This window comes from Corynebacterium sp. MSK195, assembly GCF_030228885.1.
Taxonomy (GTDB): Bacteria; Actinomycetota; Actinomycetes; order Mycobacteriales; family Mycobacteriaceae; genus Corynebacterium.
In genome coordinates, this window is sequence record NZ_JASPGT010000003.1 from 230,687 (window position 1) to 287,870 (window position 57,184).

Consider the following 57,184-nt stretch of genomic DNA (forward strand, 5'->3'; position numbering starts at 1 on the left):
CGGTGGCGTGCTGCTTGTGCCACTTGCGCAGAGACGCGTGGGTGAAGCGGATGAGCAGGCGGTTCGGGTCGAAGCCGCCCACCTTCGCGATGAGCTCGTCGAGGCCCTTGGTGGACATCGCCTTGTCGATGAGCGCGGGCAGAAACAGAATCTTGTGTGCGATATAGCCCAGCAGCGGCAGCCAGCCCATCACCTAGTGGGCGCCTGGGCACAGCTTGCTTTTGTAATTGTTGTGTAGGAACTCCGCCTTGTACGCCGCCATGTCTACGTTCACCGAGCATTCGGAAACGCACGTCTTGCGGGACAGGCACAGGTCGAGGGCTTCCTCAACCTCTTTGGACTCAAAGCCGCCCTGGATGGACTCGCCGCGGAACATCTCACTGAACATGCGCGCACGTCCACGTGTCGAGTGCATCTCATCGCCGGTCATCTGGAAGGACGGACACATCGAGCCCGTCTCACTGCGGCACGCGGATACACCTACGCACCTATTGATGGCGTTGACCAGCGAGCCCTTGTCCTTACCCAACTTGTACACCGGCGTGAGCCCAAAGCGCCGCTGCCCCGACGCCATGCGCAGCCCCTCAGTCACTGCCTCCGGCTTTACTAGAACGCCCGGGTTGAAGAAGATCTCCGGATCGAAAATCTCCTTGAACTCTTCGAATAGCTCTCGCATCTCCTGCGAGTACATGCGGTCCAGTAACGCCGAGCGTGAGCGGCCATCGCCGTGCTCGCCCAAGAGCGAACCACCATGGGCCGAGACCAACTCCGCTGCCTCATTCATGAAGGATTCGAACTACCCGATGCCCTCCTCCGTGCCGAAGTCGAAGGAGATGCGCACGTGCACGTAGCCCTCGCCGAAGTGACCAAATGGAATACCGCGCAGCTCATGTTTTGCCATCAATGCGTACAAATCCCGCAGGTAGTCCGCCAAGTTTTCCGGTGGAACTGCCGAATCCTCCCAGTTGGGCCAGGCCTCCCCGCCATCGGTCAGGCGCGTCACGATTCCCGCCGCGGCCTGACGGATGCGCCACGGCTCCCGCATTTCTTATTCCTTCGAGCTCGAGGACGGTCCCAAAGCTCGGATATTTCTCGCCTCAGAGAAGTCCACGGACGAGCGCGTAGGACATCTCAAGTTGAAGCGAGATCATGGGTGCTTGATACTGTGCCCGCAGCTTTGAGTTGGTCGTGAACTGCACGGAAGATGTGCACGAAGCTGAGGAATCGTCTGTCCACTGTAGGGAGGTCCCCGAACAAGTACCGGGGAAAATATTACCGCGCTTACCTCATCTGGCTAACCTTCCCACCAATGCTGCTTTTGCTCCTTGGAAAGCCAACCGGCCTTATCATCGCCTACGGAGTCCTGGGCGCTCTGTTTATGCCGTTCTTAGGCCTCACCCTCTTGGTCCTGCTGAATACCAAACACACCCCAAAGCAATGGAGAAACGGCTGGATCGTCAACACCTTGATGGCGGTAATCTCCGTTGCCTTCGTTTACCTTTGCGTTTCCCAATTGGGTGAAATTCTCTAGCCGAGAATTGGTACCTACTTCCCCTGCGGAACTCGCTTCGGCTTGTTCCCTGCCCTGGCGTGCGGGTCGCGGCCGAATGCCCAGGCAATGATGCCGATGAAGGCGATGGCACCGCAGACGGCGAAGGCGAGGGGGAAGCCGGAGGCGTCGGCAAGCAGGCCAATGAGCATGGGGCCCAAGATTTGGCCGAAGTCTCCTGCCATTTGGAAGGTAGATAGCACCTTGCCGCCAGAGCGGTCATTGCCCACAATGTCTCCCACCGCGGCCTGCTGGGAGGGGTTGATAAGCCCGGAAGAGGCGCCGGCGAAGGCGGAGACGAGCAGGAGGAACCACACGCTGGTAGCCATGCCCATGAGCACCATGAAGATGGCCGAACCAAAAAGGCCGATGAGAATAAGTGGCTTGCGGCCGTGGATATCGGACCATTTGCCAGAAAATTGCAAGACGATTGCGTTGCCGGCAGCAAAGACTGCGAGTGCCAGGCCGGAGGCGGCCGCGCCATTGTGGAAGATGGAGGCCGCAAAAAGCGGCAGGACGGATACGCGCACGCCCATGTTGATCCAGCTATGAGCAAAGTTAGAGGTCAGCACCGCGCGGTAGGCGGTATCGACCCAGGCCTCCTGCAGGCGCATGGGTGGCAGCTTATCCTTGCTGGCTTGTTTGTGGTTCACGCGGGGCATTTGCCACCAGACGACGAACGCGGCCAGCGCCACGCCCACGCCGTAGATGAAAAATGGCCAGCGGAACCCCAGGAAGGACAGGCTGGCACCAAGAACGGGGCCGGCGACGTTACCGAGCAGGAAGGCAGTGGCGTAGGTGGCAGAGCACTTGCCGCGAATCGTCGGTGGGGACATGCGCACGATAAGGCCCATAGCCGAGACGGTGAACATGGTCGAGCCAATGCCGGCCAGGGCGCGCAGGGCCACGATGTGCCAGTAGCTTTGCGCAATGGAGACTAGGCCCGTGGTCACCGCGACGGTCATGAGCCCGATGAGGTAGACGCGGCGCGAGCCGACGCGATCCACAAGCGATCCGGACATGGGCGCAAAGATGAGGCGCGAGGCGGCGAAGATGGAGACCACAAGGCCCGCGGCAGCCATGGAGACATCGAAACTCACCACGAACTGCGGAAGCAGCGGGGCGATGAGGCCGTAGCCCAAAGCGATAATAAATGCGGCCGTAACCATGACCCAGATTTCGCGCGGAATCTTGGGCGCTTCCCCGTGTTCTACTTCCCCACTGCGTGTATTCATCATATCGGCTGCAACTCTAATCCTTGGTGCCAGGGAAAGCCATTTGCGGTTTATGTTCGAACAGGCGTTCGCTTTTGCTGGGACTGTGTCCGCGCTGGGGTCTAGTGTGATGGCCATGCACAACGTACAAAAGAAGTCTCCCCAGCCCACCGCAATGAACCTGCCCCAGTCCGCTTCCGAGATTGCGGCAGACTTGCTCTACCACGAATTTGACACCATCAATTCCATCACCGCCATCATGCACCACCCACGCTCCCTGGCGCGCCCTACTCCCACCTGGCGCCCACCAATAAAGCAACTGCCGACGCCCGCCGGTGGACCGGGCGGAGAGTATTGCATGAGCATTACCCGCCACCGCGTGGGTGCGCGCGTGAAGGCCCGCGTGCGCGGCTTTGGGCAAGACCGCATTCCTGCCTATCTGATCACCATCCGCATTACCGAGAACTTTGGTCAGCCGGTAGATCCGGCCGTGGCCGAGGGCTGGGTGCGCACGCTCGTGCCGGCAGAGATGGTTGGTGCAGTCCACGAGGTCTCCCGCGGCCCGAATGCCACTTATGTGTGGCTCGTGGATAGCTCCTATCAGCCGGTCCACTCCCCCGAGTCACTCTTCGCCGGCTTCAGCCAAGCCGCCTAGACGGTCGCTCGCTGTTTTGTTGACTGCGCAGATGCGTCTGGCTCTGCATGCGGGTCAGGCGCGTGCAGCACCTTCCTCATCACCTCGTGGTTGAAGGTCACCGTGTAGTGCCGAGCGATTGCCTTTGGCATAAAGCGCAGGACCAAGCAGGCGATGAGGACGGTAAAAACCTTATCCAAAATGTCCGTGGTAAGTCCCTGCAAGATGATGGCCAGGCGCTCGTCTTGGAAGATCATCTCATAAAACTTAGTGAGGTTATGTGGCCCCTTGCGCGGTCGTCCACTGAAGGAAAAGATGAGCACGTACACGCTCATCACGCCGGAGCCTATGCCCATTCCGAAGCCGGAGAAAATAATCCACGACAGCTTGTTGAATACCCCGCGGCGAGCCAGCAGGCCTACTGCGGCACCGATAAAGATACCCACGGGCGCAAAGGCGAGATCATAGGAAAAGTACACTCCACCCAATACGGTGGTGGTAAGCCCCGTGGCCATGCCGAGCACGGGACCGGCGATGATGGCGACGATGGCGGTGCCGACGGTGTCAAAGAACATCGGCACCTGCGAGCGCACCGTCAACGAGCCCAACAGCAGGTTGATGGAGGCGCCGAAGATGGGATACAAGAGGATGCAGTTAGGCACCAACCCATGCTGTGAGGTATATAGCAGCACCGCAGCCACTAGGAGGAGGACCCAGACGCTGGCGGTCAGGTAGGACTCGAAAGTCACATTTACCGTGGCGTACACCCCAAGGACGGTACAAAACCACGCGGCGAGAGAGAGTGCCACGGCTACTACAACAAGGACGTAGCGCCACGTGGTATCGCGGGTCATTGCCATGGTCTTCTCCTCCTCACACGGCTTGGTTCAGGGCGGATTCCCAGCTGCACGCTAGGATTGCCCTAAAGCCTAATTGGCGGCGCGCGAAAGTAGCAACACAAAAGGGCCTCTAAAACGGAAAAGGCCCAGCCTGGCCGCGGGAGGCGGCGGGGCTGGACTTTCGGAAGGCCGGGATTACTTCTCGTCGGCTGCGGGGGCGGCGGATTCGTCGTCCAGGTCGGCATCGTCGCCGTCGAAATAGTCCTCGTCTTCGTCATCGTCGTCTTCGCCGAAGATATCGTAGACATCGGGCTCTTCGTAGTCTTCGTCATCGAAGGAAACGAGCTGTGCTTCCCAGTCCAGGGCCTGCTCGGAGACGAGGCCTAGGACATCAAAGAGACGATCGAAGTCGGTGTAGGTGCCAAGCTCGAGGGCCTCGGCGGGAACCTCCACGATGGGAACGTCATCAAACTCGGCGTTATCGAAGAGGGCGAGGCGGTCAGCCTCGTCCAGGTCCTCATCCTCTTCGTCCACTTCCCAGGCGAGGGCGACTGCCTCATCCTCCATGTCATCGAGATCGTCTTCGTCGAAGTCGAAGGCAAGGAAGCGCACGATGGCGGACGGAACGCCATCGATGGTTTCCACGAGCACGCGCAACTCCGAGTCATTGGCCACTTCAGCCACGACGAGGTGCGGGTTGAGCTCATCTTGGGCAAATTCTAGTTCCGCGATGCGCTCATCGGTGCCCTCCAGCAGGTCCCGCAGGACGGTGACCACCTGGTCGGTAGCGATGTGGCGGGACACCGCCTCCACGGCGTCATCTACAGAGAAGGCGACGGAGACGAGAACTGCCTCAAATTCCTCATCGTCTTCATCAACATCCGCCGCGGCAATGTAGACGTTCGCGGCGGGAAGAAGCGGATCGATTTCAATAAATTGGATTTCCAGATCAGAGGTGATTGGAACGAACATGACGTCATCGTTGACGCGGGACTCGATGCCCTCGGCATCCAATGCAGAAGCAATATCTTCGAAAAAGCTCATGGTGGTTTAAAATCCATCCTTCGGAAGCAGAGGTTCCCACGGTAGGCAAGCCGCCGCCCGCGGTCACTGTGGAGTCTACCGTTATTCCCACCCGGATGGTTGGAAGCCCAAAGATCTCACCAGCTCCGGGCGCCCACTTCCCCATTCCAACATGTGGTATCCCTCCCAGGCTTGCCGCTTGAGCTCGTGCGGCGCGTGCTCAATATAGGCCTCGGCATCGAAGATCATGGTGGCGCGATGAGTGGACCCGTAGCGTGGCCAGCTCATCTCCGGGCGGCCGCCATGGATGAAGGCAGACCAGTGTTGCTGCATGGTGGCGGTAAGTTCTTCCATCTCCGCACGCGAGCCCCAATTGGTAAGGAAGGACGCGCGCGAGGAGTAAGGGTCACCGAAGACATTGCCCAGCTCCATCGAATGCATGGCTCCTAGGCCCAGCCACTTGAGCACGGCAGAGGCGAAGTCGAAGCGATACATCCACGTGGGTGCCACCTGCGCATGGGCGGTGGCGATGCGGGTGGAGGGTGCCCAAAAGAGGGCGTCGGCAAGCAGGTGCGCAAAGTCCTCCCGGGCCACCGCCCCGTCATAGGCGGCGACGACCTCGGGGGCGTGCTGGGGATCGAAAGAAGCCAGAAGGCGCAAGGCAGCGCGCTCGCGGGAGCTTTGGCGCTGAAAGAGGAATTTGCCAAAACTAGCCTCGTCCGAGTTCGTGCCAATGAGCAGCGGAACCTGGTGCTGATGCCCATTTTCAAAGGCGGCGATGGGGTGTTCTGGAATGAGCTCATCATCCACCGTGGGCGCGTAGCAGGAATTGAGGTGAATGAGCTCGCCGGCCCGCCACATCATGGATTGGCCCGAGCGCACCAGATCGGCAAAGTTTTCCTGGCGCAGGTCCTCCACCGAGGTGCGCCGGGGCAAGGCCATGCGGTGGACCAGCTCGCGTGCCCACAAGGTGGACTGGGCGCGGGAATGGATCATGGCAATCGGCGGGGACTGGGCGATGGCGCGGTGGAAGAGGCCCTCCGCGGCCGGGCTCGTCATGAGGGTGAGAACCGCCGCGCCACCGGCCGACTCGCCCATGAGGGTGACAGAATCTGGGTCGCCGCCAAAGGCCGCAATATTGTCGCGCACCCACTGCAGCGCCAGGATCTGATCGGCCACCGCCGGGTTAGCACAGCAGTCCCCGCCCAGGCTGCGCAGATCCAAATAGCCCAGGGAGTTGAGGCGGAAGTTAATGGATACGTAGACCACGTCCATGCGGGTGGCCAGCTCAAAACCGCGGAGCATGAGCATGTGGGACGAGCCCATAATGAAGCTGCCTCCGTGCAGGTAGACCACCACGGGAAGCTTCTCTTCGGTGCGCGGGCGCACGATGTCGAGGTGCAGGCAGTTCTCGGAGCCGATAATACGGTCGGTCCAGGAATACGTGGGCTGCGGGGCCGGTGGGCCGAACTGGCTGCAATCACGCACGCCATCCCAAGCCGGCGCGGGCTGCGGGGCGCGGAAGCGGTTGTCCCCGGCGGTGGTATCGCCGAAGGGGATGCCGCGCCAAGTGAGCACCGGACCGGCGCTAATGGGGCGATCGGTGCGCAGGTCCTCCTCTATAACGCCGCGCACCCAACCGGAGGTAGTGCGGACGGTGAGCTCATCGGCCAGAGCGTTTTGGGCCTCTTCGTGCGCGCGGCGGGCGCGTTCGCGGGCCTGCTCCGCTTTCAGGCGCGCCGCCGCGGAAGACTCTTCCAGAGGGAAACCCCCGGAATCGCGGTTGTTCTCGTGCGGCGTAACCATACTCACTAGCTTAGGTTGCTTGCACGCCCTCGGCGATCTCAATGCGGCGCGGCGGCGCATAAATAGAGCCTTTACTATGCTGGGCGCAGATAATTTTTAGCAAAAGAGAAGGACACATGGGTTTCTTTACTAAAGACAAAAAGGACAACTCCGCCGAGGTCGACACCATCGATACCTATGACATCGATCCGGAAGATACCAACCGCTTTACCTCTGCCCTGCTCAATTCCCTGGACCGCGCAGTGGCCGTGCAGTCCGGCGTCATCATCAAGTACGTCGAGAACCTAAAGAAGCGCAATAAGGACGCGAGCCCGCAGCAGCTGCAGGAGCTCATTGACAAGCACTTCCTCAATATCACCTCCGGCACCGGTGCGGCCGCCGGTGCTTCCGCTGCCATCCCTGGTGTCGGTTTGGTAACCGGCACAGCTACCATCGCCGGCGAATCCGTGGTCTTCTTGGAGGCGGCCGCGTGGTACATCTTGGCTTCGGCCTACCTGCGTGGCGATGACATCAAGTCCCCCGAGCGCCGCCGCGCCCTTGTACTTTTGGTGCTGACCGGTTCGAAGGGCTCCGCTTTGGTGGATACCTTTGTGGGCGATCTCAATAGCGTGGCGGGCATGCGCTCGGCCGCTAGCCTCTCCCGCTTCTCCGGCCCGACGCTGTCTGGCATCAACGGCCGCCTGACCAAGCTTTTTACCAAGCAAATCACCAAGCGCCTGAAGTGGGCGTGGATCAGCAAGCTCATGCCCATGGGCATCGGCGCCGTGCTGGGCACCACCGCCAACCGCAAGTTGGCCAAGCAGGTCATCGAGCATGCCAGCGAGCAGCTTTCTCCCCTCACCCAAGCCTAGGGGTAGCCGGGAACCACTAAGTGGGGCTATTGATACCCCTAACATAGTGAGTTTAGGGGTATGACCCGTATCATGTAGGCAGACTCTTTGGCGAGCGGCCTATGCGCTTGTCCAAAGGCCGCACTAAAGTCGAATAAACGACCATTTTAAAGCAGAGAAATGAGGCGAATACCTGCCGTGAGCACATCGAATATCTTCGGCCCCAATGCGTGGCTGATAGACGAGCAGTTCCAGCAGTACTCCAAGGACCCTAGCTCCGTAGATAAGGAGTGGCGCGACTACTTCGAGGCAAACGGCGCGCCTAAGTCTAAGGCCCCAGCCAAGGAGGCCGCGAAGAAGCCGTCTAAGCCTGCCGCAAAGAAGACTGAGGGTACCACTACCGCCCGCAAGCAGGAGGCCCGCGAGACTAACGTAGAAAAGTCCGTGGCCAAGGCGCAGGAAAAGACCGCCAAGGCAAAGCAATCCGTAAAGAAGCCCGAGTCCCCGCTCGACCGCATTGCGGACTATAAGGGCGGCGAGGAGCGCCAGCTCAAGGGCATGTTCAAGGCCATTGCGAAGAACATGGAAGAATCCCTGGAGATTCCTACCGCTACCACCGTGCGCGATATGCCGGTCAAGCTCATGTGGGAAAACCGCTCCATGATCAATGACCACCTCAAGCGCACCCGCGGTGGCAAGATCTCCTTTACCCACATCATCGGCTACGCCATGGTTAAGGCCGTACAGCTGCACCCAGACATGAACGTGCGCTACGAGGAAAAGGATGGCAAGCCTTTTGTCATCCAGCCGGAGCACATTAACCTGGGCCTGGCAATTGACCTGCCGCAGAAGGATGGCTCCCGCGCGTTGGTCGTCGCCGCCATTAAGGAGTGCGAGACCAAGTCTTTCTCCGAGTTCGTTGAGGCCTACGAGGACATCGTTACCCGTTCTCGTAAGAACAAGCTCACCATGGATGACTTCTCTGGTGTGACCATTAATCTCACCAACCCAGGCGGCATCGGCACCCGCCACTCCATCGCCCGCCTGACTAAGGGCGCCGGCTCCATCATCGGCGTGGGCTCCATGGATTACCCGGCCGAGTTCGCCGGCGCTTCCGCGGACCGCTTGGCGGACCTGGGTGTCGGCCGCCTGGTTACCCTGACCTCCACCTATGACCACCGCGTCATCCAGGGTGCAGAGTCTGGCGAGTTCTTGCGCACCATTGGCCAGCTGCTTGTCGACGGCGCCTTTTGGGACGACCTCTTCTCCTCCATGGGCGTGCCTTATGAACCGTTCCGTTGGGCACAGGACGTGCCGAACTCCGGCGTGGACAAGAACACCCGCGTCATGCAGCTCATCGAGTCCTACCGCTCCCGCGGCCACCTGCTGGCCGATACCAACCCGCTGGGCTGGGTACAACCGGGCCTGCCTAACCCGGACCACCGCGACCTCGACATCGCGACCCACGGCCTGACCATCTGGGATCTGGACCGCACCTTCAACGTCGGTGGCTTTGGCGGCAAGGAGCAGATGACCCTGCGCGAAGTACTGTCTCGCCTGCGCGCCGCCTACACCCTGAAGGTCGGCTCCGAATACACCCACATCCTGGACCGCGATGAGCGCGGCTGGCTGCAGGATCGCCTAGAGGCGGGCATGCCGAAGCCGACCAACGCGGAACAGAAGTACATCCTGCAGAAGGTCAATGCCGCAGAAGCATTCGAGAACTTCCTGCAGACTAAGTACGTGGGCCAGAAGCGCTTCTCCCTCGAGGGCGCCGAGACCCTCATTCCGCTGCTAGATTCCATCATCGATACCGCCGCCGGCCAGGATCTGGACGAGGTCGTCATCGGCATGCCGCACCGCGGTCGCCTGAACGTCCTGTTCAATATCGTGGGCAAGCCACTGGCCGATATCTTCGGCGAGTTCGACGGCAACTACAAGGGTGGCCAGCTCGGCGGCTCCGGTGACGTGAAGTACCACCTGGGCTCCGAGGGCCACCACCTGCAGATGTTTGGCGATGGCGAAATCAAGGTCACCCTTGCCGCCAACCCATCCCACCTCGAGGCCGTCGATCCGGTCATGGAGGGCATCGCCCGCGCTAAGCAGGACATCTTGGACAAGGGCCCAGAGGGCCACACCGTTGTTCCGGTCATGCTGCATGGCGACGCTTCCTTCACCGGCCTGGGCATTGTTCAGGAGACCATCAACCTGTCCCAGCTGCGCGGCTACACCAACGGCGGCACCGTCCACATCGTGGTCAACAACCAGGTGGGCTTCACCACCACCCCGGACTCCGGCCGCTCTACCCACTACGCCACCGACCTGGCCAAGGGCTTCGACTGCCCGGTCTTCCACGTCAACGGCGATGACCCAGAGGCAGTTGTCTGGGTTGGTCAGATGGCAGCCGAGTACCGCCGCCAGTTTGGCAAGGACGTCTTCATTGACCTCATGGTCTACCGCCTGCGCGGTCACAACGAGGCCGATGACCCGTCCATGACTCAGCCGGAGCTCTACTCCGTCATCGACGAGCACAAGGCAGTGCGCGAGCACTACACCAACGACCTCATCGGCCGTGGTGACCTTTCCGCTGAGGACGCCGAGGCAGCCGCACGCGACTTCCACGACCAGATGGAATCCGTCTTTACCGAGCACAAGGAAGCCGGCAAGGCTCGCCCGAAGGAGCAGACCGGCATCACCTCCTCCCAGGAGCTCACCCGCGGCCTGGATACCTCCATCACCGCCGAGGAACTCGCCGAGCTGGGTGCCGCTTATGGCAACCCACCAGAGGACTTCGAGTACCACAAGCGCGTGGGCAAGGTAGCCAAGGAGCGCGAGAAGTCCTCCCGTGAGGGCGGCATCGACTGGGGCTGGGGCGAGCTCATCGCCTTCGGTTCCCTGGCCGGTGAGGGCAAGGTTGTCCGCCTGGCTGGTGAGGATTCCCGTCGCGGTACCTTCACCCAGCGCCACGCCGTCACCTTCGACCCGCGCAACGGCAACGAGTACAACCCGATGCACGCCATCGCCACCTCCAAGGGCAACGGTGGCAAGTTCATGGTTTATAACTCCGCTCTGACCGAGTTCGCCGGCATGGGCTTCGAGTACGGCTACACAGTAGGCAACCCAGACGCCCTTGTGGCCTGGGAAGCACAGTTCGGTGACTTCGCGAACGGCGCCCAGACCATTATCGACGAGTACATCTCCTCCGGTGAGGCCAAGTGGGGCCAGCTGTCCAGCCTGGTACTCCTCCTGCCACACGGCTACGAGGGCCAGGGCCCGGACCACTCATCCGCCCGCATCGAGCGCTACCTGCAACTGTGCGCTGAGGGTTCCATGACCGTGGCTCAGCCTTCCACCCCGGCTAACCACTTCCACCTGCTGCGCCGTCAGGCCCTCGGTGAGATGAAGCGCCCGCTGGTCGTCTTCACCCCGAAGTCCATGCTGCGCAACAAGGCGGCCACCTCTGCTGTGGAAGACTTCACCGAGGTCAAGCGCTTCCAGTCCGTTATCAATGACCCGAACTTCGTTGATATCAACGGCAAGAAGGTCGGCGATACCGACAAGGTCAAGACCATCATGCTGGTCTCCGGCAAGCTGTACTGGGATCTGGAGAAGAAGCGCGAGGCCGACGGCCGCGATGACATCGCCATCGTCCGCGTGGAGATGCTCCACCCGATTCCGTTCAACCGCCTGCGCGAGGCATTCGAGGCTTACCCGAATGCCACCCAGGTCCGCTTCGTTCAGGACGAGCCGGCCAACCAGGGCCCATGGCCGTTCTACAACGAGCACCTGCGCACCCTGATTCCGGATATGCCGGAGCTGGTTCGCGTTTCCCGCCGCGCACAGTCCTCGACTGCCACCGGTAACGCCAAGGTGCACCAGATTGAGCAGAAGAACCTGCTGGAAGAGGCCTTCGACATCTAGTCGCCTCTGCCCCGTTTAAACCCCAGTGAGGACCTCCTCACTGGGGTTTATTCACGGCGGCGCCAGCACTTATAGTGCTTCTGCGCTGGTTTCTGCGAGAGCACTCCCTCGGCGTTCTTGCTCTCTCATGTCCGTTCTCATCTCCCATTCCTTCGCGCTCACCAGCGGAACCCTATTGACTTGACGGTCGCTTTCCCATGAGCGCAAAGGGAGCGGGTTAAGAATTAGCGCGCTTACTCGATATGTCCAATCGTGTCGCGAATGCTTTTCGCTCAAACCCGGGAAAGGTCGGTATTCACAAACCCATAATGGTTCCATATCGAGTCACACGTGTCCTTGAGGGTCAACTCCTGTGGAGGTGTTGGTCTGCCGGTTGCTAACCATCAGGAGCTCCAAGTTGCCAACAAGCCCGGGAAACTCACACAAACCTGCCAACAGTCAAATATTAAGAACCAGTGAGATTCGACCCGCCGGAAGAATCGGAGTCGCCCTCTTCATGGGCGATGTCGACGCCGGAGGAATTCATCCAGGAGCGCACGACCTTCTCCGCGCTGGTGTCGTCGGCTTCTACCTCTTCGGCCATGTCAGAGAGATCTTTTTGGGTAATGAACTTAGTCAGCGAGGCCACAGCCTGGCGCTCTTCACGGTCGAAAAGATCGTCTTGAAAGAGCACCACAAAATTCTCTGGCAATTCGGGCTCGGCGTCCTCGCAGCCGCTGGCACCGGAAGGCTCGACCGTGGAGGTATCCGTGGGCAAGCTCGACATGAGCGCAATGTGGGTGCGGGCCAGGTAGTCCTCGCCGCCGGGCTCGGAGGCTTTCTGTGCCTTTTTGTAATCCTTAGAAATCGCCCGCGCCTCACCGGGATTGAGGATATTAAGGAACGCGCCGGTGCAGCCCACATAGAAATTGCCGCCCGGGTTCATGGAACGCCCACCCTTGGTCTCTTGGAAGATGTCTTCCTTCACAATGGACGCCTCGCGGCCCTGCCCCATCAGCTCCTGGCGGAAGATTTCCGCAAGGACAAGCTGGTCGGTCTCATTGGTATCCACCAAAATGCCAATGGGCTCGCTCTGGGGACTCTCGGCAAAGGGGTTGGTATCGAACTGGGAAGAGCAGCCGGAAAGCAGCGTTGCTGTCAACACCACACCGGCAACGGCGCGGGCGGGGCGGGTAAAGCTGCGCATAGCGATACTCTTCTCCTTATAGTTAGCGGCGCGTGAGCGTCTAGCTGATTCTACACCGAGGGTGTGTTTACCTCCTGTTGCGGCGTGACTAAGATGGCAAGGGTTATGTCTAGCGTTATTACTGAATCCGCCGTACGCGAGGCACTCTCTCGCGTCGAAGACCCCGAAATCGGCCGCCCCATCACCGAACTCAACATGGTGAAGTCCGTTACCGTCACCGGTAATGACGTGGCCGTGGAAATTTACCTCACCATCGCTGGCTGCCCCATGAAGTCCACCATCGAGTCCAACACCCGCGCTGCGGTAGAGGATATCGAGGGCGTTGGAAACGTCACGGTGACGATGGAAGCCATGAGCGATGAGCAGCGTCGCGAGCTCAAGAAGAAGCTCCGCGGCGGCCAAGCCGAGCCGGAAATCCCGTTTGCAAAGCCTAATTCCACCACTCGCGTTTTCGCGGTGGCCTCCGGTAAGGGCGGCGTGGGCAAGTCCTCCATGACCGTAAACCTTGCCGCAGCGCTGGTCCAGAAGGGTCTCAAAGTTGGCATTGTGGACGCCGATATTTACGGCCACTCCGTGCCTAACCTCTTGGGATGCACCGACGGGCCAACGGTGCTCGATGATGAGATGCTGCTGCCGCCGATTTCCCACGGCATCAAGCACATTTCCATCGGACAGTTTGTGGAGGGCAATGCCCCGGTGGTCTGGCGCGGGCCTATGCTCCACCGCGCGCTACAGCAGTTCCTGGCTGACGTTTTCTGGGGCGACCTCGACGTACTGCTCTTGGATCTGCCACCGGGCACTGGCGACGTCGCCCTCTCCGTAGCCCAGCTCATTCCCAATGCAGAACTACTCATTGTCACCACCCCGCAGGCCGCTGCGGCAGAGGTGGCAGAGCGCGCCGGATCCATTTCCCAGCAGACCCGCCAGCGCGTAGCCGGCGTAATTGAAAACATGGGAGCCATGGTGATGCCGGATGGCTCCACCATGGATGTCTTTGGCACCGGCGGCGGACAGATTGTGGCCGATCGCCTAGGCGTCATCTTGGGCCATGAGGTGCCGCTGCTGGCCTCCGTGCCGCTGGATCCCACTTTGCGCAGCGGTGGCGATGCCGGCACGCCGATTGTTCTCGATTCCCCCGAGTCCCCCGCCGCCCAACAGATTCAGGCGGTGGCCGATAAGCTGGCCATCCGCTCCGATTCCTTGGTGGGCAAAAACCTCAACTTGGGCGTGAACTAGCGCCCTAGGTTACATCGCCCCACAAGCCGTCGCCGGTGGATTCTTCCCCACTACGTGGCGGCTTTTTCTCGGGCGCGGGCTGCTCCGTCGACTGGGAATCTTGAGGGCGTTGCTGGGGCTCTGGCTGCGGCTGCTCGGCATAGATCTGGGAGTAGTCGAAGCTCGGGCGCTGCTGCGGTTGGGATTGCGGCCGTTCCTCCGGCTCCTGTGGCGCGGTAGCGGTCTTGACGTTTTCTGCCATCTTCTTGGGGTTAAAATCGTCCCAGGCGGAATCGTCGCCGTCAAAAAGCGCCTTGGTAATTGCGCCCTTCGGGCCAAGGCGCGTCCACTGGACGGCTTGGGTGAGCGGGCCGCGGATATCATCGAATTCCGAGGTAATCGAGCCCATCTCGCCGTTGAGCTCCGCCTTGGCGTTATTGATGGCCTTGCGCGCCGCGTAGATGGCCGCGCGCACATCCTTAATCACCTCGGGCATGCGCTCCGGGCCAATGACGATGATGCCCAAAACCACGATGACGAAAATCTCGGGCCAACCAATGGAAGAAAACACGGTTAAATACTAGTCCCTCACTCTTAGCCGCGCTGATTGTGCTTGATTGCGCGAACCACCATCTCCACCTTGTCCAAGAAATCCTGCTGCGGCCGGTACACAGGCGTTGCAGCATCCGGCCCGGGCGCAACCTCTTCGGCGGCAATGCCCGCGAGTTTTGCCAGCAGGGATTGCGGCGCCTTGACCTTAGCGGAATCCGCGCAGTGGCGAACCCACTCTGAGGCATGGCGCTGCTGGTGCACATCCGCGCGACACTCGGCGCAGTGCACCAGGTGGATGCGCACGCGGTGCATGAATTTCGGTTCCATCTCCCCGTCTACGAAGGCAACGACAGCCTCAGGGCCAAGGTGCCCGATGGTATCGCTGCGCCGCGCCTTGGCTTTCGCTTTATCGCGGGCCTTGACCTGGGCGGCATCGAATCCGCCGCGCACGCTCAGCGTGGACACGGTCCAGCGTCCTCGCAGCGAGTCCATCGACACCCTCCTCCACTAGTTGCTTGGCCTTCAGTGACACGGAAAGTCCCCGCCAGCAGCGGGGACTATGCAGTTTCTTTAAAGTCTAGCGCGCGATGGTTTAACGCGTGCGCAGTAGCATGCGGGTTTCCGCATTGGTTTGCGCTTCTTTTTCGAGCGCCGCACGCAGCTGCGAACGGCCGCGGTGGATGCGGGAGCGCACCGTACCCATCTTGACGCCGAGAGTCTCTGCAATCTCGTCATAGCTCATGCCAACCACATCACACAGCACCACGGCCACGCGGAAATCGGGAGCCAGGCCATCGAGCGCGGACTGCAGCGCTGGGTCCAAGTTGGCCACAGTATAGGCCTGCTCCGGGGTCATATCCGTGCCGGGCACGCGCTCATAATCCTCCGGCAGGGCCTCCATGCGGATCTTGGAGCGATGGCGAACCATGTCCAAGAAGAGGTTGGTGGTAATACGGTGCAACCAGCCTTCAAACGTACCGGCCTGATACTTATCCAGGGAGCGGAAGACGCGCATAAAGGTTTCCTGGGTGAGATCTTCTGCATCGTGCTGGTTGCCGGAGAGGCGATACGCCAAGCGGTAGACGCCATCGGCATGCTCGGCCACCAGTTCCCCCCAGGCGGGCATGTCGGCTTCGCCGGCATCGAACGCCGCGGTACCGGTCAACTCCGCCTCAGGGGTGGCGGGCTGAAGGGATTCGGCATCGCGCTTCGTTGTTGTCATGCATGTCATCTTTCTATACTTCAAAGTGAAATTCCAGCCACAGTGCTGATAATTTCCTGTGAGTCCGTCACATTATCCCCACCTACCACAACCTCGCTGGCTAGGCGCGTTTTTGCCACATCGACGGACACTTTTCCCTAAGGTTTATTACGTGACTACTACCGCATATGAAGCACTGCGTTCTTATATCGAGACCACCAGCGAGCCCTCCGCAGCCCTGCGTGGCGCGCGCGACCACGCCGATGAGTACGGTCTGCCCGTTCCAGATGAATCAACGGGCCAGCTACTCACCACGCTGACGGCCGCCTCGTCCGGCTCTACCGAACGCCCCCAGTCCGTGGCGATCACCCCAGCCGCTAATGTAGTAGGCCTCTACCTGCTTGCCGGCATGCCCAATAATGGCATCTTGACCTGCATCGACCCCGAGGCTGAGCACCAGCGCAGCGCCAAGACCGCCTTCCGCGAGGCGGGCTATCCACCTTCACGCGGCCGCTTCCTGCCGTCTCGCCCACTCGAGGTCATGGGCCGCTTGGCTAATGATGCCTACCAGGTCATCTACGCCGACGTCGCCGCGCTCGAGCTCCCCGCCATCATCAAGGCAGCGTGGCCACTGCTGCACCAAGGCGGCACCCTGGTCTTGGCTAATTCTTTGCTCGATGGCACGCTTGCCGACGTCTCCCGGACCGACCGCGACACCGCCGCCGCCCGCGAAGCAGACGAGTACCTGCGCGAGCTCGAGGGAGCGAACGTCACCCGCTTGCCGCTGGGGTCCGGGCTCACCCTCGTAACGAAGCTCTAGACCTTCTGGTTTTTGCCGACGACAACCACGCCGCCGTCAGAAACCTTGAAGCGCTCCTCATCGCGCTCGCGGTCCACGCCGATAATTGCGCCATCGCTGACGACGACATTCTTATCGAGGATCGCGCGGCGCACCACCGCACCACGGCCGATGCGCACGCCCGGCAAGATGACCGATCCTTCGACCGTGGCGCCATCGGCCACGTGGACATCAGACGCCAGCACGGAATTGCGCACAGTGCCGCCAGAGACGATGCAGCCCGGCGCCACCATCGAAGACTGCGCGATGCCATTTTGCACGAACTTCGCCGGAGGAAAATTGGAGTCATCCGTGGAGTGAATCGGCCAATTCCGGTTATAGAGGTTAAAGATCGGATGCACCGAAATCATGTCCATGTGGGCTTCATAGAAGGAATCGATGGTTCCCACGTCGCGCCAGTAGCCGTGATCGCGCTCGGTAGACCCCGGCACCTCATTGGCCATGAAGTCATAAACATGCGCCTGCCCACGCTCCACAAAGTACGGGATAATATCGCCGCCCATATCGTGGGCCGAGTCCTCGTTCTTTTCGTCCTCCAAGAGGGCGTCAATAAGCGCCTGCGCCGTAAAGACATAGTTGCCCATCGAGGCATAGCTCATATTCGGATCATCCGGCGTAGCCGGTGGGTCCGCAGGCTTTTCCACGAACTCCGTGATGGTTCCCATGCCATCGGCCTGGATGCATCCGAACGCCGTTGCCTCCGAGCGCGGCACGCGAATGCCGGCCACCGAACAATCCAGCCCCGTGGCAATGTGCTCTTCTACCATCTGCGCCGGATCCATGCGGTAGACGTGGTCTGCGCCAAATACGATGACGTAGTCCGGATTCTCGTCATAGATGAGGTTAAGTGACTGCACAATGGCATCCGCAGAGCCGTTGTACCACCGCTTGCCGCGGCGCTGCTGGGCAGGCACCGAGGCAATGTACTGCGGCGTCGGCCCTGCTAAGTTCCACGCCTGGGAAATGTGGCGGTCCAGGGAGTGGGATTTGTACTGGGTCAGCACCGCAATCTTGAGGAAACCGGCGTTGACCAGATTGGACAGGACAAAGTCAATGAGGCGGTAGGATCCGCCAAAAGGCACGGCGGGTTTAGCGCGGTCTTCGGTCAGGGGAAAAAGACGCTTTCCCTCGCCGCCGGCGAGGACGATGGCTAGGACATTTGGCAGGCTTCTCACGTTTCCAAACCTAACCGCAAATCCCACATTTCGCAGCAGATATATGCACATTTCTACCCCCATCCCGTATTTCTGCACGCGGCACCAGAGATACGTATTCTGGGTGGGCATGAGAGCCGGAATCTTTTCCAAAGAATACCCGCCGGACATCTACGGCGGGGCCGGAGTTCACGTAGCTGAACTCACCCGTTTTATGCACGATATCATCGATGTCTCCGTGCACTGCATGGGCTCCCCGCGCGAAGAAGAAGACGTATTTGTCCACGGCGTGGACCCCGCACTTGAGGGTGCTAATGGCGCGCTTAAGACCTTGTCCACTGGGCTTCGCATGGCCGATGCCGCCTCCGATATCGACATCGCCCATTCCCACACGTGGTACACGGGTCTTGCCGGCCACCTCTCCGCCCAGCTCTACGATATTCCGCATGTGGTCACCGCCCACTCGCTGGAGCCGCACCGCCCGTGGAAGCGCGAGCAGCTCGGCGGCGGCTATGACGTTTCCTCGTGGTCCGAGAAGAACGCCATGGAATATGCCGACGCCGTCATCGCCGTCTCCGCCGGTATGAAGGACTCCATCCTAGATGCTTACCCACGGATCGACGCCTCCAAGGTCCACGTTGTCCTCAACGGCATCGACACCGAGCTGTGGCAGCCGCGTGAGGGGGATGTGTTGGACAAGCTGGGCGTCGATAAGCAACGCCCCATCGTTGCCTTCGTTGGCCGCATTACCCGGCAAAAAGGCGTGAAGCACCTGTTGCAGGCGGCGCAGAAATTCGACCCGGATATCCAGCTGGTGCTGTGTGCCGGCGCGCCCGATACGCCCGAAATCGCGGCGGAGACCGAGGCGCTGGTGGATGAGCTGCGCGCCCAGCGCGATGGCATTTTCTGGGTCAAGGACATGCTCCCGCGCAACGAGGTCCAACAGATTTACTCCGGCGCGGATGTGTTTGTCTGCCCGTCCATCTACGAGCCGCTCGGAATCGTCAACCTGGAGGCCATGGCCTGCGGCACGGCCGTTGTCGCCTCCAACGTAGGCGGCATTCCGGAGGTTGTAGTCGATGGCGAGACCGGTGTGCTGGTGCCTTACGACGCCGCCGCTACCGCCGCCTTCGAAGCCGACCTCGCCGCCGCCGTCAATGACGTCGCCGCCGATAAAGAGCGCGCCGCCGATTTCGGCCGCGCCGGCCGCGAGCGCGCCATTCGCGATTTCTCTTGGGCTACCATTGCCGCCCAGACCGTCGATATCTACCGCAGCCTGATTTAAGGAAGGATAGCCGTGACAACTCACCGCCCCGAACTGCATTTTGTCCCCGAAGACGGCGTCCTCGACGCCCCCGCTGGTATCCTGCGCGACGGCGATACCTGGCACCTGTTCTACCAGTACCGCCCCACCGCAGACTCCCCTGCCCGCTGGGGACACACCTACTCCGAAGAGTCTCCCTTTGATTGGTTGGACTGCGACGATGCCCTCGCCCCCGTCGGCGGCGAGCTCTCCCTGCGCGCAGGTTCCGTAGCCCAAGGCCCGGACGATATCCATCTCTACTTCACCTCCGTGACCGCCGCCGGAATCGCCGTTCACCTCGCCCGCTACGCTGACGTGGACGAGATCTGCGAGGTCTCCGACGACCCGCAAGCGCTCGACCCCAATGTCGTTCGTTTTGGCGAGGTCGTAGGCAATACCCGCAACTTTGATCACTTCCGCTCGCCCTGCGTGGTGCCTGATTGGGCCTCCGAGGACCGCGATGACGGCCACGACGGCTGGCTCATGCTAGCGCTCACCGGCCACTCCGACGCCCCGGTTCCCGTCATCCTCGAGTCCGCCGATGGCGTGTCTTGGCACCTGCGCGGCGGCCTCAAGTTCGACGGCGACCCTGGCTTCCTCGAGGGCGAAGTCCCCGCCACCTCGCCCATCCCGCCGGTCGTCTCCCCGCGCTTGGTCCGCCTGCGCGATGAGGTAGACGGCAATATCTACGACGTCCTCTTCGTCACCCTAGAGCGCGGCGGCCGCGACGTCTCCGGCTACCTCGTCGGCCGGCTGGAGGGCACCACTTTTACCGTGGTCTCCGGCTTCCGCCGGGTGGACTTCGGCCATGATTTCTCCCGTCCGCGCAGTACCAACACCACCACCGGCACTCTCACCCCAGAGCAGCGCTACGAGCGCGCCGTCATCGTCGGCCTCCTCAACGGCAACGGCCGCGGCGACGACGCCACCGCGCACGCCTCCCGGGAGGCCGAAGGCTGGGCCAATGCCCTGTCCCTGCCTCGCCGGGTCACCCTCGAGGGCGGCGTCCTCTACCAAGCACCCGCCCGCGGCCTGCCCGATGCCGTCAAGCTGTCCGATTACGCCCGTTCCTGGACCGGCGTCATGGAGGTCCCTTCCGGTTCCTGCGTAACGGTCACGCTTCTCGACGGCGCCGGTGACCCCGCCGCCACCATCTGCCACTCCGGCGATGACATCAGCCTCGATCGCTCCATGAACAAGGCCTTCGACCACTGTTTCGCTGATTCCGAACCCGCCACCGCCACGCTTGCCGAAGGCGACTCCGATACCCTCACCATCATCCAAGACGGCTCCACCGTTGAGGTATTCGTCGACGGTGGCCTCATCGCGATGGCCTCCCGCGTCTACTTCGAAGGCGGCTGCTCCGGCCTGCGGGTCGAGACCTCCGGCGAGGCCGTCATCGAGCAGGACTGGCAGCGCTCCGGTTCCAAGCTCTAACCCCCAGCTCTCAGCGCCGCCTCACCCGGCCCGTCCCTCCCCGTCCTTCGCGCTCACCAGCGCAGCCGCCCACCGCAGTTCCGCTTCCCTCGGTGAGCGGCAAGGGCGGGGTTGCGCGTTTTCGGCCTCACTCCGCTGGGCCGCGTCTCCCCTCGCGCCCACTGGGGAGACGAAAGAACCACCCCACGCGCTGCCGGTGAGCGCGAAGGGCGGTGGAGGTGGCTGTCGCAGGCCGGGGCCTTAGACGGCGCGGAGGCGATCCAAGCGGGCGCGGGCGGTGACCGTGAGCGTCGGGGGCAGTGCGGCCATGCGCTCGGCGAGTTCGCCGGCGCTGATGTGGCGCGCGGACGGGCTCATGCCCACCTGAGCGGCGACGGAGGCCTTATCAAGCTCGATGGGGAACGAGATATCCACCGGGTCGGCCGCCTGCTCGAGGAAGCCCTCGGCCTGCTCATACATGCGCTCCACCTTGCCTTCTTCCACGCCAAGGATGCCGAGCGGCTCGCGCAGCTCATCCAGGTGTCCGGCGCCCGGGGTCAAGACGATGACCTGGCCACCCGGGGCGAGCACGCGTTGGAACTCGGCTGGATTGCGCGGGGCAAAGACGACGGAGATTGCGTTGACGGACTCATCCCGGATGGGCAGGCGCTCCCACACATCGGCCACGACGGCGCCGACGCGCGAGTGGCACTTAGCCAAGTGCTTCGCGGCGTGCGGGGAAATGTCGAGGCCGACGCCGCGGGCCTCCGCGATGGAGTCCAGAGTATGCGCCAGGTAGTAGCCGGTGCCGGCGCCCACCTCGAGGAGGGAGGCGGGAGTGGACTCGGCCAGGGAGGCGGAATCCAGTGCGTCCTGGACGGCCCCGGTTACCGCCTCGACGAAGGGCGCGAAGTGGCCCATGGCCAAATAGGTCTCGCGGGCGTTGACCATATCCATGTCATCGCCCTTGTGCTTGAGTCCGGCGCCGGCTGCCAGGGTGACGTAGCCCTGCTTGGCCACATCAAAAGAGTGGCCGGATTCCGAAACGAGGCGAGAGAAATCATCGGCACCAGAAAGCGCGGTGCCATCGTTGGGATCGGCCAGAATGTCGACGATATGAGAAAGCATGTACCTAGACTAGCTAGAAACCTCGGTCAACAGGGAACCGAGCTCGGCGGCCTCGTCCTTGCTCAGCTCGATGACGATGCGACCGCCGCCATCCGAGGGGATGCGCATGACAATTTTGCGGGACTCCTCTACTGCTTCCATTTCTCCGCCCGTGGTGCGCGGCTTCATTGCTGCCATAGTGAGTCTCCTTTTAGTTAACTTCTTTTCCTTCCAGCTTAGACCTTTTCTGCGCGGAAGATAGTTGTTCCTCCAATTGCGCGAGGAGATCGTCTACCTGGTCCTGGCGGTATCCACGGGGAACTACCTCGAATTTCACCTGGTCAAGGCGGCCTTCACGGAGGGCGGCGCGGTTATTTTCGCGCACCTTCTGCGGCTCGTCGAGCGGGTGCATGACCTCGCCGCGGCCAAAAATGGAGCCCCATACCCAGGTGCCGATGACGGTCAGGGCGATAAGGACTAGGAGGAGCATAATCCAAGACAGCATGGCTTAAACCTTACCTTTTAGCGGCGGGCGTTGAGCAACGGGCGCGATGACTCCGGCGCGGGCGAGCAGCGTGCGGGTGACTACCTCGGCCATCGGCGCCAGCTCGTGCAGCGGCCGGTTGCGGTGTACCCGCGTGCCCAGGTCTACCTGTGCGATTGTGCCCCGCTTGCCGACGTCCACCATTAGCCCCGCTTCCACCCCATAGCCCTCCACGAAGGGCAGTTCTAGGGCGGTGGCGCGGCGCAGGGCGTATTCGCCTCCGAGGGGTTGATCGATGTGGGCGAGCTCGGGAAAGAACTGCTTGATGAGAGGCTTGGCGGTCAGTTCGGTCACGCGGCCACCGCCGGTGGGCTGGCCGTTGAGGCTGCGCCGGTGGCGGGCTTTGACCATCTCCACCGCTGGGTCGGCGAAGGGCGCGGCCAAGGCCGAGACCATGCCGGGTGCGGCGGATTCAAGGTCGGCGTCGACAAAGACGACGATGTCTCCCTTCGCTGCGGCAACCCCGCGCCAAAGGGATTCACCCTTACCGGGGCGCGGTTCCTCTGGAAGAACATCGCGCCAATTGTGCACGTCCGCTCCGGCGGCGGCAGCGCGGGAGGCGGTGGCGTCGGTCGAGTCGGCGTCGATGACGAGTACCTCGAGCGGTTCATCGGCAAGGCAGGCGCGCACGACGTCCGCGACGGTGCCCTCCTCGTTGAGCGCTGGAATGATTACGGAGACGCTCATGCAAGGCCTCGCGTGGTTGCTAGCGGGGCGACCTCGCCTTGGATGGCGGCGGTCATGCGGATGACATCGGCGGTCTCGGCCACCTCGTGGACGCGGAAGGCAGCCACTCCGCGGGCGGCGGACCACGCGGTGGCGGCCAGGGTGCCGGCCACGCGCTCGCCTACCCCGCGGTCAAGGGTCTCGCCCACGAAGTCCTTATTAGATAGCGCCATGAGCACCGGCCACCCGGTAGCGACTACCTCGTCGATGCGCCGCAGGAGCTCGAGCCCGTGGAAGGTATTCTTGCCAAAGTCATGCGTCGGGTCGATGAAGGTCAGTTCCTCCGGGCAGCCGAGGGAGGCGGCGCGCTCGGCCAGTTGGGTGGTTTCCGCGATGACATCGGCCACCACGTCGTCGAAGTGGACGCGATGCGGCCGGGTGCGCGGGGTGATGCCGCCGGTGTGCGAACACACGTATCCCACGCGGTGGTGGCCGGCGACCTCGATGAGCTCGGGGTCCCAACCGGCCCAGGTGTCATTGACCAGGCCGGCGCCGGCTGCGATGGCGGCCTCAGCCACCTCGCTGCGCCAGGTATCGACGGAGATGAGCACATCCGGGTGGCGCTCATGCACCTTCTCGATGGTCGGCACCACGCGGTCGATTTCCTCCGCCGCGTCCACGGCCTTGCCGGGGCCAGCTTTGACGCCGCCGATATCGACGATCGACGCACCGGCAGCGATCACCTCATCACAACGGCGCAGCGCCGGGTCAAGGTCAAAGGTAGCGCCCTTGTCATAGAAGGAATCCGGGGTGCGATTGACAATCGCCATCACACGCGCGAGGCTCAACGCGGCTCCCTGATGCGCTTATCGCTCATGACTTGGTGGCGCTGGATAATGTGGGAGAGGGCCTCATCGGGGTCGTCGGTAAGCAGGAAAAGCTCCCGGTCGCCCTCGTTGATATAGCCGCTGGCTGCCAGGGTCTTGTCCATCCATTCCAGCAGGCCGGACCAATACTCGGTGCCCATGAGCACGATGGGGTAATTGGTTACCTTTCCGGTCTGCACCATGCACATGACCTCGAAGAACTCATCCATCGTGCCCATGCCACCAGGCAGGCACATGAAGGCCTGCGAGTACTTCAAGAACATGGTCTTGCGGGCAAAGAAGTAGCGGAAATTCAGGCCCAGATCCACATACTCGTTAAGCCCCTGTTCGTGGGGAAGCTCGATGCCCAAGCCCACGGAGAGCCCGCCGGCCTCATGGGCGCCGCGGTTGGCTGCCTCCATGATGCCGGGGCCGCCGCCAGTGATGACGGCATAGTTGTGCTCGGCCAGCTTGCGGCCGACCTCGACGCCCAACTGGTAGCTCGCATCTTCCGGCGTGGTGCGGGCGGAGCCGAAGACGGTAACGGCCTTCGGCAGCTTGGAAAGCGCATCGAAACCAGCGACGAACTCGCCTTGGATGCGCAAGACGCGCCATGGATCGGCGTGCTGCCACTCATGGTCCGCGCCGGACTCCAAGAGCCGTTGGTCAAAGGTGGAGGCCTGCTCGCCTTCGGTGCGCAGCAGCATCGGGCCGCGCAGGGTGCGCATCTGCTCAGGGGTCATGGTCTATCCCTTCAGGTAGTTCAAGAGGGCGGTGGATACTTCGGTGATCTGCGCGGTGGGGACCTGCTCGTCCTTCTTGTGCGCGAACCCGGGGTCGCCGGCACCAAAGTTTACGGCCGGGGTGCCCATTTCGGAGAAGCGGGCGACGTCGGTCCAGCCGTACTTGGCGCGGACGTTGCCCCCAACGGCGTCGATAAGCGCCTTGGCCGCTGGCTGGCCCAAACCGGGCTGGGCGGCCGGTGCGATGTCATCGATCTCGATGGTGACGTCTTCTTCCTCGCCGATAATGGACTTCATGTAGTCCAGCGCCTCGTCGCTCGTGCGGTCCGGCGCGAAGCGGAAGTTTACAAACATCCATGCCTCATCCGGCAGCGTATTGGTGGCCACGCCGGACTCGAGGTGGACGATGTTGAGGCCCTCGCGGTAGGTGCAGCCATCGATGGTGACATCGCGGGACTCATAGGTAGCGATGCGGCTCATAATGGGCGCAAGCTTGTGCGCTGCGTTGGAGCCGAGCCAGGCGCGGGCCGAGTGCGCGCGGGTGCCATGGGCGGTAACGCGCAGGCGGATGGAGCCCTGGCAACCGGCCTCCACCATGGCACCGGAGGGCTCGCCCAGCAGCGCGAAGTCGCCCTCGAGCCACTCCGGGTGGTCTTTTTGCAGGTGGCCCAAACCATTAAATTCAGTGGCTACTTCTTCGCCCTCGTAGGCGATGACGGTGAGGTCATGCTTGAGCTCGTCCGCTTCGTGCAGCTGGGCAAAAGCATTGAGGTAGACGGCCATGCCGGACTTCATGTCCACAGTGCCACAGCCCCACATAATCTCCACCCCGTCTTCAGAGGTTTCCATGTGATGCGGTACATTTTCTGCCAACGGAACGGTATCGATGTGGCCGGCGAGCACCACGCGGGAATCTAGTCCGCGGTTCGTGCGGGCGCACACGGTATTTCCGTAGCGGGCAACCTCGACGTCCAATCCGCGCAGCGCTTCTTCGATGGCGTCTGCGATGGCCTCCTCATGGTGGGAGGGGCTCGGAATATCCACGAGCGCCTTGGTTAGTTCGATGGGGTCTGCATATAGATCTAAAGTCACAAAGCGCCATGCTAGCGCTCCGCGCAGCTCACCGCATTGTGTAAAGTTCACTTCACTGCAAATAATTCGTCCTCCCTAAGGTGATAACAATGGCCGAAGCCACTCAATTGAAATCCCGTCATCTCACGATGATGGGCCTTGGCTCTGCCGTAGGCGCCGGTCTTTTCCTCGGCGTCGGCCTCGGCATCCAGATTTCCGGCACCTCCGTGCTCATCTCCTATGCCGTGGCCGGCGCGCTCATCGCACTGGTGATGTGGATGCTTGGTGAGATGGCCGCCGCCCGCCCCTCTTTGGGGTCATTTTCTACCTACGCCGGCCAGGCCTTCGGTCACTGGGCGCGCTTTACCATGGGGTGGATTTACTGGTTCATGCTGATCATGGTCATGGGTGCCGAAATCACCGGCGCGGCCGCCATCATTTCCAACTGGTTCGATATTGCCCCGTGGATTCCAGCGTTTATTGCTGTGGCCTTCTTCGCGGTGGTCAACTTCGCGGCCGTGGGCGGTTTTGGTGAGTTCGAGTTCTGGTTTGCCATCATCAAGGTCGGAGTCATCGTCGCCTTCCTCGTCATCGGCGCACTTATGGCGCTGGGCATCCTGCCGGGCATGGATGTCTCCTTGGCCGGTAGCAGCTTCACCGATAATTTCCTGCCCAATGGCATGCCTGGATTCGCCGCCGGATTGCTGGCCGTCGCCTTTGCCTTTGGCGGCATCGAGCTGGTGACCATCGCGGCGGCCGAGTCCGAGGACCCGGCGCACAACGTCGCCACCGCGGTGCGCGCCATCATCGTGCGCATCATGATTTTTTACATCGGCTCCATCGTGGTGATCACCATGGCGCTGCCGTTTAGCTCCATCCAGGACGCCGATGTCGCGGCCGATTCCCCCTTCACCCTGGTGCTAGCGGCCGCCAAGATTCCCTTCGCGGCCGGCTTCATGGAAGCGATTATCGCCCTAGCACTGCTGTCTGCCTTCAACGCGCAGATTTACGCCACCTCTCGCTTGGTCTTTGATATGGCCAAGGACCACTGCGCCCCGGGATTCTTCCTCAAGCAAAACCGCGCCGGATCCCCCATCAACGCAGTCATCTTGTCCATGGTCTTCGCCTTCGCTTCGGTGGGCCTGCAGTTCTGGAACCCGCCGGGGCTTCTGGCATTCCTCTTCAACGCGGTCGGAGGGTGCCTGCTAGTCATCTGGGCCTTCATCGTCGCGTCCTTTATCAAGTTGCACCCCGTGCTGCGCAAGAACGGCGAGCTGACAGAAATCCATGTGCCTGGCTTCCCCTGGCTGCCCTGGATCACGGCCGCCGCCCTGGCCGGGCTGACCCTGCTGATGCTCTTTGATCCGGCCGCGCGCAACCAGGTCATCTCGGTGCTCATCCTCGCCGCGGTGCTCGTCATCTTGTCCTTCGTGCTTCCCACCGGCCAGCGCGCGGGGGCGCGGAAGTAGTTGCTAAGCTAGCGGGCATGACTTCTGCATCCGCACGCGGCCTAGCAACCATTACCCATGACGGCACCGTCTTGGACGTATGGTTTCCGGCCGTACACACCGATAAGAACGTAGAGACCACCGAAACCAAGCGCTTGGAGGAGGTACCCCAGCAGTTCTCCGCGCTGGCAGGCCCAGACGAGGAGCGTGGCGTGGCCCGCGTTGCCGTCGAGACCTCCATCAAGGATCTGGATGACGCCCCCGTCGATACCTACGATGCTTACCTGCGCCTGCACCTCCTCTCCCACCGCGCGGTCAAGCCGCACGGCCTGAATATGGATGGCATCTTCGGCCACCTCAATAATGTGGTCTGGACCAACTACGGTCCGTGCGCTGTGTCCGATTTCCAGATGGTGCGCGGCCGCTTGGCCTCCCGCGGCCCGGTCGTTGTCTACTCCGTGGACAAGTTCCCCCGCATGGTGGACTACGTTGTGCCGTCCGGCGTCCGCATTGGTGACGCAGACCGCGTGCGCCTGGGCGCCCACTTGGCTGAGGGCACCACCGTCATGCACGAGGGCTTCGTCAACTTCAACGCCGGCACCCTGGGCGCCTCCATGGTGGAGGGCCGCATCTCCGCGGGCGTTGTCGTGGGCGATGGCTCCGATATCGGCGGCGGCGCGTCCATCATGGGCACCCTATCCGGCGGCGGCAAGGAGGTCATCTCCATCGGCGAGCGCTGCCTCCTCGGCGCCAACTCCGGCATTGGCATTTCGCTTGGCGACGACGCCGTGGTCGAAGCCGGCCTCTACGTCACCGCCGGCACCAAGGTAGCCGTCTTTGGCAAGGTCGCGGAAGCACTGGGCGTCGACAATGGCGAGAACGTCAAGGGTTCTCAGCTCTCCGGTGCCTCCGGCATGCTGCTGCGCCGCAACTCCGTCTCCGGTGCGGTTGAGGCCGTGGAGTGGAAGGCCGAGGCCGTCGCGCTCAACGACGAGCTGCACAAGAATTAACACCCCCGATTCCTATCGCCCAATCGGGCAAAATAAGATGGAGGGGTGACTGATAACTCCTCCACCCTCGGTTCTGGCCTGAAGGTCCGCCACCTGACCATGATGGGGCTAGGCTCCACCATCGGTGCCGGGCTTTTCTTGGGCACCGGCGTCGGCATTTCCGCCGCCGGTCCCGCCGTGCTCCTTGCCTACGTCATCGCTGGCTTTCTGGCCATTTTGGTGATGCAGATGCTGGGCGAGATGGGCACCGTTATCCCCGCCTCCGGCTCCTTTTCCGAATACGCCGAACACGGCATCGGCCGCTGGGCGGGCTTTACCCAGGGCTGGATCTATTGGCTAGCCACCGTCGCCGTGCTCGGCGCCGAAATCACCGGCGCGGCCGGCTTCATTGGCTCTTGGTTCAACGTCTCGCCGTGGATCCCCGCCGCCATGTGCGTGGTCCTCTTCGGCATCGTCAACCTGCTGCGCGTGCGCAGCTTCGGCGAATTTGAGTACTGGTTCGCGCTCATCAAGGTCGTTGTCATCGTGGCCTTCCTCATCATCGGCGCGCTGCTCATCATGGGCCTCCTGCCCGGCCATTCCTTCATCGGCACCTCCGTCTTCCTAGAGGACGGCTTTATGCCCAACGGTCTCGGCGGCGTCGCGGCCGGCCTGCTCGCAGTAGCCTTCGCCTTCGGCGGCATCGAGGTGGTTGCCATCGCCTCTGCCGAATCCGAGGACCCAGAGAAGTCCCTGGTAAACGCCGTACGCTCTACCATCTTGCGCATCTCCGTGTTCTACCTGGGCTCCGTCCTCGTCATCACGTTCCTCCTGCCCTATTCCATCCTGGGCGGTGCCTCCACGGCCGCGGAATCCCCCTTCACCATGGTCCTCGAACGCGCCGGCATCCCGGGCGCGGCCGGCATCATGGAAGTCGTCATCGTCCTCGCGCTACTCTCCGCCTTCAACTCTCAGATCTACGCCTCCTCCCGCATGATGCACTCCCTAGCCTCCCGCGGCGAGGCCCCGCGCATCTTCACCACCACCAATAAGGACGGCGTTCCTACCACCGCCATCGGCCTATCCGTCCTCCTCTCGGCCGTCATGGTCGTGCTCAACTACGCCGATACCGGCTGGCTCCTTACTTTCATGCTCAACGCCGCCGGCGCCTCCCTGCTCATCGTCTGGGTTTTCATCGCCGTCAGCCAGCTGCGCCTGCGCCGCCAACTCGAGGCCCTCCATCCCCTCCCCATCCGCATGTGGGCCTTCCCCTACCTCACCTGGTTCGCCCTCGCCCTCTTTGCAGCTATCGCGGTGCTCATGCTTACCGACGCCACCGCCCGCACCCAACTCCTCTCCGCCGCCGCCATGTTCGCGGTGCTCGCCATCGCCGGCGTCATCAATTCCAAAGTTCGCGGCATCAACCCGACCTCGACGCTGCCCCTCACCTAGCCCCTTATCCCAGAGGACTCGCCTCGGCCACTCCCCGCCCCCTTCGCCACTCTCCGCCCTTCGCGCTCACCGGCACGAGGCGGGGTCTCTCTTTTTCGTCACCTGGTGAGCGCCTACGGCGAGCTCTGCCCACGCCCCTCCCGTCGCGCTCACGGGGAGCACAAATCAGGGCAACCCGGGGCCGCCGGTGAGCGCGAAGGGAAGTTATCCACAGCTATCCAGACCACGCAGCGGAAAATCGCCCCCAACCCCAGGGTTATCCACAGGATGCCGCGACGCGCATAGCTACAGCTCAACACGACCGCTTAGGTTAAGCCCCATGGGGGAATGGACTACCGCGGAACTGCGCGGCCAAGGTTTGAGCAAGGATGCGATTCGTCGCAAGGTTCGCGAGGGGAAGCTCTTTCGCGTGCACAGGGGGATTTATACCGATGAATGGACGCCCTGGGCGGTGGCGCGGGCGCTGGCGCATGGGCTCAGCCGCATCCATTTCACGGGTAAGACGGCGCAGGAGATTTACCTCGGCCGGCAGCTGACGTTTCCTCTGGAAGCGGAGGGACCGCGAACTCTGAAGGGTAAGAACTTTCGCGTTTCGCACTCGCGACTTCAAGCCACGCACAATGTCAACGGCCTTCCGGTGGTGCAACCGTTGTGGGCCGCGCGAAGGATTTCGCGAGCCTGCAGGCCTCTTTTGGAAGAACACTACCGAGGGAAACACGGCCCCGGCCGTCTAAAAACGGACCGTCGGCGAATGCGGCGCGTCCCGAGGTCCCTAAAGGAGACGATTCGGCACGCTGCGATTGGAGCGGATAGCCCACCGGAGCGCACTTTAAGCAGAAAGCTGCGCACTGAAGGCATTCTCCCAGAACACAATGCTCTCATTGCGGGGTACCGCTTTGATCTCAGGATTGGAAGGCTCCTTGTAGAAGTCGATGGCTGGGAATACCACAAACACAGCGTGACCTTTCAAGCTGACCGGTCCAAACAAAACGCGGCCGTCGCCCACGGATATACGGTTTTGCGCTTTACTGCCGACGACATCAACTACCACCTCAGCGAAGCCATCCTACTTATCAAAGCCACTCTTGACGTGCTAAAAGGCCGCAACCCTGAGCTTCCGACCTCAGCAGCTCAGCCTTATTGGAAGTGGCATCTGTGTGTAAGTCATTTGCCCCAATGACAACTATCCTTTACAGTAGGACATGTAAGCAAGACACACAGTAAAGGAGTCCAGATGGCCGACCACCCCAACATGGTCCGCAAATGGCGCCGCTGGCTCGAATTATCCCAAGCCGAACTCGCCGAAAAAGCCGGCGTCTCCCGCCAGACCATCGCCAATATCGAACGGGGCAATTACTCCCCTTCCGTGCACCTCGCACTGGACATTTGCCACGAACTAGGTAAATCCGTCGAAGAAATCTTTGGAGCCGAACAACATGATTAACGCCATCGCCAACTACACCCTCAATGAAATTGAGCGCGCCACTCGCGATGAATTCGAACGCGACACGCTCTATAAAGCCTGCGCAATCGGCATGACCCCGATCCCATTCCTCGAGCTCATCGTCGCCGCGATCCTCGCCTGGGTACTCCCTGGCCAAATGAGTATGCTGTGCTTCCTCGCGCTCGTACCATCCATCCTCGGCAATTCCATCGGCACAGCTTGGATGCGCAAGCGCGTCGCCACCCCGCTAGTGAGCCGCAACTGGACGGCAATGGCCGTCTACTTCATCCCGCTCATTGCCATGTTCACCGGCATTGCCTATAACGCCTACGCGCCTGCCGACGGCCACAGCCCCGCCTCTTACCTCCTCGGCGCCGCCGTCGGTGTCATCGCCGTACTCATCCTCACCCCCTTCATTCGTCGCCGCCAGCACCGCCGCGACCAGGCTCGCCTCGATGCCGAGCTCGAAGACTAATCCCCCTCCCGCCCCTTCCCTCCACCCGCCCTTCGCGCTCACCGCGGACGGCGGGTTCTCGCGTTTTTCTGCCCCAGTGAGCGCGTGGGGAGGTACCGCCCCCTCGCGCTCACCGAGAGGCCCACTCACCGTCGTCGAAGACATACCGGTGACTGCGACGGGCGCTTTGCTTGCCGACGCCCCCTTCCCGCTCACCGGCAGCAAGAAAAAGCCCCATCGCCGTGCGCTGGTGAGCGCGGAGGGCGATGGGGTCGAGGGCCAAGGAGCGATGGGGCGGGTCGGAGCGAGGCGAGTGAGGCCGGCCCGGGCCCTAGCTAGGCAGGCTCAGTTTCGTGGACGACCTGAGGCGTCTTCGGCTTGGAGCGGAAGGTCCACAGCTTGTTAATAACGAAGTTAATGGGCATCGCGACGATGATGGAGATCGCATTTGCCCAGTAATACATAGTGCGCAGGCCGGTGGAATCATCCAATATATCGGCCGGCAGATGCAGCGAAGAGGTGGGATTCATCAGCAGGTGCTGAATCGCAATTGATACCAAGAAGGCACCAATACCGGCAAGCAAGAAGGGGAAGAATCCGCGAATCCAGGACACTTTAGACACTGATTTGAAGGTCCACATGCGGTTCAGTTGGTAGTTCCACGTATTCGCGACCAAGAAAGCGATGGTGGAATACAGCATGAACCAGCGCAGGTGAAATTGGGTTCCGAAGAGGTTGACCAGCGGGTCATTGGGCATCGCTTCGAAGCATGCCCAGCCCCACTTCTTCGCTAGGACCGAGGTAATGAGGTTAACCGCGGTACCGGAACCGCCGACGATGCCGAATTTGAGAAACTGCCCAAAATTGGACACAAAGCGCGCGACGCTGAGGTCTGCCATGGGCCGCCTTTCTAGCCAGTGATTTAATAACTACTCGATTGTAGTTCTTAAGGCCTGGGAACTGAAAAATTGACGCTCGGAATGTGATAGAGGATCTATAAAAGTTATAGCCTCGTGGAGCAGGGCGAGCGGGGTTCGGAAGTCATAGAGGTCGAGAGCGCGCGGGGTGGGATAGGTATCATCGCCGAGCAGCGGGTGGCCGCGGTAATTGAGCAGCACTCGCAGTTGGTGGGTATGGCCGGTACGCGGCCACATGGTCACCTCCCGGCCGGCGGCGCGCACATACGTAGAGGTGGGCGTGCCGTCAGGGGCGACGAGCACCTGGCGCGACCCGCGGGGTTTGTGCATGCGCAGGGTGATTTCCCGGTCTACGAAAAGCGGCTGCTTGACGACGCCCCGATACCTCTTCACCGCACTCCCCTCCAGGAAGATGCGCTGGTAGGCGGCGCGGGTTTCGGGATTGCGGGAGCAGATGACGAGGCCAGCGGTCAGGCGATCTAGGCGGTGCAGGGGTACGATGTCGTCTTCGCCAAAATCCACGCGCAGGCGGGTCTGCAGCGTTTCGCGCTGGAGTCGGCCGTTGGTGGTCGTGGGGAGGAAGTGCGGCTTATCGGCCACGATGAGGTCGCGGTCGACGTGGACCACGGAGTAGTCGAAAGGAATCGGGCGCTCCGGAGGAACGGAGGGGTGGTACCACGCCGGCACGGGGTGCGGGAGCACGGCGCCGGGCGGCAGCGCGGTGCCGGGTGGAAACGGGGAATCGCCGGCACGGGCGGCGAAGTACTCCCCTTCCTCGGGCACGCGGCCGCGCAGGACCGTTTTGCGCGGCGAAATGCCCGCGCGGCTGGGAGGCCTGCCGGAATTAGGCACCGGCGAGGCGGTCGACGGCGGCATCGATGCGCTCATCGGTGCCATTGAGGCCGATGCGCACGTGCTTCTCGCCGGCTGGGCCGTAAAAGTCACCCGGAGCCGCGAGGATGCCCCGCTCAGCAAGCCAGTCGATGGTATCGCGGCAATTCTCGCCGCGGGTGGCCCACAAATACATGCCGGCATCGGAGTGATCGATGGTAAAGCCGGCGTCGACAAGCGCGTGCATGAGCACCGCACGGCGGGAGGCGTAGCGGTTGCGCTGGAGGGCCTCGGTGTCGTCATCGTTTAGCGCGGCGACCATGGCGGCCTGGATGGGACCTGGAACGATGAGGCCGGCGTGCTTGCGCAGCTGGAGCAGCTCGGCGATGAGCTCGTTATCGCCCGCGAAGAAGCCGGCGCGGTAGGAGGCCATATTCGCGGTCTTAGACAACGAATGCATGGCGATGAGCCCTGTGTTATCTCCATCGGTCACGCGCGGATCAAGGATGGACACCGGCGGATTATGGTCGTTCCAGCCCAGGCTCATATAGCACTCATCGGAGGCGATGATGGCGCCGGTCTCCCGCGCCCACACCACGATGCGGCGCAGTTCCTCCACGCCGAGGACGCGGCCGGTGGGATTGGACGGCGAGTTCAAAAAGACCAGGGAGGCATCCTGGAAATCGGAATCCGCGCGCAACGGCTTAGCACCGGCGAGCAGGGCGCCCACCTCGTAGGTGGGATAGGCCACCGACGGGAAGGCCACGGTCTCGCCGCGCATGCCCAGAAGCGTGGGCAGCCAAGCGATGGCCTCTTTGGTGCCGACCACCGGTAGGACGCGGTCTACCTGCATGTTATAGCGGCGGGTGAGCGCGGCGGCGATGGCCTCGCGCAGCTCCGGGGTGCCGGCGGTCTGCGGGTAACCAGAGTTCTGCGCGGCTGCGGTCAACGCAAGCTGCACGCCTGGGGATACAGGGTCAACGGGGTTGCCCACCGAGAGGTCAACGATTCCACCCGGGTGGGCCTGGGCTTTCTTCTTGGCGCCAGCCAGCGAATCCCAGGGGAAGTCTGGAAGCGTCTTTCCTAGCGGTGTGCGTGCCATGTCTTACTCCTGATTCTGTGGCGGAAGCGCGGCAATCATCGGGACGTCAAAGTCCTGTGGGCCGAGGGCCGCCGCGCCGCCTGGGGAGCCCAGGTCATCGAAGAAGGCTGCGTTGGCGTCGTTGTAGTCCAGCCACTCATCGGGAACGTCGTCCTCGTAGAAGATGGCCTCCACCGGGCAAGCCGGCTCGCAGGCGCCGCAGTCCACGCACTCATCTGGGTGGATGTAGAGCATGCGCTTGCCCTCGTAGATGCAGTCAACAGGGCATTCCTCAACGCAGCCGCGGTCCATTACGTCAACGCAAGGCTGTGCGATCGTATAAGTCATGGAGATTCCTTGAAGCTTCCTGATTTCTCGGATTTGGGATGTTTAACAGTATGTCACTTCTGCTTGAAAAATGGCCAAACGCCCCCGCCTATCCCGGCCAAAAGCAGGAGCAGGCTGAGAATATTATTGGCCAAGAGCATGTCACCTGTCATCGGTACGAGGAGCATGAAGGCGAAAAAGCCCAGGCTCCAGACGATGAGCGGGATGGCGCCGACCATCGGCGCGGGGCTCCATAGCCGGGCGGTGCGGGTGAGCACGGAGTTGAACCACCACGCAAGCAGGATGGTGATGGGAAAGGCCACGCTCGCGCCGTTGGATAGCGGGATGCGCGCGGTGAGGTAGATGACCTCGAGGAAGACCGATAGCAACGCGCCGATGGCCAGCCACACTAGGCCGGTGACTTGCTCGCCGCGGCTAAAATCCGTGCGCATTACAGGCCGCCCAGCAGGTCATCGGCCGGCTCGCCCTGTCCCAGCTGGAAGTACTCGGCGCGCAGCAGGGGCATGACCAGCAGATTGGATAGTCCATAGGCCCCGGGCACCTGCTCGGGTTCGTGCAGCGCGGCCACTGCGGCCTCGGGGTTGGTGCGGGTGGTGGAGCCATCGGCCACCCAGATTTGGGAGGCGTGGGCGCGCATGGCGCAGCGCTTGGCGTCAAGGGCGGCGTCGGAAAGAGCGACGGTGACATCGGCGCCCTCGTTGGTGAAATTGTCTAGGTACTCCTGGCTGGGCTTGGTCCACCCAGCCGGCGCATCCAGGGTGTCCAGGCCGGCATAGTTGGCGGCGCGTTCAAAAATGCCGTACCAAATGCGCGTGCTTGGCGACGCCGCCTTCATCACCGCCTTATGCACCGCAATGTGGTCGGGGTGCCCGTATCCGCCATCGGGCCCGTAGGTGAGGATGGCGTGGGGGTGGATGGCTTCGAGCTCGTCGCTGAGAAACTCGGCGGCCTCCTCGATGCGATTGACCAACGCACGGGGGTTTTCGTGCGAGGGAGAACCCACCATGCCGGAATCGCGGAAATGCCCGAATCCGCCCAATTGAACTCCCTTGACGCCCAGCGCATCGAGGGCATTGGCCAATTCGCGGGCGCGGAACCCGCCGAGCTGATCATGATCGGCCAGGCCTTGGTAAGGCTCGCCGATGACCTCGCCGTCCTCGCCCAAGGTAAGCGTAATGACGGAAACTTCGGCGCCGCGTGCGGCTAGAGTGGCCAGGGTGCCACCCATAAAGAGGGTTTCATCATCCGGGTGGGCGTGCACTGCCACCACGCGGTAGCCGGTTAAGTCCTTAGTCTTCATCTATCCTCCAGCGGGGCGCGGTGATAAGACCTTCGTCCCAATCATCAATGCTTTGGCCGGGGCCTACAATACCCTCCCCGAGCGCGTGGATACGCGTCTCATCCACCAAAGGCACGTAGAGGGCCTCCTTAGAGTTCACATCGCGAATGCGGGCGAGCGCTTCCTTCGGGCTCATGGCGCCGGACAAAATCTCCTCGCGAATCTCATCCGCGTTCTCCGGACAGATTCCGGACAGGTCGCCGGCGAGCGGCTGTTTGTCATCGCAGCTGAAGATATTCGCCGCGGACACCGAGTTCAGTGAGATATCCTCCCAGGTCACTACCGCATCCACCTCGCCTTCGGGCAGGAGCTTGGAGGTGATCGTGGTCAGGCGCTCGGACACCACCTCGGCAGCGATCCCGTGGGCTTCGAGGACGTCATAAAGCGTATTGGCCGCGGCCAAGGCGGTCGGGCTGGTGGGGTCTACCGCAAAGCGAATCGGCTTCTTACTAGCGCGGGTGCGCAGCGCAGTGAGATCCGTGTCCTTACTAATAGGGTTATTCCCCGGTTCAAGGTTGGAAGCGCGGCCGGTGGCCAAGCGCGCGACCTGGTCCGTATCAATCAGCGAGGCCAATCCGCGGCGCGCTGCCCTTTCTTCCAGCGCTCCATCCGCGGTGGACATGTGCAGGCGCAGTTGGCGCGGGCGGGTCAGTGTCTTATCGGAAACATGCCCTAAAAGACCCAGTGCCTCCTGTGAGGTTTGATCCGGGGTAAAGTCCGCGAAACCAATCTGCCCGGAGCGCAGCATATTGAGCGCCTGGGTGCTATCGCGTACCTCGCGCAGCTGAATGACGTCCACCTGGGCCGGATTAGCACCCCAGAAGCGGTCGTTCCGGTTCAAGGTAATGACTCCGCGGCCGCGGTCCACGCTGTCGACGAGGAAGCGCCCGGCCGATGCCGGAATCTTATCGGCTAAGGCAGAGCCAAAGTTATCGTCCTGCAGCAGGTGGGAAGGCAGCAAATTATGGAAAAGCAGGTGCCAATCTTTCACCTTCTGGGAAAAGTCCACGGTGACTACGCGGCCACCATCGGAGGTATTGACGGCCGATATGGCGTGGTAGCCGGCGGGATCGCGCACACCAGCGGTGGTGGTCATCTGCTTCCACAGGTAGCTAAAGTCCGCGCCGGAAATGGGGGTGCCATCGGACCATTGTGCGGGCGAGGCAATGACGTAGCGCACCCGCTGCGCCACGCCCTTAGGCGCGGTGACCTCAGAGGCGGATTCGAGGATATCGGCGTCCCTTTGCCCGTTGTGAAACGCTGAGGGCAAAACCAGCTCGGCAATTTGATCCACCAGCTCGGAGTTATTGGCCACCAAGTGCGGGTTCAATCCCGCGCGCAGAGGGTCCACACCCACTGAGATGGTGGGGCGCTTGGCGGAGTCGGCATCCTGTGGCTGCTCTTCTTCCGGGGTAGCCGTGGTCGTGGTCTGATCTTCTTGCAGCGCGGAGGCATTGTCCTCCACCACCGGTGGTGGGCCGGGGTTAGCTGCGCAGGCGCTAAGTATTGCAAGGCTGGCGGTGCTGAGTACCGCTGCAATTGCCGACGCCGCGCGCCTTGGTGAAGCCGGATTCTTTTTCATCGCGGACTACTTTAGTCCCTCTACCCCGCCGAAACGAAGATTTTTGGCGCTAGACTTGGCCACAGACCGCAACTATTAAGGAGACCCCAATGCTCATCTGCCAAGAAATGTTCCTTCTACTAACCAAGGACAACGGCAAGAAGGAAGACTGGGTATCCAATAATGAGGCCGCCCTGCGCGCCACCGTACTCGCGGACCTGCTGCTGGGCGGGCACGTAGAGCTCGGTGAGAAAAAGAAGGTAGAGACCACTCCACAGCGCCCAGAGCACCCCGTGTTGGCTTGGGCCTGGGAGGAGCTGCAGCAACACAAGGCCACCCGCATGCAGAGTCTTTTGGAAGCCTCGTGGTTTACCCCGCGGGAAATCATCGCCTTGGATTTCCACGCGAATGGACAGCTCGATGTGGAAAAGGCCAAGTGGTGGCAGATAAGCGGCGACCGCTACATCATGACGGACCTAGAGCTGGAAAAGGAACTGCGCGAACGGTTGGTTGCAGTCCTGGAGGCGCAGCGCCCAGCCGCGGTCAATGACGTCATCATCCTAGATATCCTCCGCGAGGTCAGCGGCGCCTATACCCTGCTGAAAAACGATGCGGAGGGAATGAAGCGCCGCGAGATGCGGGCACGCATTCAGGAGATCAAAGAAGAGGTCGAGTACGACAAAACCGCCTCCTCTGCGGTCAAGGCCGTAGTTGAGGAGGCGGCAGCGGTTGCGGCGATGGTGGCCACGTCAGCGGCAATCACCACCACCTAGGGTGCGGCTTACTACTTATTCATCTGCTTCGCGCGGGCGGCGGCACGCTTGCGGTCGGTAGCGGAAAGCTCAACCTTGCGCACGCGCAGGACGTCCGGGGCGACCTCGACGCACTCGTCGTTGCCACAGAACTCCAGCGCCTCTTCCAGGGAAAGGGTGTGTGCCTTAGCAAGGGTGACCGTGGCATCCGCGGTGGCGGAGCGCATATTGGTCAGCTTCTTTTCCTTGGTGATGTTGATGTCAATATCCTCATCGCGGTTATTGGCACCAACGACCATGCCCTCATAAGCCTCGGCACCCGGCTCGACGAAGAAGTTGCCGCGGTCAGCCAGCTGCATCAGCGCGTACTGGGTGATCTGGCCGGTGCGGTCAGCCACCAGGGAACCGGTTGGGCGGGACTTGATCTCGCCGGCCCAGACATCCAGGCCGTCAGAAATGGAGTTTGCGATGCCGGCACCGCGGGTCTCCGTCATGAACTGGGTGCGGAAGCCGATGAGGCCGCGGGCAGGAACACGGAAGATCATGCGTACCCAGTCGCCCTCGCGCACGTCCATGGCCTGCATCTGGCCCTTGCGGGAGGCCAGCAGCTGGGTGATAGCACCCTGGTGCTCGGACGGGGCGTCAATGGTGAGGATCTCGTATGGCTCGTAGGTCTTGCCGTCGATCTCCTTGGTCACAACCTGCGGCTTGCCGATGGTCAGCTCAAAGCCCTCGCGACGCATGGACTCGATGAGCACGGACAGCGCCATCTCGCCACGGCCCTGGACCTCCCAAGCATCGGGACGCTCGGTAGGCAGCACGCGCAGGGACACGTTACCGATAAGTTCCTGCTCCAGACGGGCCTTGACCATACGTGCGGTGAGCTTATCGCCGCCGCCCTGGCCTGCCATCGGGGAGGTATTAACGCCGATGGTCATGGAGATGGCCGGCTCGTCCACGGTGATGCGCGGCAGGGCCTCAGGGTGCTCCGGATCGGCGATGGTGTCACCAATCATGACGTCAGAAATGCCGGAAATCGCCACGATGTCACCGGCGATGGCTTCCTCAGCCGGCTGACGCTCGAAGCCGACGGTGCGCAGCAGCTCAGCGACCTTCACGGTCTTGGTGTGCTGGTTGCCATCCTCATCGTAATGGATCCAGGCCACCTGCTGGCCCTTCTTGATGCGGCCGGCGTAGATGCGCAGCAGCGCGATTCGGCCCAGGAAGTCGGAGGCGTCCAGGTTGGTCACGTGCGCCTGCAGCGGGGCGTCGACGGTAGCGGAAGGCTCTGGGAGGACGTTATAGATGACGTCGAAAAGCGGCTGCAGATCCTCGCCCTCAGGGACGTTGCCATCGCCTGGGTTCTCGGTGGAGGCAACGCCGGCGCGGCCCGAAGCGTAGAGAACCGGCAGGTCCAGCAGCTCCTCGGCGGCGGCCGCAGCTTCCTCGTCCTCCAGGCCGGCGGCGATTTCCAGCAGCAGGTCCTGGGACTCGGAGACAACCTCGTCGATGCGGGCATCCGGACGGTCAGTCTTGTTCACGCAGATGATAACCGGCAGCTTGGCTTCCAGTGCCTTGGTGAGCACGAAGCGGGTCTGCGGCAGCGGGCCCTCGGAGGCATCAACGAGCAAGACAACGCCATCCACCATGGAAATACCGCGCTCAACCTCGCCACCGAAGTCGGCGTGGCCCGGGGTGTCGATGACGTTAATGATCAGGTCCTGGCCGTCCTTGCCCAGGCCCTTACGGTGAATAGCCGTGTTCTTGGCCAGAATGGTAATGCCGCGCTCGCGCTCCTGATCATTGGAGTCCATGACGCGGTCCGTGTGTTCACCATGGTCACCAAAGGCGCCGGACTGCTCCAGCATGCCGTTGACCAGGGTGGTCTTGCCATGGTCAACGTGCGCGACGATGGCAACATTACGGAACTCGGTATTACTCACTAGTGGGGTTCTCCTTCGGAGGATCTACAGCGCTTGCGCGCGCGAAATTGATCTTGAACGAGCTCCCACGATACCCCCTTAAAGGGCCAAGTGCAGCATTGGGGATGGCTTTACCCCGTAACGCACCGTATGGGACGGGCGAAAAATCTTATAGGTTGCCAGTGCACTTGACACTCCCCCAGCCATCACTATCGTTACTGTAGGTAATATTGTTACAAATGTGACAACTGGGGTTTAACCCCTTCCCGAGACCGCACCCAAGGAATTGATAACGTGAGCCACGCCCGCACCACTTGGCGCCTGTCCGGCCGTACCGGTTATATCGCCGCTGCCACGGCCGCGCTCATTGGCCTCACCTCCCCCCTCGTCGCCCCAGCGCAGGCTTCCGCACCGGATCTTTCTTCCTTGGTGCAGCAGGCATCCTCGCATAGCCCGCTGGACGAGCTCGGCCGCCCCAACCAGGAAACCCAAGACCGCATCCGCGCTTTTGCGGCACAACCGTGGATTCCCGAGGATGTTCGCAACGCCATCTTGTCGGGCCTCGCGTTCTTCGCCGGCGGCGGCAATGGCAAGGGCGGCGTAGCCATGCCAGAGGGCAATAACCCGAACTTCCGCCAGTTCTACTGGCCCACGGTCTCCGCACACTGCATCGGCGGCACCAGCGATGCCATGGGCTCGGCAATCGCCGTTCCTGGCCCCACCGAAATGCCAGCACCGGGAGCAAAGCCTGGCGAAACCGTCTTCCTCTTCACCGCCCTCGGCACCCCACCGGCCGCGCGCGAACAAGGCGGGATGAACGTGCAGTGGTTCAACCTTGACACTCTGCGCAGCGGCGTCACCCCACTGAATAACAACGGCATCAATCAAGACGGCCCTACCACCTTGTCCGGCACCGCCCAGACTGGCAAGGGCACCGTCATCGCACTGCTTTCTGGCGGCGTGAACACCCAGGAATCCCGCTGCAATTTTGCCCCCACCGCCGCCTTCCTTGAGGTGAAATAGATGCCGGCGGATCTCCATCCGGTCAAGCGCGAGACCTTTAATACCGCCGAGTACACCAATACCGACCCCAAGGGTTTCCTGCGCGAGGTCGACACGTACACCGAGACGGATTTCGGCCTCTACATGGCTCGCGGCGCCGATCACCCGCGCTTTGGCTACCTGGAATCGTGGCTGCTGCCCGATCTCAACCTGCGCGCCAATATCTTCCATTTCCGCCCTGGTGTAGACGTCCACCAGGACTTTTATATTGATGTGGCCGAAATCCAGCGCGATGGCGCGGTGTGGACCACCCGCGACCTTTATGTGGATCTGGTTGCCACGCGCGGCGAGCCCATCTCCGTGCTCGATATTGATGAACTCTCTGCCGCTACCTCCGCCGGTTTGATTTCCGCCGAGGACGCCGAGAAGGCGATCGACACCACACTTGCCGCGGTCGAGGGCATTACTCGCAGCGGTGATGATGCGATGGCTTGGCTGGCGCATCAGGGGATACACTTAACGTGGTCCGATAACATCACCTTAACCCCAGAAGGATAATTTATGGCCGGTGGCCTTTTTGCCCTGCTTGACGACGTCGCCCTGATCGCCCGCTCCGCTGCCTCTAGCGTTGACGATGTGGCCGCCCTTGCGGGTAAGACCTCCGTGAAGGCCGCAGGTGTGGTAGTCGACGATGCTGCCGTAACCCCACAATACGTGGAGGGAATTAAGCCGCAGCGCGAGCTGCCGATGATCTGGCGCATTACCAAGGGCTCGCTCATCAATAAGCTCGTTATCATCTTGCCCATCGCCATGATCCTCTCCTGGATTGCGCCGTGGGCGCTCACCCCCATCCTGATGTGCGGCGGTACTTTCTTGTGCTTTGAAGGTGCGGAGAAGATCTTGCACCACGTTCTCCCCCACCGGGAAAAGGAGACCGAGCCAGTCCAGGAAAAGGGCGCCGAGGCCGAGGACAGCCTAGTTAAGTCTGCTATCACCACCGACCTCATCTTGTCTGCTGAGATCATGGTCATTTCCTTGAATGAGGTCATCAACGAGCCATTCTGGATGCGCCTCGGTGCCCTCATCTTCGTCGGCATCATGCTGACCCTGGGTGTCTACGGCGCCGTTGGCCTCTTGGTCAAGATGGATGATATCGGCTTAGCCCTCAATAAGCGCCACAATGGCAACTCCACCATCGGCACCGCTCTGGTCAAGGGCATGCCGATCGTACTCGATATCATCGGCGTCATCGGTACCGCCGCTATGCTGTGGGTCGGCGGCCATATCGTGGTCAAGGGCCTGCACGAATTCGGTATGGATCAGCCACACGAGTTCATTGCCTCCGTGACCGAAAATATTTCCAACGGTGCCCTGGCGTGGCTGGCAGATACCGGTATCTCCATGGTCTGCGGCCTGGTGCTTGGCGTAGTCGTTGCCACCATCGTGATGGCGGTCAAGGCCTCCTTTGGCAAGACCTCGGCCACCTCCGCCCAACCGGCGGAGGCTTAAAACGCCGTAGCCCGGCTGCATAGCCGGGCTACATAAATAGCATCAGCGAAACCGCCATCACGGCCATGCCGGCAATCAAGCCGTAGATAGCGTGATGGTGCTCGCCGGTCTCCTCAGCGGTGGGCAATAGCTCATCCAGCGAGATAAAGACCATAATGCCGGCGATGGCGGCGAAGCTAATGCCCATCGTCGCTGGCCCAATAACCGGCAAGAGAAGGCCGAAGCCGATGAGCGCGCCGAGCGGCTCGGCCAGGCCAGACAAGGTGGCCCACCAAAAGGCCTTCTTGCGGGAGCCAGTGGCCTCGCGCAGCGGAACAGCCACCGCAATGCCTTCCGGGATATTGTGAATGGCGATGGCCACCGCCACCGGCACCGCAACTTCCTTAGAATCCAGGCCGGATAGGAAGGTGGCAAACCCCTCGGGGAAATTGTGCAGGCCCAGCGCGCAGGCGGTAAATACGCCGGTTTTCATTAGCTTTTTGCGGCGGGCTTCTTCGGCCGTGGTGGCCGGCTCATGGGGGTTAATCTCCTCCGGCACGAGCCGGTCAATGATGGCGATGACGGCGATGCCAGCAAAGAACGCCCCGACGGCGGCCCAGGTGCCGGTGGTTTCCTCGCCGAGGGCGTCGGAAAGCTGCGCAATGCCTTCCGGCAGGATCTCCATAAAGGAGACATACAGCATCACGCCGGCCGAAAGCCCCAGTGCAGCGGCCATAAAAGCCGGCCCCGGCTGGCGCCTTCCCACCGCCAAAGCGCCGCCAATCGAGGTCGATAGACCCGACAGCAGCACCAAGGCGAAGGCAAAGGCAAAGGTACTAAAAGTCATAGCTGGCACCCTACCAGCCAATAATTGTCAAGTATTAATTTTCTTCCTTATCTTCCGGTACCGGAGAGATGAACTCGCCATTCTTGATAGATGGATCGTTGTCCACATACTCGCCTGCCTCATAGTCATAGCCCACGGCGCGGCCCTCTTCGTCCGTGCGCGCGTACCAATCGGTCACCTCTGCTGCAGTGGAGTTAAAGTGCGCGCCCGTTGCGTAGTCGCCGTCCGTCGGCTCGATAGACAGGGCAAAGTTATCGCCATAATCGCGCACGCCGCGGACGATTGCATTAGAGACAGCTTCGTCCTCGTAGAAATGACGGATGGAGGCAGGATCATGGCGCAGCTCGCGCACCAACGCGATGCACATGAGCACGATGATGACCGCGAAAGGCAGGGCCGTCACCGTAATAAGGTTCTGCAGGCCCTGCAGCGCATTGCGGCCGCCGGCAAGCAAAATGACCACGGCAATGCCAGCCATACATACCACCCAAAAGACCGTTACTGCCGGGTTGGGCTTGGGGTTGCCGCGCTGGGTGAGCTGCGAGTTCACAATGGATGCGGAGTCAGCCGTGGTAATGAAGAAGACCACCAGCATGATGATGACGATGGGCGCCATCCACTCCGCTCCTGGGAAGTGATCCAAGACCTTGAAAAAGATGTCTTCTGCCGCCGGCATGGAATCAATGGTGCCATCTGGGGCGATATCGCCATCGCGGCGCTGCAGCCAAATGGTGGTGCCGCCCAGGATGGTAAAAGCGGCAACAATGATGGCGGAGGGAATAAGCAGCACGCCAAGCACGAACTGGCGGATGGTACGCCCGCGGGAAATCTTGGCTACGAAAACACCCACAAACGGCGACCAAGATACCCACCAGGCCCAGTAGAAGGTGGTCCAGGAGGACAGGAAGGCAACCATGTCTTCCCCCTCGCCCATGTTGGCCGAGAGCATCTGTGGCATTTCATCGAGATATTCAATCACTACGGCCGGCAGCATATTGGCCAAGAAGGCGGTCGGCCCCACGACGAAGAAGAACAAGGCCAGCGCCATGGCCAGCACCAGGTTGATATTGGAGAGCCACCGAATGCCCTTGGCCACGCCGGAGACTGCGGAGAAGATAGTTCCGATGGACAGCACCACGATGATCACCAGCGCCGCAGCATTGCCGGTGGTGGACCAGCCGCTGACCAATTCCACGCCGCGGCCGATCTGCAGCGCACCGATGCCCAGCGTGGCGGCGGTGCCAAAGAGCGTAGCAATAATGGCTAGGCCATCGATGATGCGCGCGGGCAGGGAGTCAGTGGAGCGATTGCCAAAGAGCGGCATCAGGATGGAACTCATCAGCGGCACGCGGCCGCGGCGGAAGGACACGTAGGCCACGCACAGGCCCACGATGGCGTAAATTGCCCAGGCATTAAAGCCCCAGTGCATGGCTGCCTGCGCCATGGCGCCCAGCACCGCTTCATCGCTCGCAGCCTCATAGGCACCAGGGCGCGGCGAAAGGTAGTAGCTCAGCGGCTCGAAGGGGCCAAAGAAGATGATGCCGATGCCAATGCCGGCACCAAAGAGCATCGCGGCCCAGCTCACCGTGGAAAATTCCGGCTTCTCCCCATCCAGGCCAAGAGGAATCTTGCCGTACTTCGAAAAAGCCAAGATGATGAGCAAAAACATCAGGAACGTCGCCAGGGCGGTAAAGATCCAGCCCAAGTTACGCATCACCCAATCGAGCGCTGTCGAAGAAGCATCGAAGACCTGCTCGGGCGCAATCACACCCCAGATTACGAAGGCGACGACCAGTCCGCCGACCACAAAGAGGATCGGTTTATCCACGCCATACTTGACCTTCTGGTCCTCAATGGAGACGCCCGGCACCAGCGCAGGGTGGATATTATGCGGGTACATAATGTCCTTTAAGATGCGCTTGGCATTGCGGGTGCGCTTTTTGCTTTCCTCCGAATTATTCACCCCACGCACAGGGCGGGATGAGGAAGACGGTGAAGAAGAGATGGTTCTACTCCTATTCTGTTTTCCGGGTTTCACTTTTAAGAGAGCTGTCTACACATTAATAGAAACTCGCAGGATATAAAGCTGGCGCCAGCCCTATCCCCTATATGCGTAAAATGAGCTACGCATTGTTTACCGGCCTTTAACCTTGGGAGTGACTTTCTATGGCGCTATACCCGCTCGCGACTAGTTACTTCGGCGTGGAGCATGTTGCGGTCCTCGAGCACCCAGTGGTGGGCACCGCATTGAGTATCCCCGGCGTGGCGAAGCACGCTGCGCTTGTCGACGTCTCCCTAGAACCCGATACCTACACCAACGGCTGGCGCGTTCGCTCAGACTTCGGCTTCTTAGGGTTCCTGGACGAGGTCGAGGCGGCGGAGTATCCCGCCTTGGAGAGATTGAAGGCCTCTTCTGCACAACCGCAGACGATCGCCACCGTAGAGGTAGTTGACGGCCAGGTCGAGGTTGCCGTGTCACTGGGCCTGTGGCCGTGGATGGTGCCGGTCAATGACCAACCGCAAGGAACCGCGCTGCTCTCCGGCGGACGAGGCGTGCTGATCGATGCCGCCGCCGGCGACCTATCGCCCTCCCAGCTGGAGAGCATGGGCACGCAGCAATTCTTCGTCACACTGGAAGACCTTGCCGGCACCGCAGTGGCCACCTGCGACGATATGGTGCTCGGCCCCATCGGCGACATTCCTGCGTTCCCCGGCCTGCGCGCCGCGTTCGCCGCGGCCAGCGGCTCTGGAGCGGGGCTTTCCGCCCGCGCCTATGCGAGCCACGGCATGCTTGCCGTCGATATCCCCGCCAATGAGGCCATCCCCGCGGAGCTCTTCTCCCCCGCTGTTCCACCGCTGCGCGTGCCCGCGCCACAACCTGCGATTCCCACCGCTGCGCCCGCAGCCACACCGGCTCAACCCGAGGTCTGGGAGCACACGCTTGCCGGCGAGGCCATCGTCAAGGCGCTGCCCACCGGCTCACGCCGCCCGAAAGGGCCACAGGCCCAGCCGGCTGTACCCGCTGAGCCAGATGCGCCAGCTCAGCAGCACAATGAGCAAGCGCAACAACCGCAGGCTAGCGCCAAACTAGCGGAGTTGGTCTCTTCCATCCCGGGCGAGCAGAATTTCAGCTGGCGTGCGCTCCCAGTTGCCGAAGAACCGGGCCGCTTTTCCTCCGAATCCGCGCGCGTGCGGGCCCGGCGCGTAGCCCGCGACACGTCCCGCCACCGCGGGGGCAATCACCGCAAATAGGTGCGGCCCTGGGTGGCAGAGCCCCGCGCCTCTAGCGCAGGGTGCGTTGGCCCCCGTCGCCGCGGCGGGTAATCCGCTGGGCGTCGAGGTATTCCAGCAGCGGGATGGCTACCCGCCGCGTGGTACCTAGCGCCTGGCGGGCAGCCGAGAGAGTAAAGGGTTGTTCCAGTCCGGCAAGGCGCCGGCGCGCCTCCTCAGGAGCTGAGGGCAAGAGCACGATTCCCTGCTTCAGGCGCAGGAGGCGCCCGGCGCGCTCGGCGGCGGCAAGTTCCTTAGGGCCCAAGCCTAGCTCCGTGAGGTCATCTGCTTCGGGTGCCGCAAACGGTTCTGCCTTGAGTCTTTCCTCAATGGCAGCGACCCCGCGCTCCGCCGCGCCGAGGTCCGCCCGCTGCCCAGGAAGGCGCAGCACTCCCTCACTGCTTTCCGCCTTCGCAGCGGCGATGGCAAGGCCCAGCAAGCCTTCTTCTTGCAGGCCGAGGGCGTCCATGGCCGCCTTGCGAGGCATTCCCGGAGCTAGGGGATGGGCGGCGGTGTGGGCATGCAGGGCGTCGGTAAGCGCGTGCTTCCACCGCGTAACTTGGGAAGCAGCAATCCACCAGTCGCGGAAGGCGATAATGCCTTGCGGCGGCGCTGCGGTAGTAAAGCCATCGCGGGCTAGGTCATCCACACGGGCGAAGCCGACGCGGCACAGGTAAGAGGCAGGATCACGGAACGAGTTCTGGGCACTGAGCTCTTCTGCGCGGCGGCGGGCGTCACCGCGCCGGTTAAGCTCCGGCGGGCGCAGATCGACTGCCTCTACCCCGGCGACGACGTGCCGGCCACCAGGGCTGCGCACTACGAAGCGATCAAGGAGCTGCAGCGGCAGCGGGTGCGCCAGGCTGATGCGCGCGAAATCGGCAGACAGGGGACGCAGGTGGGCCTCTACCCCGGCGGTACCGGTGTGCACGACGAGGTTATCGGGCAGCCCGTCGAGCTCCGCGCCAAAGGTGCGGCGGACATCGAGGTGATCCACTAAGCGCCACGCGCCCGGGGTAAGCAGCACGTCGCCGCGGTGGATATCGGCGGCATCCAGCCCTCGCAGGTTGACGGCCGCGCGGGTGACGGGGCCGAGTGCATCCTGCGCGCGGTTTTCACTATGCAGGCCGCGGACTTCCACGTCCCTTTCCCCACTAGCCGTGGCTACCTTGAGGCTATCGCCTACGCGCAGAGTGCCCGCGGCGAGCGTTCCGGTAACCACGGTGCCCGCGCCTTTCACGCTAAAGGCGCGGTCCACCCACAGGCGCACGGGTGCCTGTGCATCGGGAACGGGCACAGCGGCCAGGACCTCATCGAGCGCCTGCCGCAGCGCCGCAATGCCGTCGCCGGTAGGAGCGGATACGGGAATAATGGGGGCGTCGGCAAGCGGGGTGCCGGCCAGCTGCGTTCGGATTTCTGCGGTGCGGTCCACGGTGGCGCGATCGCTGCGAGTGAGCGCAATAATGCCGTGCTCTACTCCCAGCGCACGCAAGGCATCGCGGTGGTCGGTGGACTGGGCCTGCCATCCCTCATCGGCCGCAACCACAAAGAGGACCACCGGGGCTGGGCCCACGCCAGCGAGCATATTGCCTAAGAATTTTTCATGGCCGGGCACATCTACGAAAGCCACATCCGCGCCAGAAGGCAGCGTAGTCCAGGCAAATCCCAAATCAATGGTCAGCCCGCGGCGCTTTTCTTCCTCCCACCGGTCCGGGTCCATCTCCGTAAGTGCACGCACCAGGGTGGACTTGCCGTGGTCCACATGGCCGGCAGTAGCGACGACGTACACCTAGCTCACCGCCTTAATAGCGGCAATAACTGCGGCGTCGTGGTCGGCAGGGACGCAGCGAATATCCACCAAGCAGCGGCCCTGATGCACGCGACCTACTACGGGCGGGTCCTGGCGGCGCAGCGCGTCCGCATAGCGCTCGGGCAGACTCACCGCGAAGCCGGGCAGCGGGTATTCGGGCGCCCCGCCACCGCCCACGCGGCCATCATGAGACACCACTTCTGCCCCGACTGCCTGTGCAATGGCTTCCGTGCGCTCGCGGTGTGTCTGGGGATCGAGGTGGAGGGCGTCCTGCACCGCATTCGAGGGCGTCGAAATGGCCGCCTCCAACGCGTTGAGGCGCAGCTTATCTATGCGCACCGCACGCGCCAGCGGGTGCTTCTTCACCGCAGCAATCGCCTCCTTGGTACCGAGTAAGATTCCTGCCTGCGGACCGCCAAGCAGCTTATCGCCGGAGGCTATGACGATATCGGCGCCAGCGCGCAGCTGGGCCTGGATATCTGGTTCTTCTGGCAGCGCCGGGTCATGGGTGAGCAGGCCGGAGCCCAAGTCCACGATGAGTCGCGTATCGTGCTCCACCGCTAGGCGGTGCAGTTCTTCTACCCCGACTGCGGAGGTAAAGCCCTCGATGCGGAAATTAGAAGGGTGCACCTTCAAAATAGCGCCGGTGTTATCGCCCAGCGCGCGCTCGTAGTCGGCCAGGTGCGTGCGGTTAGTCGCCCCAATTTCTTTAAGGCGCGTGGCCGTGGACTCGATGAGCTCCGGCAGGCGGAAGCCAGCTCCTATCTCAATGAGCTCGCCGCGCGAGATGATGACCTCTTTGCCGGGAGCGAGCGCGGCGGTGGCCAGGAGCAAGGCGCTGGCGCCGTTATTGACCACTAAGGCATCTTCTGCACCGGGGCAGGCCGCGAGCAGCGCGGCCGTGGCGCCGGCACCGCGATTTTTTGATCTCTTGCCCGAGTCCAGGTCCATTTCCACATCCGTATAGGAGGCAGCGGCGTGCAGGGCCTCTACCGCGGCGCTGGGAAGCGGGGCACGCCCTAAGTTCGTATGAATGATAACTCCGGTGGCGTTAATGACCGGCCGCAAGGAATGCGCATTCTTTTGTTCCAGGCGCTGCGCAATTTCTGCGGGTATCTCGCTAACAGGCAGCTGACCGCGGCGCGCTCGGGCGACTGCGCCCTGGAGTATCGCGCGGATGGTGTGCTCGGCTAGGCGCTGGCGCGCGGATTCTACTTCCGGCAGCTGGAGCAGCTCGTCCATGCGGGGAATATTCCTGCGGGGATCCGGGCTGGCAGCAGGCGTGGGCGTGGGCACTGTGGCATTCCTCCTTGCGCGCGGGTGGCGGAGACGGACAGGAATCGAACCTGCCAGACCGAGATGCTCGGCCTCACCGGTTTTGAAGACCGGGGCGCCCACCAGGACACGTACGCCTCCGTGTGCTCACCTTACACGGGCATTCCCCGGTGCCGGCACACCTGTCACGCAATACCTCCACCATGCCGCTCCGAGGTGGAAACCTCGGCGCCCTATGTCCTATCGCGCCACACACAGGTTCCCTACCTTGCTGTGCAGCCAAATAGTTCCTCGGGATGAGTAAAATGGCGATATGACCGAAGATATTAAACTCACCTCTTTCGCCGCCGGCGGCGGCTGCGCCTGCAAGATTCCCGCTGGACAGTTGGAATCCGCCGTCGAAGGCCTCATTGGTAAGGCCGACCCCAACGTGCTGGTCGGCTTGGACGATGGCGACGACGCCGCGGCCGTAAAGATTCAAGATGGTCTGGCGGTCATCTCCACCGCGGACTTTTTTACGCCCATGCTCAATGACCCCTACGATTGGGGGCGAGTGGCTGCGGCCAATGCGCTCTCTGACGTCTATGCCATGGGTGGCACCCCGGTTACCGCCATTAACCTGGTGGGTTGGCCCAATGAAAAGCTCGGATTGGACGTGCTGCGCGAGGTCCTGCGCGGCGGCATGGATATAGCCACCGAGGCCGGCATCTCCGTTACCGGTGGCCATTCCATCACCGCGCCCGAACCGCTGTACGGCATGGCAGCTACCGGCATCGTGGCCCCCGACAAGCTCATGCGCAATGACGCCGCCGAGCCCGGCCTGCCCATCACCCTGACCAAGCCCATTGGCGTGGGCATCCTCAACAACAAGCACAAGGCCACCGGCGAGGTCTCCCAGGCCGCGGTCGATTCCATGACCACCTTGAACCGTGAGGCCGCCCGCGCCGCGGTGGAGGCGGGCGTGCGTGCGGCCACGGACGTCACCGGCTTCGGGTTGCTCGGCCACCTGTACAAGATGTGCCGAGCCTCCGGCATCGCCGCGGAGCTCGACTTTTCCGCCGTGCCCACCATCGAAGGCGCAAAGGAGGCGCTGGCGGAGGGCTTCATCCCCGGCGGCTCTCGCCGCAATCTCGACTGGGTGCGCCCACACCTCGATTCCTCTTTGAGCGAGGAAGAGCTAGTGCTGCTTGCCGACGCCCAAACTTCCGGCGGCCTCCTCCTCATCGGCGAGGTTCCTGGCTACCCCATCATCGGCCACACCACCGAGCGCACCGGCGATGCCTATATCAAGGCCTAAGATGCAGCGACAGATCCCTTTTCTCCTCGCCCTCGCCTCCACCGCCCTTGCCACAGCAGGGCTGGTGGGGTGCTCGTCCGAGGGGGCATCGCCAAGCGGATGCTCCCCGGTCGATCCCGCCGCGGTGCGCGAGGCCCTGCCAGATTCGCTCGGCAAGTCGAAGCTCGACCCACACTCCACCGACAAGGATGAACATTCCTTCTCAGTGCTCTACCGTGCAGAGGATAAGGAGCAGGTCAGCCTGCTGGGGACGAAGTATGAGGCCGAGGGCTCACCCGTCTGCCCTGATGACCCCAATGAGGCGGCGCAGCGCTACTTAGAGCTGCTGCACGACGACCTCGATGCCCAAAACGCCGACCAGCAGCGCCCCGCCAATGAGTACTCCCCCTTCGAGTTCACCGCCGCTGACAGGCGCTTTTATTGCTCCGCCTGGCCGGTCGAAGAGTCAGTGTCCACCACGTGCGTGACCACCGTGGGCGATGTGGCGCTGAACTACTACCTCCACCGTGATGGTCGCGACTCCGCAGCCGAGCAACAACGCATGGAAGACATCGGCTCGGAGCTCGCCCCCGCCCTGCAGGACCTGGACTAGTCCGGGCTCACCACATCGTGGTCGAGGCCCTGCTCGCGCCGGCGCCTTTCCGCCCGGCGCTTCTGCGGCCCGATGGTGGTCTCCGGATTCTTCACCGCTTCCAGCCCGGCATTGAGCACGCCAAAGCGCGTGCACGCCGAGCCTGCCAAGAGCGATAGCCCAGCAGCCACCGAGACTGCCCGCGACTTCGTCACCGCAGCCACTGCACTACCGACACCGCCAGCCGCGATGAAGTATTCCGAGGCCTTCATCAACGCGCCCGGCCTGCCCTCGTGCAGCGCCTCGCGCGGCTCCGGCTCCATGCCTTCCTCCAGCACCTTGGTCGCCACCAGATCGCTGGCTGCCGCGGCCATACCCAACACGCGGGCCGGTCCCGCGTGCTCGACCGGAGTGGTCGCCATAGCCAGGCCTGACGACGCCGCACCCGCCGAGGAAACGAAGACATACGGCAGGTGCTTTTTCATGTCATTCCACACCGGGTTCGAGGTATTGGACAGCAATACCGCGGTATAGCCCGCGAGCGGGCCGCCAAGCACGCCGGCGACCGCGCCCGCCGGCCTGGCCGATTTCTTCAGCGCCGTACGCACAAACTTCGGCAGCGGCAGCTTGTGACCGGTCGCCGCATCCACTTCCGCGGCGGCCGGCAGCGCAGCTGCGCTGGCAAAGCCCGACAAAATCCACGAGCCCATCGACATTGGCGAGGTCACCTTGAAGACGCGGAACATGTTCAATGCGCGCTCCGGGCGGCCCAAGTCCAGAATCAAAAAGACCGATCCCACGGCCGCCGCGCCAAAGGCAGAGATACGGGTGGTGCGCCGCAGCGGTGCATTGCCCGCGGCCTGTGCACCAGCGGCTAAGAGACCTGAACCGCCGCTCACGCCGCCCAAGAAAAAGTAGGCGCCGATGGGCCATTCCCACGGCGGAGCCTTCACCACAGGTCGGCCATAGTAAGACGAGAACTCGAAGTCCTGCGCCATGCGCTCCTCTTTGGAGCCGTCCTGCGCGCCCGCGCCTGGACGCTTCCGCTTCTTCTTCGGCTTCGTACCGTCGAACTTCCGGTAGCGATTGCGGCGCTCCGGCTGCGGTGGACGGTATTCATCAAAGTTGCTCATTTACGTCCCCCAATCAGGAAGGAACCAGCCACGGCCAACGCCATGCCGCCGATAGCCTTGGCTGCGGTCTTATACATCTGCGGCAAATCGGCCGTCGGCACGCGCGGATCCGGCGGCAAACCGTAGACCTCAGGTGAATCCAAAAGCAGGAAGATGGAGCCGGTTCCTCCCACACCATCGTCCTGGTTGGCACCGTAAAGGCGGGCCTCGGTAAGGCCTTGCTCGTGCAATACGCGCACGCGTTCCTTGGCTGCGGCCACCATCTCCTCGTACGGGCCGAACTGAATGGAATCAGTAGGACAGGTCTTAGAACATGCTGGCTGTTCGCCCTGCTTCAGGCGGTCGTAGCACATGGTGCACTTTTGGGCGACGCCCAAGTTCTTAATCGGCATTGACTCGCCTGGTGTATGGTCCGGCCCTTGTGGGGCAAGCTGCTTAAGCTTTTTCAACACGTTCACGCCGGCATGGGAATTATCCACGTAGTCCACCGTGGCCGTCTTGTCATACTTCAGCGCCACACCGCCGTCATCGCGGCGCTCGATGACGCCAAACGGGCAGCCGGCCACGCAAGTGCCGCAGCCATTGCACACATCATCCTGGACCACCACAGTGCCAAATTCGGTGCGGAACAGCGCGCCGGTAGGACACACGTCCAAGCAGCCCGCATGCGTGCAGTGCTTACACACGTCCGAGGACATGAGCCACCGAAACGTATCCGTATCCGGCGGGGTGGTATCAACCTCTGGGTCCTGCGCCCCTACCGAAGGCATACCCAGGGAAATGAGATTCTTTCCCTCCTCGCGGGCTTGCTCGATGCGGTCATTGTTTTGCTCCACAAAGGCCACGTGCCGCCAGGTATTTGCACCCAGTGCGCCGGTGTTGTCATAGGAATCACCCGTGACGTCATAGCCTTCTACCGGGTTGCGGTTCCACTCCTTGCACGCCACCTCGCAGGCCTTACACCCGATACACACGGAAGTGTCGGTGAAAAAGGCCATGCGGCGGTACTTGTCGTAGCCGTGCCGGTTCGCGTTTTCGGTCAGAAGATTTGTCATTTACTTACCTTCTTCGCTTTCCTCGCCCTTCTCGCCGTGCTCATCCGCATCCGCGGGCTCCTGCGGCTCTGGGTTATAGGTGAAGGAATCATCCACGGTGAGCAGATCATTACCGGAATCCAGGTTCAGGTGCGCGCGCTTCTGATACTCCTTGAGCATCTCCACACGGGCCTCGCCGCGCGGGCGACGCCCCGGCTGGATATCGCAGGCGCCGATCTTGGAATTCTGGATGAATACGTTCGGCTCCAACGTAAGGCCCAGCAGATCATTGGCGCCATCGCCTGCAACTGCCGTGGAATCGGACTCGCCATAGTGATACGGCAAGCCGATCTGGTGGAACTCCTCACCATTGATCTTCATCATCTGCATGCGATCAGTGACCAAGACCTGTGCCTCAATCACGCCGCGCGGTGAGACGATGGTGGCCCACTTACCGTTTTCCAAGCCGCGCTTTTCTGCCAAGGCCTTATCAACCTCGCAGAAAAGGCCCGGCTGCAACTCCGCCAGGTACGGCAGACGGCGCGACATCGCACCCGAGGTATACATCTCGGTGAGGCGATAGGTGGAAAAGACAAACGGGAACACCTCCGAGCCCGGCTCACCAGGTTCTGGGCGCGACAGGTTGTCTGGGCGCTTAATGGTCAAGCGCGTCGGTGACTGCTGCTGCTTGTATAGCACGTTGTGCACCGGGGACTCGTGCGGCTCATAGTGGGTGGGCAATGGGCCGTCGGAAAGCCCGGTCGGCGCAAACAGCCAACCGCGGCCATCCGCCTGCATGATGAAGGCATCGGTGCCGTCGAGGGCGTCCGGGCCCACGGCGTCGACCGGAGCCTTGTAGTCCGGGGCCTTGGTAGCCGGGAAGTCCGGCACGTCATCGCCAACCCATTTACCCTGGTCGGCGTCCCACCACACATACTTCTTGCGCTCCGACCACGGAGTGCCGTCCGGCTTCGCCGAAGCACGGTTGTAGAGCAGGCGGCGGTTGGCCGGCCATACCCAACCCCACTCGGGAGCTACCTCGTTTTGCTCCGAACCCGGAACCTTGCGCGCGGAATGATTAATGCCGTCCTTAAACACGCCGGTGTAGATCCAGCAACCACCGGAGGTACTGCCATCGTTCTTCATCTCCACGAAGGCAGGCAAAAGCTCGCCCTTCTTCGGGCCCTCTAGGTAGTAGCCGTTGATCTCCTTGAGGATATCCTCAGAATTCGGCTCACCTTCCTCGGTTTCCACATAGTCCCACGTGACTTTCTGCAGAGGAATATCTCGCGGATCCGTGGAATCGCGCAGGCGCTCCTTGATCTTCTTGCCTAGTTGGTAGAAGAACCACAGGTCACTTTTCGCATCGCCTGGCGGCGGTGCTGCCTGGAAACGCCATTGCAGCATGCGCTGCGTCTGGGTAAAGGTTCCCGCCTTTTCCACGTGGGTGGCCGCCGGCATCAAGAAGACCTCAGTGCCGATGTCTTCGGTCTTAAGCTCGCCGTTTTTAATCTCCGGCGAATCCTTCCAGAAGGAGGCGGTCTCAATCTCCTGGAAATCGCGTACGACCAGCCACTTCAGCGCCGCCAAGCCGCGGCGCTGCATACCGCCGTTGGACTGCGCCACGGCCGGGTTCTGGCCAAAGACAAAGTAGCCTTCCACCTGCTCATCCAGCATGGCCATGAGCGTTTCATAGGTCGAATGCGCACCAGAGATGCGCGGCATGAGGTCATAGCCCCATCCGTTGTCCTTGGTCGCTGCATCGCCCCAGTAGGACTTCATCAGCGAGACCGCATAGTTCTCACCGATCTGCCAAAAGCCCTTCTGCGACTCATTACGGATTCCATCAACGAACTCTGGCCAGCTTTGCTTGTCGACGCTCGGCATGGGCAAATACCCCGGCAACGAGTGGAACAACGTCGGGATATCGGTAGATCCCTGAATCGAGGCGTGACCGCGCAGCGCCATAATGCCCGATCCAGGACGGCCCACATTACCGGTCAGCAGCTGCAAAATAGCTGCGGTACGGATGAACTGCGCACCCAAGGTGTGCTGGGTAAAGCCCAACGCATAAGCAAAGCAGGTAGTGCGCTCCGGCGTAGAGTTCTGCGCTATCGACTCGGCTAGATAGAAGAAATCCTCCTGCGCAATACCACAGGTTTCCTCCACTACCTCAGGCGTATAGCGCGCGTAATGCCGCTTGAGAATCTGGAAGACGGAATTCGGATGCTCCAGCGATTCATCGCGTTCTACATTCCACGACGCACCCTCCGGCTTTTGCACGTACTGCCACGAATCCGTGACGTACTTTCCAGTTTCCGGATCATAGCCGGAGAACAAACCATCCAAGTCCTCGGTGTCCTGATAGTCCTCCGAGATGATCATCGGTGCATTGGTATACGCCACCACATAATCATGGAAATACAGCTCATTTTCCAGCAGGTAATTAATAACCGCACCCAAAAGCACCACGTCCGTGCCGCCGCGAATGCCAATGTGGCGATTCGCAAACGCAGACGTGCGCGTGTAACGCGGATCCACGTGAATGATGCGTGCACCACGCTTCTTGGCTTCCACCACCCACTGGAATCCCACTGGGTGGCACTCGGCCATATTAGAACCCTCAATGACGATGCAGTCCGCATTCGCCATATCCTGCAGCGGTTGGGTTGCGCCGCCGCGGCCAAACGAAGTTCCTAGACTAGGAACAGTGGCGGAGTGTCATATGCGTGCCTGGTTCTCGAGCTGAATCGCACCAGCGGCGGTAAATAGCTTCTTGATGAGGTAATTTTCCTCATTATCCAAGGTCGCACCGCCCAAACCGGCAATGCCCATCGTGCGGTTGAGCGTACGACCTCCATCGTCCACATCCTGCCAACCGTTCCGGCGGGCTTCCAAGAAACGATCCGCAATCATCTCCATCGCGGTATCTTCATCAAGATCCTGCCACTCCGTCGAGTACGGCGCACGATACTTAATCTTGGTAAGGCGCGTAGCGGAGTTAATCAACTGCTCCGACGCAGATCCCTTCGGGCACAGGCGCCCACGAGAAATGGGCGAATCCGGATCGCCCTCCACCTGGATGACGCGGTCATCTTTGACATACACGCGCTGCGAACAACCGACCGCACAGTACGGGCACACCGACTGCACCACGCGGTCTGCTTCCACGGTGCGCCCATGCTTATCTTTGCTCTTTTGAGACTGCGTATTGACGTCCCTT

51 protein-coding genes, 1 tRNA gene and 2 pseudogenes (2 of these 54 cut by a window edge) are annotated in these 57,184 nt (G+C 62.0%); 21 read left to right on the forward strand and 33 right to left on the reverse strand.

What is annotated here, in order from left to right; translation table 11 throughout:
- Window positions 1–1,048, reverse strand: a pseudogene (locus tag QP909_RS04605) (FAD-binding and (Fe-S)-binding domain-containing protein) (its annotated part extends 787 nt beyond the left edge of the window); the annotation flags it as partial.
- 193 nt (window positions 1,049–1,241) lie between these two features.
- Here QP909_RS04605 and QP909_RS04610 point away from each other — a divergent pair.
- Window positions 1,242–1,531: pseudogene (locus QP909_RS04610) on the forward strand (divalent metal cation transporter); the annotation flags it as partial.
- A gap of 14 nt (window positions 1,532–1,545) precedes the next feature.
- Here the strand turns inward: QP909_RS04610 and QP909_RS04615 are convergent.
- Window positions 1,546–2,787 carry an MFS transporter gene (locus tag QP909_RS04615; protein WP_284766325.1) on the reverse strand — a complete coding sequence of 414 codons (1,242 nt, stop codon included), beginning with the start codon at window positions 2,785–2,787 and terminating at the stop codon, window positions 1,546–1,548.
- Window positions 2,788–2,899: 112 nt separating this feature from the next.
- Here QP909_RS04615 and QP909_RS04620 point away from each other — a divergent pair, with 112 nt between their 5' ends.
- Window positions 2,900–3,418, forward strand: a complete 519-nt coding sequence (locus QP909_RS04620) for a hypothetical protein (RefSeq protein WP_284766326.1) — start codon at window positions 2,900–2,902, stop codon at window positions 3,416–3,418.
- Here QP909_RS04620 and QP909_RS04625 read toward each other — a convergent pair.
- From QP909_RS04625 to QP909_RS04635, 3 genes are all read right to left on the reverse strand, one after another.
- Window positions 3,415–4,257 carry a hypothetical protein gene (locus QP909_RS04625; RefSeq protein ID WP_284766327.1) on the reverse strand — a complete coding sequence of 281 codons (843 nt, stop codon included), beginning with the start codon at window positions 4,255–4,257 and terminating at the stop codon, window positions 3,415–3,417. The genes QP909_RS04620 and QP909_RS04625 overlap by 4 nt on opposite strands.
- Before the next feature lie 174 nt (window positions 4,258–4,431).
- Window positions 4,432–5,280, reverse strand: a complete 849-nt coding sequence (locus tag QP909_RS04630; protein WP_284766328.1) for a DNA primase — start codon at window positions 5,278–5,280, stop codon at window positions 4,432–4,434.
- 81 nt (window positions 5,281–5,361) lie between these two features.
- Window positions 5,362–7,065 (reverse strand): carboxylesterase/lipase family protein, encoded by a 1,704-nt coding sequence (locus QP909_RS04635; RefSeq protein ID WP_284766329.1) that lies wholly within the window; start codon window positions 7,063–7,065, stop codon window positions 5,362–5,364.
- 116 nt (window positions 7,066–7,181) lie between these two features.
- Here QP909_RS04635 and QP909_RS04640 point away from each other — a divergent pair, with 116 nt between their 5' ends.
- Both QP909_RS04640 and QP909_RS04645 read left to right on the forward strand, forming a co-directional pair.
- A complete protein-coding gene (locus QP909_RS04640; RefSeq protein WP_284766330.1) occupies window positions 7,182–7,916 on the forward strand; it encodes a hypothetical protein in 735 nt (244 codons plus the stop codon).
- Between the two features lie 177 nt (window positions 7,917–8,093).
- Window positions 8,094–11,816 carry a multifunctional oxoglutarate decarboxylase/oxoglutarate dehydrogenase thiamine pyrophosphate-binding subunit/dihydrolipoyllysine-residue succinyltransferase subunit gene (locus QP909_RS04645; RefSeq protein WP_502868562.1) on the forward strand — a complete coding sequence of 1,241 codons (3,723 nt, stop codon included), beginning with the start codon at window positions 8,094–8,096 and terminating at the stop codon, window positions 11,814–11,816.
- 445 nt (window positions 11,817–12,261) lie between these two features.
- On the opposite strand, the gene QP909_RS04650 is transcribed toward QP909_RS04645, so the two are convergent.
- Window positions 12,262–13,002 carry a hypothetical protein gene (locus QP909_RS04650; RefSeq protein ID WP_284766332.1) on the reverse strand — a complete coding sequence of 247 codons (741 nt, stop codon included), beginning with the start codon at window positions 13,000–13,002 and terminating at the stop codon, window positions 12,262–12,264.
- 105 nt (window positions 13,003–13,107) lie between these two features.
- Between QP909_RS04650 and QP909_RS04655 the strand changes: the two genes are divergently transcribed.
- A complete protein-coding gene (locus QP909_RS04655; RefSeq protein ID WP_284766333.1) occupies window positions 13,108–14,238 on the forward strand; it encodes an Mrp/NBP35 family ATP-binding protein in 1,131 nt (376 codons plus the stop codon).
- Between the two features lie 4 nt (window positions 14,239–14,242).
- On the opposite strand, the gene QP909_RS04660 is transcribed toward QP909_RS04655, so the two are convergent.
- The 3 genes from QP909_RS04660 to sigE form a co-directional block, all read right to left on the reverse strand.
- Window positions 14,243–14,788: a twin-arginine translocase TatA/TatE family subunit gene (locus QP909_RS04660; RefSeq protein WP_284766334.1), complete on the reverse strand. Its 546-nt coding sequence runs from the start codon at window positions 14,786–14,788 to the stop codon at window positions 14,243–14,245.
- Window positions 14,789–14,811: 23 nt separating this feature from the next.
- Complete coding sequence (locus QP909_RS04665) at window positions 14,812–15,261, reverse strand: anti-sigma factor family protein (protein ID WP_284766335.1); 450 nt, start codon at window positions 15,259–15,261, stop codon at window positions 14,812–14,814.
- Between the two features lie 100 nt (window positions 15,262–15,361).
- Window positions 15,362–15,991, reverse strand: a complete 630-nt coding sequence (sigE, locus tag QP909_RS04670) for an RNA polymerase sigma factor SigE (RefSeq protein WP_284766336.1) — start codon at window positions 15,989–15,991, stop codon at window positions 15,362–15,364.
- Window positions 15,992–16,142: 151 nt separating this feature from the next.
- Here sigE and QP909_RS04675 point away from each other — a divergent pair, with 151 nt between their 5' ends.
- A complete protein-coding gene (locus tag QP909_RS04675) occupies window positions 16,143–16,790 on the forward strand; it encodes an O-methyltransferase (RefSeq protein WP_284766337.1) in 648 nt (215 codons plus the stop codon).
- On the opposite strand, the gene glgC is transcribed toward QP909_RS04675, so the two are convergent.
- Window positions 16,787–18,004, reverse strand: coding sequence for a glucose-1-phosphate adenylyltransferase (gene glgC, locus QP909_RS04680; protein ID WP_239277895.1), 1,218 nt, complete (start codon window positions 18,002–18,004; stop codon window positions 16,787–16,789). The genes QP909_RS04675 and glgC overlap by 4 nt on opposite strands.
- 109 nt (window positions 18,005–18,113) lie before the next feature.
- On the opposite strand from glgC, the gene glgA reads away from it, so the two are divergent.
- Both glgA and QP909_RS04690 read left to right on the forward strand, forming a co-directional pair.
- The gene (gene glgA, locus QP909_RS04685) at window positions 18,114–19,268 is read left to right on the forward strand and encodes a glycogen synthase (protein WP_284766338.1); all 1,155 of its coding nucleotides are present in this window, start codon (window positions 18,114–18,116) and stop codon (window positions 19,266–19,268) included.
- 12 nt (window positions 19,269–19,280) lie between these two features.
- Window positions 19,281–20,723, forward strand: a complete 1,443-nt coding sequence (locus tag QP909_RS04690; protein WP_284766339.1) for a GH32 C-terminal domain-containing protein — start codon at window positions 19,281–19,283, stop codon at window positions 20,721–20,723.
- A gap of 240 nt (window positions 20,724–20,963) precedes the next feature.
- Here the strand turns inward: QP909_RS04690 and QP909_RS04695 are convergent, their stop codons facing one another.
- From QP909_RS04695 to dapE, 7 genes are read right to left on the reverse strand one after another with little or no spacing between them, the layout of a single operon-like run.
- Window positions 20,964–21,830, reverse strand: a complete 867-nt coding sequence (locus QP909_RS04695) for a methyltransferase domain-containing protein (protein WP_239277892.1) — start codon at window positions 21,828–21,830, stop codon at window positions 20,964–20,966.
- A gap of 9 nt (window positions 21,831–21,839) precedes the next feature.
- Entirely contained in the window at window positions 21,840–22,007 is a 168-nt protein-coding gene (locus tag QP909_RS04700) for a DUF3117 domain-containing protein (RefSeq protein ID WP_005323535.1), read from the reverse strand.
- Between the two features lie 13 nt (window positions 22,008–22,020).
- Complete coding sequence (locus QP909_RS04705; protein WP_005327512.1) at window positions 22,021–22,314, reverse strand: DivIVA domain-containing protein; 294 nt, start codon at window positions 22,312–22,314, stop codon at window positions 22,021–22,023.
- Window positions 22,315–22,317: 3 nt separating this feature from the next.
- On the reverse strand, window positions 22,318–23,040 hold the full coding sequence (locus tag QP909_RS04710; RefSeq protein WP_284766340.1) for a glucosyl-3-phosphoglycerate synthase: 723 nt from the start codon (window positions 23,038–23,040) through the stop codon (window positions 22,318–22,320).
- The gene (gene folP, locus QP909_RS04715; RefSeq protein WP_284766387.1) at window positions 23,037–23,849 is read right to left on the reverse strand and encodes a dihydropteroate synthase; all 813 of its coding nucleotides are present in this window, start codon (window positions 23,847–23,849) and stop codon (window positions 23,037–23,039) included. The genes QP909_RS04710 and folP overlap by 4 nt, the downstream gene beginning before the upstream one ends.
- A gap of 14 nt (window positions 23,850–23,863) precedes the next feature.
- Window positions 23,864–24,628: an LOG family protein gene (locus QP909_RS04720; RefSeq protein ID WP_284766341.1), complete on the reverse strand. Its 765-nt coding sequence runs from the start codon at window positions 24,626–24,628 to the stop codon at window positions 23,864–23,866.
- A 3-nt stretch (window positions 24,629–24,631) separates the two neighbouring features.
- The gene (dapE, locus tag QP909_RS04725; protein ID WP_225747151.1) at window positions 24,632–25,720 is read right to left on the reverse strand and encodes a succinyl-diaminopimelate desuccinylase; all 1,089 of its coding nucleotides are present in this window, start codon (window positions 25,718–25,720) and stop codon (window positions 24,632–24,634) included.
- A gap of 89 nt (window positions 25,721–25,809) precedes the next feature.
- Between dapE and QP909_RS04730 the strand changes: the two genes are divergently transcribed.
- From QP909_RS04730 to QP909_RS04755, 6 genes are all read left to right on the forward strand, one after another.
- Window positions 25,810–27,168, forward strand: a complete 1,359-nt coding sequence (locus tag QP909_RS04730) for an amino acid permease (protein ID WP_284766342.1) — start codon at window positions 25,810–25,812, stop codon at window positions 27,166–27,168.
- A gap of 17 nt (window positions 27,169–27,185) precedes the next feature.
- Window positions 27,186–28,157, forward strand: a complete 972-nt coding sequence (gene dapD / locus QP909_RS04735) for a 2,3,4,5-tetrahydropyridine-2,6-dicarboxylate N-succinyltransferase (protein WP_284766343.1) — start codon at window positions 27,186–27,188, stop codon at window positions 28,155–28,157.
- 99 nt (window positions 28,158–28,256) lie between these two features.
- The gene (locus tag QP909_RS04740) at window positions 28,257–29,588 is read left to right on the forward strand and encodes an amino acid permease (protein WP_350309216.1); all 1,332 of its coding nucleotides are present in this window, start codon (window positions 28,257–28,259) and stop codon (window positions 29,586–29,588) included.
- Window positions 29,589–29,907: 319 nt separating this feature from the next.
- Window positions 29,908–30,768 (forward strand): DUF559 domain-containing protein, encoded by an 861-nt coding sequence (locus QP909_RS04745; RefSeq protein WP_284766345.1) that lies wholly within the window; start codon window positions 29,908–29,910, stop codon window positions 30,766–30,768.
- Window positions 30,769–30,822: 54 nt separating this feature from the next.
- Complete coding sequence (locus QP909_RS04750; RefSeq protein WP_049377975.1) at window positions 30,823–31,032, forward strand: helix-turn-helix transcriptional regulator; 210 nt, start codon at window positions 30,823–30,825, stop codon at window positions 31,030–31,032.
- Window positions 31,025–31,507: a transcriptional regulator gene (locus tag QP909_RS04755; RefSeq protein ID WP_284766346.1), complete on the forward strand. Its 483-nt coding sequence runs from the start codon at window positions 31,025–31,027 to the stop codon at window positions 31,505–31,507. Before QP909_RS04750 ends, QP909_RS04755 begins: the two co-directional genes overlap by 8 nt.
- A gap of 314 nt (window positions 31,508–31,821) precedes the next feature.
- Here QP909_RS04755 and QP909_RS04760 read toward each other — a convergent pair whose 3' ends face one another.
- From QP909_RS04760 to QP909_RS04790, 7 genes are read right to left on the reverse strand one after another with little or no spacing between them, the layout of a single operon-like run.
- A complete protein-coding gene (locus QP909_RS04760) occupies window positions 31,822–32,385 on the reverse strand; it encodes a GtrA family protein (RefSeq protein ID WP_284766347.1) in 564 nt (187 codons plus the stop codon).
- 30 nt (window positions 32,386–32,415) lie between these two features.
- Window positions 32,416–33,291, reverse strand: a complete 876-nt coding sequence (locus QP909_RS04765) for a pseudouridine synthase (RefSeq protein ID WP_284766348.1) — start codon at window positions 33,289–33,291, stop codon at window positions 32,416–32,418.
- On the reverse strand, window positions 33,248–34,336 hold the full coding sequence (gene dapC / locus QP909_RS04770; RefSeq protein WP_284766349.1) for a succinyldiaminopimelate transaminase: 1,089 nt from the start codon (window positions 34,334–34,336) through the stop codon (window positions 33,248–33,250). Before dapC ends, QP909_RS04765 begins: the two co-directional genes overlap by 44 nt.
- 3 nt (window positions 34,337–34,339) lie before the next feature.
- Window positions 34,340–34,663: a ferredoxin gene (fdxA, locus tag QP909_RS04775; protein ID WP_005327491.1), complete on the reverse strand. Its 324-nt coding sequence runs from the start codon at window positions 34,661–34,663 to the stop codon at window positions 34,340–34,342.
- A gap of 53 nt (window positions 34,664–34,716) precedes the next feature.
- A complete protein-coding gene (locus tag QP909_RS04780) occupies window positions 34,717–35,094 on the reverse strand; it encodes a hypothetical protein (RefSeq protein WP_284766350.1) in 378 nt (125 codons plus the stop codon).
- Window positions 35,094–35,963: a PIG-L family deacetylase gene (locus tag QP909_RS04785; protein WP_284766351.1), complete on the reverse strand. Its 870-nt coding sequence runs from the start codon at window positions 35,961–35,963 to the stop codon at window positions 35,094–35,096. The genes QP909_RS04780 and QP909_RS04785 overlap by 1 nt, the downstream gene beginning before the upstream one ends.
- On the reverse strand, window positions 35,953–37,584 hold the full coding sequence (locus tag QP909_RS04790) for an ABC transporter family substrate-binding protein (protein WP_284766352.1): 1,632 nt from the start codon (window positions 37,582–37,584) through the stop codon (window positions 35,953–35,955). The genes QP909_RS04785 and QP909_RS04790 overlap by 11 nt, the downstream gene beginning before the upstream one ends.
- Window positions 37,585–37,673: 89 nt before the next feature.
- Between QP909_RS04790 and QP909_RS04795 the strand changes: the two genes are divergently transcribed.
- Window positions 37,674–38,336, forward strand: coding sequence for a GOLPH3/VPS74 family protein (locus tag QP909_RS04795; protein ID WP_284766353.1), 663 nt, complete (start codon window positions 37,674–37,676; stop codon window positions 38,334–38,336).
- An 11-nt stretch (window positions 38,337–38,347) separates the two neighbouring features.
- On the opposite strand, the gene typA is transcribed toward QP909_RS04795, so the two are convergent.
- Entirely contained in the window at window positions 38,348–40,258 is a 1,911-nt protein-coding gene (gene typA, locus QP909_RS04800) for a translational GTPase TypA (protein ID WP_284766354.1), read from the reverse strand.
- A 273-nt stretch (window positions 40,259–40,531) separates the two neighbouring features.
- Here typA and QP909_RS04805 point away from each other — a divergent pair, with 273 nt between their 5' ends.
- From QP909_RS04805 to QP909_RS04815, 3 genes are read left to right on the forward strand one after another with little or no spacing between them, the layout of a single operon-like run.
- The gene (locus QP909_RS04805) at window positions 40,532–41,260 is read left to right on the forward strand and encodes an Rv1157c family protein (RefSeq protein WP_284766355.1); all 729 of its coding nucleotides are present in this window, start codon (window positions 40,532–40,534) and stop codon (window positions 41,258–41,260) included.
- The gene (locus QP909_RS04810; RefSeq protein ID WP_005323560.1) at window positions 41,261–41,797 is read left to right on the forward strand and encodes a ribonuclease FAU-1 family protein; all 537 of its coding nucleotides are present in this window, start codon (window positions 41,261–41,263) and stop codon (window positions 41,795–41,797) included.
- A gap of 3 nt (window positions 41,798–41,800) precedes the next feature.
- Window positions 41,801–42,748 carry a DUF808 domain-containing protein gene (locus tag QP909_RS04815; RefSeq protein WP_284766356.1) on the forward strand — a complete coding sequence of 316 codons (948 nt, stop codon included), beginning with the start codon at window positions 41,801–41,803 and terminating at the stop codon, window positions 42,746–42,748.
- A gap of 28 nt (window positions 42,749–42,776) precedes the next feature.
- Here QP909_RS04815 and zupT read toward each other — a convergent pair whose 3' ends face one another.
- Window positions 42,777–43,574, reverse strand: a complete 798-nt coding sequence (gene zupT / locus QP909_RS04820; RefSeq protein WP_049377962.1) for a zinc transporter ZupT — start codon at window positions 43,572–43,574, stop codon at window positions 42,777–42,779.
- Between the two features lie 34 nt (window positions 43,575–43,608).
- Complete coding sequence (locus tag QP909_RS04825) at window positions 43,609–45,546, reverse strand: BCCT family transporter (protein WP_284766357.1); 1,938 nt, start codon at window positions 45,544–45,546, stop codon at window positions 43,609–43,611.
- Between the two features lie 194 nt (window positions 45,547–45,740).
- Between QP909_RS04825 and QP909_RS04830 the strand changes: the two genes are divergently transcribed.
- Complete coding sequence (locus QP909_RS04830; RefSeq protein WP_284766358.1) at window positions 45,741–46,826, forward strand: hypothetical protein; 1,086 nt, start codon at window positions 45,741–45,743, stop codon at window positions 46,824–46,826.
- 31 nt (window positions 46,827–46,857) lie between these two features.
- Here the strand turns inward: QP909_RS04830 and selB are convergent, their stop codons facing one another.
- The 3 genes from selB to QP909_RS04845 all read right to left on the reverse strand — a co-directional run bounded on the left by selB (window position 46,858) and on the right by QP909_RS04845 (window position 50,067).
- Window positions 46,858–48,630 carry a selenocysteine-specific translation elongation factor gene (selB, locus tag QP909_RS04835; protein ID WP_284766359.1) on the reverse strand — a complete coding sequence of 591 codons (1,773 nt, stop codon included), beginning with the start codon at window positions 48,628–48,630 and terminating at the stop codon, window positions 46,858–46,860.
- Window positions 48,631–49,947 (reverse strand): L-seryl-tRNA(Sec) selenium transferase, encoded by a 1,317-nt coding sequence (selA, locus tag QP909_RS04840; protein WP_284766360.1) that lies wholly within the window; start codon window positions 49,945–49,947, stop codon window positions 48,631–48,633.
- 25 nt (window positions 49,948–49,972) lie between these two features.
- Window positions 49,973–50,067 (reverse strand) — tRNA-Sec (locus QP909_RS04845).
- A gap of 172 nt (window positions 50,068–50,239) precedes the next feature.
- Between QP909_RS04845 and selD the strand changes: the two genes are divergently transcribed.
- Both selD and QP909_RS04855 read left to right on the forward strand, forming a co-directional pair.
- Window positions 50,240–51,223, forward strand: a complete 984-nt coding sequence (gene selD / locus QP909_RS04850; RefSeq protein WP_284766361.1) for a selenide, water dikinase SelD — start codon at window positions 50,240–50,242, stop codon at window positions 51,221–51,223.
- Between the two features lies 1 nt (window position 51,224).
- Window positions 51,225–51,815: a hypothetical protein gene (locus QP909_RS04855; RefSeq protein ID WP_284766362.1), complete on the forward strand. Its 591-nt coding sequence runs from the start codon at window positions 51,225–51,227 to the stop codon at window positions 51,813–51,815.
- On the opposite strand, the gene nrfD is transcribed toward QP909_RS04855, so the two are convergent.
- The 3 genes in view from nrfD to fdnG are tightly spaced (each overlapping or abutting the next) and all read right to left on the reverse strand, a layout consistent with a single transcriptional unit that may run on beyond the window.
- Window positions 51,812–52,927 (reverse strand): NrfD/PsrC family molybdoenzyme membrane anchor subunit, encoded by a 1,116-nt coding sequence (gene nrfD / locus QP909_RS04860; RefSeq protein ID WP_284766363.1) that lies wholly within the window; start codon window positions 52,925–52,927, stop codon window positions 51,812–51,814. The two genes, QP909_RS04855 and nrfD, sit on opposite strands and share 4 nt — an antisense overlap.
- Window positions 52,924–53,982, reverse strand: coding sequence for a 4Fe-4S dicluster domain-containing protein (locus QP909_RS04865; RefSeq protein WP_284766364.1), 1,059 nt, complete (start codon window positions 53,980–53,982; stop codon window positions 52,924–52,926). Before QP909_RS04865 ends, nrfD begins: the two co-directional genes overlap by 4 nt.
- On the reverse strand, window positions 53,983–57,184 hold the 3' portion of the coding sequence (fdnG, locus tag QP909_RS04870; RefSeq protein ID WP_284766365.1) for a formate dehydrogenase-N subunit alpha. Its footprint extends 65 nt past the window's final position; only the last 3,202 of its 3,267 coding nucleotides appear in the window; the start codon falls outside the window, past its right edge — the gene reads right to left on this strand; its stop codon occupies window positions 53,983–53,985.

Bases quoted from the DNA above. Each gene is read 5' to 3' on its own strand.
- QP909_RS04815 (WP_284766356.1), top strand. From the start codon at position 41,801: ATGGCCGGTGGCCTTTTTGCCCTGCTTGACGACGTCGCCCTGATCGCC.
- QP909_RS04730 (WP_284766342.1), top strand. From the start codon at position 25,810: ATGGCCGAAGCCACTCAATTGAAATCCCGTCATCTCACGATGATGGGC.
- glgA (WP_284766338.1), top strand. From the start codon at position 18,114: ATGAGAGCCGGAATCTTTTCCAAAGAATACCCGCCGGACATCTACGGC.
- QP909_RS04750 (WP_049377975.1), top strand. From the start codon at position 30,823: ATGGCCGACCACCCCAACATGGTCCGCAAATGGCGCCGCTGGCTCGAA.
- QP909_RS04755 (WP_284766346.1), top strand. From the start codon at position 31,025: ATGATTAACGCCATCGCCAACTACACCCTCAATGAAATTGAGCGCGCC.
- QP909_RS04720 (WP_284766341.1), bottom strand. From the start codon at position 24,628: ATGACCCCTGAGCAGATGCGCACCCTGCGCGGCCCGATGCTGCTGCGC.
- QP909_RS04665 (WP_284766335.1), bottom strand. From the start codon at position 15,261: ATGGACTCGCTGCGAGGACGCTGGACCGTGTCCACGCTGAGCGTGCGC.
- QP909_RS04740 (WP_350309216.1), top strand. From the start codon at position 28,257: ATGATGGGGCTAGGCTCCACCATCGGTGCCGGGCTTTTCTTGGGCACC.
- QP909_RS04855 (WP_284766362.1), top strand. From the start codon at position 51,225: ATGCAGCGACAGATCCCTTTTCTCCTCGCCCTCGCCTCCACCGCCCTT.
- sigE (WP_284766336.1), bottom strand. From the start codon at position 15,991: ATGACAACAACGAAGCGCGATGCCGAATCCCTTCAGCCCGCCACCCCT.
- QP909_RS04615 (WP_284766325.1), bottom strand. From the start codon at position 2,787: ATGATGAATACACGCAGTGGGGAAGTAGAACACGGGGAAGCGCCCAAG.
- QP909_RS04625 (WP_284766327.1), bottom strand. From the start codon at position 4,257: ATGGCAATGACCCGCGATACCACGTGGCGCTACGTCCTTGTTGTAGTA.
- QP909_RS04790 (WP_284766352.1), bottom strand. From the start codon at position 37,584: ATGAAAAAGAATCCGGCTTCACCAAGGCGCGCGGCGTCGGCAATTGCA.
- QP909_RS04655 (WP_284766333.1), top strand. From the start codon at position 13,108: ATGTCTAGCGTTATTACTGAATCCGCCGTACGCGAGGCACTCTCTCGC.
- selD (WP_284766361.1), top strand. From the start codon at position 50,240: ATGACCGAAGATATTAAACTCACCTCTTTCGCCGCCGGCGGCGGCTGC.
- QP909_RS04830 (WP_284766358.1), top strand. From the start codon at position 45,741: ATGGCGCTATACCCGCTCGCGACTAGTTACTTCGGCGTGGAGCATGTT.
- QP909_RS04710 (WP_284766340.1), bottom strand. From the start codon at position 23,040: ATGAGCGTCTCCGTAATCATTCCAGCGCTCAACGAGGAGGGCACCGTC.
- QP909_RS04640 (WP_284766330.1), top strand. From the start codon at position 7,182: ATGGGTTTCTTTACTAAAGACAAAAAGGACAACTCCGCCGAGGTCGAC.
- QP909_RS04810 (WP_005323560.1), top strand. From the start codon at position 41,261: ATGCCGGCGGATCTCCATCCGGTCAAGCGCGAGACCTTTAATACCGCC.
- QP909_RS04705 (WP_005327512.1), bottom strand. From the start codon at position 22,314: ATGCTGTCTTGGATTATGCTCCTCCTAGTCCTTATCGCCCTGACCGTC.
- fdxA (WP_005327491.1), bottom strand. From the start codon at position 34,663: ATGACTTATACGATCGCACAGCCTTGCGTTGACGTAATGGACCGCGGC.
- QP909_RS04760 (WP_284766347.1), bottom strand. From the start codon at position 32,385: ATGGCAGACCTCAGCGTCGCGCGCTTTGTGTCCAATTTTGGGCAGTTT.
- QP909_RS04695 (WP_239277892.1), bottom strand. From the start codon at position 21,830: ATGCTTTCTCATATCGTCGACATTCTGGCCGATCCCAACGATGGCACC.
- dapC (WP_284766349.1), bottom strand. From the start codon at position 34,336: ATGGCACGCACACCGCTAGGAAAGACGCTTCCAGACTTCCCCTGGGAT.
- folP (WP_284766387.1), bottom strand. From the start codon at position 23,849: ATGGCGATTGTCAATCGCACCCCGGATTCCTTCTATGACAAGGGCGCT.
- QP909_RS04865 (WP_284766364.1), bottom strand. From the start codon at position 53,982: ATGACAAATCTTCTGACCGAAAACGCGAACCGGCACGGCTACGACAAG.
- QP909_RS04765 (WP_284766348.1), bottom strand. From the start codon at position 33,291: ATGAGCGCATCGATGCCGCCGTCGACCGCCTCGCCGGTGCCTAATTCC.
- dapD (WP_284766343.1), top strand. From the start codon at position 27,186: ATGACTTCTGCATCCGCACGCGGCCTAGCAACCATTACCCATGACGGC.
- QP909_RS04785 (WP_284766351.1), bottom strand. From the start codon at position 35,963: ATGAAGACTAAGGACTTAACCGGCTACCGCGTGGTGGCAGTGCACGCC.
- QP909_RS04620 (WP_284766326.1), top strand. From the start codon at position 2,900: ATGCACAACGTACAAAAGAAGTCTCCCCAGCCCACCGCAATGAACCTG.
- nrfD (WP_284766363.1), bottom strand. From the start codon at position 52,927: ATGAGCAACTTTGATGAATACCGTCCACCGCAGCCGGAGCGCCGCAAT.
- QP909_RS04700 (WP_005323535.1), bottom strand. From the start codon at position 22,007: ATGGCAGCAATGAAGCCGCGCACCACGGGCGGAGAAATGGAAGCAGTA.
- QP909_RS04650 (WP_284766332.1), bottom strand. From the start codon at position 13,002: ATGCGCAGCTTTACCCGCCCCGCCCGCGCCGTTGCCGGTGTGGTGTTG.
- zupT (WP_049377962.1), bottom strand. From the start codon at position 43,574: ATGACTTTTAGTACCTTTGCCTTTGCCTTCGCCTTGGTGCTGCTGTCG.
- QP909_RS04745 (WP_284766345.1), top strand. From the start codon at position 29,908: ATGGGGGAATGGACTACCGCGGAACTGCGCGGCCAAGGTTTGAGCAAG.
- QP909_RS04630 (WP_284766328.1), bottom strand. From the start codon at position 5,280: ATGAGCTTTTTCGAAGATATTGCTTCTGCATTGGATGCCGAGGGCATC.
- QP909_RS04635 (WP_284766329.1), bottom strand. From the start codon at position 7,065: ATGGTTACGCCGCACGAGAACAACCGCGATTCCGGGGGTTTCCCTCTG.
- QP909_RS04795 (WP_284766353.1), top strand. From the start codon at position 37,674: ATGCTCATCTGCCAAGAAATGTTCCTTCTACTAACCAAGGACAACGGC.
- QP909_RS04780 (WP_284766350.1), bottom strand. From the start codon at position 35,094: ATGCGCACGGATTTTAGCCGCGGCGAGCAAGTCACCGGCCTAGTGTGG.